At 40.1% G+C, this 57671-nt stretch carries 47 protein-coding genes, 2 tRNA genes, 2 pseudogenes and 1 riboswitch (2 of these 52 cut by a window edge); of the genes and pseudogenes, 27 read left to right on the forward strand and 24 right to left on the reverse strand.

The window, feature by feature from the left end; translation table 11 throughout:
* The 4 genes from QI031_RS11590 to ndhM all read right to left on the reverse strand — a co-directional run.
* On the reverse strand, window positions 1–204 hold the 5' portion of the coding sequence (locus QI031_RS11590; RefSeq protein WP_281485307.1) for a hypothetical protein. The gene continues 447 nt to the left of window position 1, outside the view; only the first 204 of its 651 coding nucleotides appear in the window; its start codon is at window positions 202–204; the stop codon falls past the left edge of the window.
* Window positions 205–381: 177 nt separating this feature from the next.
* Window positions 382–1962 (reverse strand): CHAT domain-containing protein, encoded by a 1581-nt coding sequence (locus QI031_RS11595; protein WP_281485308.1) that lies wholly within the window; start codon window positions 1960–1962, stop codon window positions 382–384.
* Between the two features lie 100 nt (window positions 1963–2062).
* Window positions 2063–4351: a protein phosphatase 2C domain-containing protein gene (locus tag QI031_RS11600; protein WP_281485309.1), complete on the reverse strand. Its 2289-nt coding sequence runs from the start codon at window positions 4349–4351 to the stop codon at window positions 2063–2065.
* A gap of 851 nt (window positions 4352–5202) precedes the next feature.
* Window positions 5203–5562 carry an NAD(P)H-quinone oxidoreductase subunit M gene (gene ndhM, locus QI031_RS11605; protein WP_281485310.1) on the reverse strand — a complete coding sequence of 120 codons (360 nt, stop codon included), beginning with the start codon at window positions 5560–5562 and terminating at the stop codon, window positions 5203–5205.
* Window positions 5563–6384: 822 nt separating this feature from the next.
* Between ndhM and QI031_RS11610 the strand changes: the two genes are divergently transcribed.
* Window positions 6385–6666: an Npun_R1517 family heterocyst differentiation transcriptional regulator gene (locus QI031_RS11610; protein WP_281485311.1), complete on the forward strand. Its 282-nt coding sequence runs from the start codon at window positions 6385–6387 to the stop codon at window positions 6664–6666.
* 953 nt (window positions 6667–7619) lie between these two features.
* Here the strand turns inward: QI031_RS11610 and QI031_RS11615 are convergent.
* The 3 genes from QI031_RS11615 to ctpB form a co-directional block, all read right to left on the reverse strand.
* Window positions 7620–8315 carry a response regulator transcription factor gene (locus QI031_RS11615; RefSeq protein ID WP_281485312.1) on the reverse strand — a complete coding sequence of 232 codons (696 nt, stop codon included), beginning with the start codon at window positions 8313–8315 and terminating at the stop codon, window positions 7620–7622.
* 121 nt (window positions 8316–8436) lie between these two features.
* Window positions 8437–9405, reverse strand: a complete 969-nt coding sequence (locus QI031_RS11620) for a glycosyltransferase family 2 protein (protein WP_281485313.1) — start codon at window positions 9403–9405, stop codon at window positions 8437–8439.
* 128 nt (window positions 9406–9533) lie between these two features.
* Window positions 9534–10871, reverse strand: coding sequence for a carboxyl-terminal processing protease CtpB (ctpB, locus tag QI031_RS11625; RefSeq protein ID WP_281485314.1), 1338 nt, complete (start codon window positions 10869–10871; stop codon window positions 9534–9536).
* Window positions 10872–11205: 334 nt separating this feature from the next.
* On the opposite strand from ctpB, the gene QI031_RS11630 reads away from it, so the two are divergent.
* The 6 genes from QI031_RS11630 (at window position 11206) to QI031_RS11655 (ending at window position 19038) form a co-directional block, all read left to right on the forward strand.
* Entirely contained in the window at window positions 11206–11904 is a 699-nt protein-coding gene (locus tag QI031_RS11630; protein WP_281485315.1) for a YdcF family protein, read from the forward strand.
* 833 nt (window positions 11905–12737) lie between these two features.
* Entirely contained in the window at window positions 12738–13490 is a 753-nt protein-coding gene (locus tag QI031_RS11635; RefSeq protein ID WP_281485998.1) for a response regulator transcription factor, read from the forward strand.
* 59 nt (window positions 13491–13549) lie between these two features.
* Window positions 13550–14878: a sensor histidine kinase gene (locus QI031_RS11640; protein ID WP_281485316.1), complete on the forward strand. Its 1329-nt coding sequence runs from the start codon at window positions 13550–13552 to the stop codon at window positions 14876–14878.
* Between the two features lie 28 nt (window positions 14879–14906).
* Entirely contained in the window at window positions 14907–15575 is a 669-nt protein-coding gene (gene phoU, locus QI031_RS11645) for a phosphate signaling complex protein PhoU (RefSeq protein WP_281485317.1), read from the forward strand.
* A 1093-nt stretch (window positions 15576–16668) separates the two neighbouring features.
* Window positions 16669–17283, forward strand: a complete 615-nt coding sequence (locus QI031_RS11650; protein ID WP_281485318.1) for a Crp/Fnr family transcriptional regulator — start codon at window positions 16669–16671, stop codon at window positions 17281–17283.
* 144 nt (window positions 17284–17427) lie between these two features.
* Entirely contained in the window at window positions 17428–19038 is a 1611-nt protein-coding gene (locus QI031_RS11655; RefSeq protein ID WP_281485319.1) for an iron uptake porin, read from the forward strand.
* Window positions 19039–19102: 64 nt separating this feature from the next.
* Here QI031_RS11655 and QI031_RS11660 read toward each other — a convergent pair whose 3' ends face one another.
* The 3 genes from QI031_RS11660 to QI031_RS11670 all read right to left on the reverse strand — a co-directional run bounded on the left by QI031_RS11660 (window position 19103) and on the right by QI031_RS11670 (window position 21969).
* On the reverse strand, window positions 19103–19363 hold the full coding sequence (locus QI031_RS11660; RefSeq protein WP_281485320.1) for a hypothetical protein: 261 nt from the start codon (window positions 19361–19363) through the stop codon (window positions 19103–19105).
* Between the two features lie 160 nt (window positions 19364–19523).
* Window positions 19524–19973, reverse strand: coding sequence for a hypothetical protein (locus QI031_RS11665; RefSeq protein WP_281485321.1), 450 nt, complete (start codon window positions 19971–19973; stop codon window positions 19524–19526).
* Between the two features lie 331 nt (window positions 19974–20304).
* A complete protein-coding gene (locus QI031_RS11670; RefSeq protein ID WP_281485999.1) occupies window positions 20305–21969 on the reverse strand; it encodes an iron uptake porin in 1665 nt (554 codons plus the stop codon).
* A 225-nt stretch (window positions 21970–22194) separates the two neighbouring features.
* Between QI031_RS11670 and QI031_RS11675 the strand changes: the two genes are divergently transcribed.
* The gene (locus tag QI031_RS11675; RefSeq protein ID WP_281485322.1) at window positions 22195–23622 is read left to right on the forward strand and encodes a hypothetical protein; all 1428 of its coding nucleotides are present in this window, start codon (window positions 22195–22197) and stop codon (window positions 23620–23622) included.
* Window positions 23623–23635: 13 nt separating this feature from the next.
* On the opposite strand, the gene QI031_RS11680 is transcribed toward QI031_RS11675, so the two are convergent.
* On the reverse strand, window positions 23636–24370 hold the full coding sequence (locus QI031_RS11680) for a DUF1995 family protein (protein WP_281485323.1): 735 nt from the start codon (window positions 24368–24370) through the stop codon (window positions 23636–23638).
* 1769 nt (window positions 24371–26139) lie between these two features.
* Window positions 26140–26511, reverse strand: coding sequence for a hypothetical protein (locus QI031_RS11685; RefSeq protein ID WP_281485324.1), 372 nt, complete (start codon window positions 26509–26511; stop codon window positions 26140–26142).
* Between the two features lie 592 nt (window positions 26512–27103).
* Between QI031_RS11685 and QI031_RS11690 the strand changes: the two genes are divergently transcribed.
* The 4 genes from QI031_RS11690 (at window position 27104) to QI031_RS11705 (ending at window position 33194) form a co-directional block, all read left to right on the forward strand.
* Window positions 27104–29023, forward strand: coding sequence for a cation:proton antiporter (locus QI031_RS11690; protein ID WP_281485325.1), 1920 nt, complete (start codon window positions 27104–27106; stop codon window positions 29021–29023).
* Between the two features lie 296 nt (window positions 29024–29319).
* Window positions 29320–29655: a ribbon-helix-helix domain-containing protein gene (locus QI031_RS11695; RefSeq protein WP_281485326.1), complete on the forward strand. Its 336-nt coding sequence runs from the start codon at window positions 29320–29322 to the stop codon at window positions 29653–29655.
* 916 nt (window positions 29656–30571) lie between these two features.
* Window positions 30572–32602: a GAF domain-containing sensor histidine kinase gene (locus QI031_RS11700; RefSeq protein WP_281486000.1), complete on the forward strand. Its 2031-nt coding sequence runs from the start codon at window positions 30572–30574 to the stop codon at window positions 32600–32602.
* Entirely contained in the window at window positions 32595–33194 is a 600-nt protein-coding gene (locus QI031_RS11705; protein WP_281485327.1) for an SRPBCC family protein, read from the forward strand. The genes QI031_RS11700 and QI031_RS11705 overlap by 8 nt, the downstream gene beginning before the upstream one ends.
* Window positions 33195–33266: 72 nt before the next feature.
* Here the strand turns inward: QI031_RS11705 and QI031_RS11710 are convergent.
* From QI031_RS11710 to QI031_RS11720, 3 genes are all read right to left on the reverse strand, one after another.
* Window positions 33267–33339 (reverse strand) — tRNA-Glu (locus QI031_RS11710).
* 376 nt (window positions 33340–33715) lie between these two features.
* On the reverse strand, window positions 33716–35560 hold the full coding sequence (locus tag QI031_RS11715; protein WP_281486001.1) for a peptidoglycan D,D-transpeptidase FtsI family protein: 1845 nt from the start codon (window positions 35558–35560) through the stop codon (window positions 33716–33718).
* 176 nt (window positions 35561–35736) lie between these two features.
* Window positions 35737–36342, reverse strand: coding sequence for a hypothetical protein (locus tag QI031_RS11720; RefSeq protein WP_281485328.1), 606 nt, complete (start codon window positions 36340–36342; stop codon window positions 35737–35739).
* Window positions 36343–36857: 515 nt separating this feature from the next.
* Here QI031_RS11720 and QI031_RS11725 point away from each other — a divergent pair.
* The 5 genes from QI031_RS11725 to QI031_RS11745 all read left to right on the forward strand — a co-directional run bounded on the left by QI031_RS11725 (window position 36858) and on the right by QI031_RS11745 (window position 41559).
* On the forward strand, window positions 36858–37025 hold the full coding sequence (locus QI031_RS11725; RefSeq protein WP_281485329.1) for a hypothetical protein: 168 nt from the start codon (window positions 36858–36860) through the stop codon (window positions 37023–37025).
* 890 nt (window positions 37026–37915) lie between these two features.
* Window positions 37916–38230, forward strand: coding sequence for a hypothetical protein (locus QI031_RS11730; RefSeq protein WP_281485330.1), 315 nt, complete (start codon window positions 37916–37918; stop codon window positions 38228–38230).
* A 197-nt stretch (window positions 38231–38427) separates the two neighbouring features.
* The gene (gene glgB / locus QI031_RS11735; RefSeq protein WP_281485331.1) at window positions 38428–40722 is read left to right on the forward strand and encodes a 1,4-alpha-glucan branching enzyme; all 2295 of its coding nucleotides are present in this window, start codon (window positions 38428–38430) and stop codon (window positions 40720–40722) included.
* An 18-nt stretch (window positions 40723–40740) separates the two neighbouring features.
* A complete protein-coding gene (locus QI031_RS11740) occupies window positions 40741–40872 on the forward strand; it encodes a hypothetical protein (RefSeq protein ID WP_281485332.1) in 132 nt (43 codons plus the stop codon).
* A 27-nt stretch (window positions 40873–40899) separates the two neighbouring features.
* Window positions 40900–41559 (forward strand): DUF2996 domain-containing protein, encoded by a 660-nt coding sequence (locus QI031_RS11745; protein ID WP_281485333.1) that lies wholly within the window; start codon window positions 40900–40902, stop codon window positions 41557–41559.
* A gap of 157 nt (window positions 41560–41716) precedes the next feature.
* Here the strand turns inward: QI031_RS11745 and QI031_RS11750 are convergent, their stop codons facing one another.
* Together QI031_RS11750 and QI031_RS11755 are read right to left on the reverse strand one after the other, a co-directional pair.
* Window positions 41717–43063, reverse strand: a complete 1347-nt coding sequence (locus QI031_RS11750) for a hemolysin family protein (protein WP_281486002.1) — start codon at window positions 43061–43063, stop codon at window positions 41717–41719.
* A 113-nt stretch (window positions 43064–43176) separates the two neighbouring features.
* Entirely contained in the window at window positions 43177–43893 is a 717-nt protein-coding gene (locus tag QI031_RS11755) for a hypothetical protein (protein ID WP_281485334.1), read from the reverse strand.
* Window positions 43894–44075: 182 nt separating this feature from the next.
* Between QI031_RS11755 and QI031_RS11760 the strand changes: the two genes are divergently transcribed.
* Window positions 44076–44148: transfer RNA gene (locus QI031_RS11760), tRNA-Ile, on the forward strand.
* 86 nt (window positions 44149–44234) lie between these two features.
* Here QI031_RS11760 and QI031_RS11765 read toward each other — a convergent pair.
* Window positions 44235–44669 carry a hypothetical protein gene (locus QI031_RS11765; protein ID WP_281485335.1) on the reverse strand — a complete coding sequence of 145 codons (435 nt, stop codon included), beginning with the start codon at window positions 44667–44669 and terminating at the stop codon, window positions 44235–44237.
* Between the two features lie 101 nt (window positions 44670–44770).
* Between QI031_RS11765 and pyrE the strand changes: the two genes are divergently transcribed.
* Window positions 44771–45391 carry an orotate phosphoribosyltransferase gene (gene pyrE / locus QI031_RS11770; protein ID WP_281485336.1) on the forward strand — a complete coding sequence of 207 codons (621 nt, stop codon included), beginning with the start codon at window positions 44771–44773 and terminating at the stop codon, window positions 45389–45391.
* Window positions 45392–45494: 103 nt separating this feature from the next.
* Window positions 45495–45776 (forward strand): annotated as a pseudogene (locus QI031_RS11775) (transposase); the annotation flags it as partial.
* A 222-nt stretch (window positions 45777–45998) separates the two neighbouring features.
* Here QI031_RS11775 and QI031_RS11780 read toward each other — a convergent pair.
* A protein-coding gene (locus QI031_RS11780) for an ISAzo13 family transposase (protein ID WP_425526025.1) occupies window positions 45999–47224 on the reverse strand; the annotation gives its coding sequence in 2 pieces (ribosomal slippage) (window positions 45999–46741 and window positions 46741–47224; 1227 coding nt in all).
* 145 nt (window positions 47225–47369) lie between these two features.
* Here QI031_RS11780 and QI031_RS11785 point away from each other — a divergent pair.
* A pseudogene (locus QI031_RS11785) lies at window positions 47370–47957 on the forward strand (RpnC/YadD family protein); the annotation flags it as partial.
* Window positions 47958–48002: 45 nt separating this feature from the next.
* Here QI031_RS11785 and QI031_RS11790 read toward each other — a convergent pair.
* Window positions 48003–48509: a hypothetical protein gene (locus QI031_RS11790; RefSeq protein ID WP_281485337.1), complete on the reverse strand. Its 507-nt coding sequence runs from the start codon at window positions 48507–48509 to the stop codon at window positions 48003–48005.
* Window positions 48510–48559: 50 nt separating this feature from the next.
* On the opposite strand from QI031_RS11790, the gene QI031_RS11795 reads away from it, so the two are divergent.
* A complete protein-coding gene (locus QI031_RS11795; protein ID WP_281485338.1) occupies window positions 48560–49135 on the forward strand; it encodes a TetR/AcrR family transcriptional regulator in 576 nt (191 codons plus the stop codon).
* A gap of 80 nt (window positions 49136–49215) precedes the next feature.
* On the opposite strand, the gene thiC is transcribed toward QI031_RS11795, so the two are convergent.
* Both thiC and QI031_RS11805 read right to left on the reverse strand, forming a co-directional pair.
* Window positions 49216–50589, reverse strand: a complete 1374-nt coding sequence (gene thiC / locus QI031_RS11800) for a phosphomethylpyrimidine synthase (protein WP_281485339.1) — start codon at window positions 50587–50589, stop codon at window positions 49216–49218.
* A 6-nt stretch (window positions 50590–50595) separates the two neighbouring features.
* Window positions 50596–50692, reverse strand: a riboswitch (TPP riboswitch).
* A 377-nt stretch (window positions 50693–51069) separates the two neighbouring features.
* Window positions 51070–51300 (reverse strand): hypothetical protein, encoded by a 231-nt coding sequence (locus QI031_RS11805; protein ID WP_281485340.1) that lies wholly within the window; start codon window positions 51298–51300, stop codon window positions 51070–51072.
* Window positions 51301–51817: 517 nt separating this feature from the next.
* On the opposite strand from QI031_RS11805, the gene tatC reads away from it, so the two are divergent.
* A complete protein-coding gene (tatC, locus tag QI031_RS11810) occupies window positions 51818–52612 on the forward strand; it encodes a twin-arginine translocase subunit TatC (protein ID WP_281485341.1) in 795 nt (264 codons plus the stop codon).
* Window positions 52613–52773: 161 nt separating this feature from the next.
* On the opposite strand, the gene QI031_RS11815 is transcribed toward tatC, so the two are convergent.
* Entirely contained in the window at window positions 52774–53655 is an 882-nt protein-coding gene (locus QI031_RS11815) for a 4-hydroxybenzoate solanesyltransferase (protein ID WP_281485342.1), read from the reverse strand.
* Between the two features lie 197 nt (window positions 53656–53852).
* On the opposite strand from QI031_RS11815, the gene QI031_RS11820 reads away from it, so the two are divergent.
* The 4 genes from QI031_RS11820 to QI031_RS31715 all read left to right on the forward strand — a co-directional run bounded on the left by QI031_RS11820 (window position 53853) and on the right by QI031_RS31715 (window position 57036).
* Window positions 53853–54473 carry a Uma2 family endonuclease gene (locus QI031_RS11820; protein WP_281485343.1) on the forward strand — a complete coding sequence of 207 codons (621 nt, stop codon included), beginning with the start codon at window positions 53853–53855 and terminating at the stop codon, window positions 54471–54473.
* 225 nt (window positions 54474–54698) lie between these two features.
* Window positions 54699–56354 carry a Ppx/GppA phosphatase family protein gene (locus QI031_RS11825; protein WP_281485344.1) on the forward strand — a complete coding sequence of 552 codons (1656 nt, stop codon included), beginning with the start codon at window positions 54699–54701 and terminating at the stop codon, window positions 56352–56354.
* Window positions 56355–56521: 167 nt separating this feature from the next.
* Complete coding sequence (locus QI031_RS11830) at window positions 56522–56740, forward strand: hypothetical protein (RefSeq protein ID WP_281485345.1); 219 nt, start codon at window positions 56522–56524, stop codon at window positions 56738–56740.
* The gene (locus tag QI031_RS31715; protein WP_281485346.1) at window positions 56737–57036 is read left to right on the forward strand and encodes a ParE family toxin-like protein; all 300 of its coding nucleotides are present in this window, start codon (window positions 56737–56739) and stop codon (window positions 57034–57036) included. The genes QI031_RS11830 and QI031_RS31715 overlap by 4 nt, the downstream gene beginning before the upstream one ends.
* On the opposite strand, the gene QI031_RS11840 is transcribed toward QI031_RS31715, so the two are convergent.
* A protein-coding gene (locus tag QI031_RS11840; RefSeq protein WP_281486003.1) for a phosphoribulokinase crosses the window boundary here: on the reverse strand, window positions 56974–57671 show its 3' portion. 241 nt of this gene lie beyond the right edge of the window; 698 of the gene's 939 nt are visible here — the last part of the coding sequence; its start codon lies beyond the right edge, outside the window; it ends in the stop codon at window positions 56974–56976. The genes QI031_RS31715 and QI031_RS11840 overlap by 63 nt on opposite strands.

The following is a 57671-nucleotide window of genomic DNA, read 5'->3' on the forward strand; positions in this document are numbered from 1 at the left end:
TTGTGTAGTTAGTTCTTCATCAAGTAAGTCTTGCATTCCCAACTGCTGTTCTAGTTCAGCAAAATATTCTTCAGATTCATCATCAGCAGGATTCCAAGGATAAGTAGCATCTTCTGGTTCTAGTAACGCTTCTAACAGTTCTAATTCCACCAAAGATGGGAAAGAATAGAAAGTGTTGTCGGAATTGTTGATTTTATTAATCATTTGTTGTCTCCTAGTAAATTAGTTAACGTTATTGACAGCTACACCTGTCGTAATTAAGTTTCCGTAAAAAAGTCGATTTTTGATAACGAGAAAAATAAGTCTTTTAGGCTCGTGCTGATGTAAGTAATTTAACGGACATAATTTTTCCTTACCTATTTGTTCATTCAATACTTTAGCCTAGGAATCTTCAATAATAAATTCCCAAGTTTCACCTCTAGAACTTCCAAACTTTAATTGCATTCCTGACTCTAAGGGAACTTCCTCACGAAGGATTTGTTGCCAACCATTAAGGCCTAAACACCAAGTTGTGCCGTAAGTAGAAAAATCTTGTAGATAATAAGTTCGCACCGGAGTAGCGCCTGTGAGGGTATTCCGGCATAAAATTTCGGCATGACGCTTAGAAACTGAAGGTTCGGGGATGACAATATCATTATCTTTCGTGCGGCCGATGCGGGTGACACCAGAGCGCAAAAACCAGATTTTGCCTCCCGGTAAAAGCGATCGCAAACAAGCTCTAGTAACCGGAGAATTAAGATTGGGGATAGCAGTATCAGGTAGTTCGGTAATACCTTCATCAAAGCTTTTAATGAGTTCACCATCAAAATCAGGATGCAGGTAAAGAACAGGTAAAGTCCAAGCAGGTTGATTGAACTTATATATTGTTAACAGTTCTTGCCTAGCTTCCGCCACTGCTTCATCAATGGGTTTACGCGATCGCAAAGCTTTGGCAAACACTTGAATAAAACTATGGCTTTCGTGATCGGCAATTTCATCACGCATTCCTAAAACAGCAGGCACACCATGACGGATTAAGACTTCTGCTAAACTACTGGCAAGAATCGCTTGGTGATTAATCGCGGCTGGTTGCGCTCCCCAACAAGCATTGAAAACTGCCAGTTTCAAACCACTGCGAATTAATACTTGTGCTAATTCTATGCCATTCAAGGTCATGCTAGGACGCAAAAATAATAAGCCGCCATCTGGGTTTGGTAAACCGTGACCAGCATAAAAAAAGACGTTGTATGCCTTAGTTTCGAGTTCCTGAATCAATTCTTGTGGGGTTGGTTGCAGCAGCGTTTTCACTGTACAAGGTGCATATACTTGATAATTGTTACCCACAGAATTGTTATTTAAGAGAGTTTGTTCTAAGATGGCTGCTTCTTGTGTTAACTGCAAATTCTCATCATGTCCTAAAACCAGCAAGATGTTTAAAGCCTGATCGGTTCGCAAATACGGCAGGGGTTCAACTTCGCTTGTGGTACGGCTAAATAGCAAATCTTGTGAGAGAGACATGGCCGACTTACCAGGCTCTCTTTGCATAATTTCCCAAGGTAAGGCAATCAGATCTGGGTCACGAATTTCTAGGCGAAAACGCAAACGCGTATGCTGACCCATAGCCATACCACGACTGCGTTCTAAACTACCCAGAATTGGCCCATCAAATACCCAACGCCATAAATTCATTCCCATGTATTGCATGAGACGACTACTGTAACCAGAGCCTTGTCCTAGAGGAAGTGAAACCAAATTGATCGGCAGTGGATTTCCTGGCTGTTGAGTTGAGCTTCTAGAAATATCTAAGCCACTATGACCAGTAAACATCTGTTGCCATTCTTGCCAAACTTGGGTGAGTTCAACAGGCCATACACAGTCATGCAAAACATAACCACTGGGATAGGGAGCTTTAACCACCCAAATAGCGAAGTTATCTGTGCCAGTGTTGATCAGACGGGCGATCGCCAGGTTCAGGGATGGCATGGATTCATGAAACTAAGAGGTAAAAACAAATAATTGACAATAATAATTTTCCCCTAGGAAAACTTATACCTTGTGTGTATTATTTCAGGTTTTTACCAGTTTATCGACTATCTAACTCAGATGGATTAGGATCTTTTTGGGCATTTGGTACAGGAGATTGGCTATTTAGAGGTTGGGGAACAGTATTACAACTATCATCTGATTGCAATACAGAGATATTTAAGCGTTTGAGTAAAGATAATTCGACCTGCACTGTTGGCTCTACTTTGCGTGGAGATACGGCAGCTACTAGCTTGTTAACTGTTACTGGTTGATTTGGCGTACCTGGAGCAAAGCAAAGCTGTAACTGCACCAATGAATTACCAGCAGCATTTGGAAGATTAGGTTTTGTCTCAATCACTTTCAAAACACTGCCTGAGAGGAAACTTTGTTGATCTAAAGTAATTTGTTGATTAGTTCTAATCAACCATCCGGGAGCAAGGTTATCAAATGATCGCCCTTGAGGTGAATCGGAGATAGTTGGTTGCAAGGTTGCCACTGGATTAGAAAAAACTTGACCCCTTCCTGATGGCGATCGCAATCGCATTACCAAGTATCCTAGTGAACCTGCCACTACAACTAATATTAACAACACGATCAAAGTTAACGGCAATTTAGGACTTGCAGCTGTGTTACTTTCGGGAACTACTTTGGCTTTCTGGTTGGGGTTGCTTGGTAATTTTGTTGCTGCTGTGTCTTGTGATGCAGCATTGGCAGCTGTGATAGCAGAAATATCTGGAATGACTGCTTTTAAGTTTAAATCTGGTTCAAAGTAGCGCAGTTGATAATTAACTAAGGCAATGGTGACATTATCATGTCCGTTTTTAGTGTTAGCAATTTCTATTAACTTATCAGCAACATTGACTACATCATTTTCCCCAAGCAAAATTGGTAAAATTTCTGTTTCCCAGTAATCCTCTACCCGATCAAAATCACTCAGTCCATCGGATGTAAGCAAGAAAATAGCATCTTCATCGAGAATAAATCTCTGGGAAGTGGGATGTAGTGAATTACTGGGACTCATTCCTAAAGCTTGGACGAGAGAGCCTGACCCACTTTGTTCTACAGCCTCCCGATAAATAGCATAGCCCAGCCGGACTTCACGAGAGGCAACATCATCATCAAGAGTAACTTGATAACAACCGTGGCGTGTAATCCAGTAGGCACGACTATCGCCAACATGGGTAATATACATTTCGCTGCCTATAGGCAAAGCCATCACCAAGGTTGTACCCATGCGTTGACGACCTTGGCGATTTTCGCTGTCGTTACGTTGGCTAATTTTATCGTTAGCGACTGCTACAGCTTGATCTAAGTCAGCTAACAGCAAGGAGGGTTCTATATGATCATAAGGAACCTTTGTTAGTTGCTGTACTTGTTGCTGGATTGTCTCAATCGCTAAATTAGAGGCGACATTACCTCCTTCATGTCCGCCAATACCATCGCAGACAATGGCTAAACCTGTGGCCTGTGGGGGTTTGCTTACAAGTGTGCCACTAGGTGGGTAACAAGCGTCTTCGTTACGTTGGCGACTGGGACCAGTATCAGTTTTGGTGATAATTTTCAGCTTGGGTGTTTGCGATCGCCCTAATTCTGCTAATCCCTGATCTAAAACCGCAATCAGGACTTCAGGCGAACTAATTTCTCCGTCAATTAGAAAACTGCTAACTTGGTTGACAAATCCAGCTATAGCTGGTTTAGCCTCAGGCAGTAATTGTTGCCAAAAGTTACCTAAAAAAGTTAAATCTGGTTCTGTTGAAGAATCAAAACACAAATGTAGTAAGCGAACCAAAGACCCTTCTACTCGCAACACATGGGGTTCTATTAAGCTAGATGCGACACCTTCACTCACGAAAGGTTGCCAAAGATGAGCTATCTGCCATAGCCAATTGAGTTGACGCATTGATGAAGCTTCGCGCCAAGCAGTAGTTAACTGACTACATAGGTTTACTTTTGGAACTGCATGATCTGCTAACAATGGCGGTTTTTCTAGCAGCAAGATTTCTCTTTGAGAACTACCATCAGTTAGAGGAATTACTCCATATACCTGCGGTACATTTAAGCGATAAGGAATTAACCTTAAATAAGCTTTGATCTCAGGCAAATTTTCTAGCTCAGGCGCTTGAGGAACTAACCCAGGTTTAGTATCTAAAACAACAGATTTATTGATGACTAAATAGCGATCGGCTAATATTTCGCCAGGGCTACCCAGACTCAGACCATCTCCAACAGCCCAGAGGTAACGTTTAGGCAGGGGTGTGGAGCATCGCTGACAAAACTTATGAGTCAGGGGGTTGGTAGCCTGACAAAGTTCATTGGGGCAGTAGAGCGTTGCCGCATCATTTTCCATAGTGTTCGCAGTGATCAGCGATTGGCAATTTCTTCAACAGTGGTGACAGCGGCAATCTAGACCGCTGATGTTTTTGGAACTCGACGCATCTGGTTTGTTTGGGAGCGTGATTTTAGCTGGTAGACACCAGCAGATGCTAATACTTGACTTATTTACTTATGCAAATAACATACTCCTTAGTCAACCCTACAGCCTCATGATAGCTTCTCTAGCTCTGTGACTCTCCATCATCAACCACTAACTCTAACCCTGTCACCAAAGCATAACCCAGGTGCTTCTATAACTGTTTGTTTTTAATAAATTAGCTCACCACCAAGAGCCAGATTATGCCAATATTTCTTTAGTTTATTATTTATCCAGCATTAATTAAATTTGATTAAGAATTAAGAACGCTGAGGGGTCAGTCAATCTAGATTTTACATTATGTTAAATCCGGGGCATCAATTGCTGATTTGATTCAGTATTTGCTATGTTGACAAATGGAAAATTTTTTCACTTCATGATGCTGTCCTTAAAATAAACAAAAGCCACATAATTTGTCTCTAAGATTATAAGTATACTCACTGTTTAAATCATAAAAATACGTATCATTTTTTCTAATTGCAGTAAGTATTTATTTAAAATAATTGAAGTTTTTCAAGCCAAAAAAGTATTTATTAGGCGAATACATATCCCATATTCTATTCTGGCTAACTTTGTAATGAAAGCTTGATAGTGAGAGACTATAGCCATATTGAAGAACTACTTTAAGGGTTAAAACTGCTTACTAGGAAATCAACAAAATTCTTGTGGTAAACCATTAAAAAGTTAGGAGTGATAAAACTATCACCCCTAACTTGTCAGTTTTAAATCTACTTATTCTCGTCAACTGCAACTTGGGGAAGTCCCATGCTGTAGTTGGTGACACGAGCAGATAGATTGTAGCTGATTTCGCCTTTTTGTAGGAGCGATCGCAAATAATGCTCCAAGTCTGACCCAACGCGGCGTAAGTTATAGTCTGTTAGGTCTTCGCCACTAGATGCTTCTACCAATTCATCAAACTTGTGATAAATCTTTTGTAGGGCATCTTCATTCCAGTTGAATTCGTTGTCTGGGTCAACATCCAACGTTAAGACCTGATTACTAGGAATCAATTCGCCATCCCGGTCAATTTCTGCCGCAAAAATGCGAATGTGCCGGGTTGTGGACTTGAGCAGCATTGGGTTGTCCATAGAAAGGTGTAAGGTTCGAGTTGATTACACTGAAATCATTGTAAACGCTATGCCTGGGCTTAAATGCTCTCTATATCTTATGGTTTGATTACAACTTAATTATGTAAAGAGTTACAGCCGTAGCTTTTTGGCATAACAATGATGGGGTAAATTATTACCATTTTTGGAATAATCACAAATTTCCGATAATGGTCAAATTATTTTGCTCTAGCAGAACTTATCCAGTTTTTTATAGTCCTCAAGCCTAAAAGGCGCTAGAGTAAGATATTCTGCCGGAAGATGTTGACTTCAGGTGGATATTGTCCTGAAAAAGCAAAATTTTACTTTTGATAATTTTGTTTATCAAAATATCCTGAATTTTATGATGAAAAAAACGTACATCCAGTAATTTTACGTAATTATGTTACAGCTACCTCTGGCTTTAATAAAATCGAAAAACAACAGAGTTTTTACTTACGTGTAAACACCAAAATTTCAGTAAAATCTCAAACTATTCTTGACTTGAAGATAAAGTTGATGTAAAAAGCTTTAAAAAGCAGCAACAAGTTCTTACAGAAACTTTATTGTATGGAATCTTAAAAACTGAATAATAGTTATGGCTTGCCTAAACCATATCGGGTAGTGGAAGATTGCGATTTAGATGGTGTAGAGTCTAGCTAGAAAAAGTCACAGGAGAATGAAATGCAATACCAACTCTATGGATTGAAGAAAGATTCTTAACTTCAAGACGTGGATTCAAAAAAAATATAAATAATTTTGAATTTTGTTGAGGATATAATTTCCTCACTCCATGACCACTAAACCACAGGAATCCTCAAGACTATGAACTCGAAAGCATTACCACGCCAAATAAATAATATCGAAGTAGGTGTTTATGAGTGCGAAATACATCTCAAATTTCGGTTGATTGAAGAAAAAAGCTTATTGGGCGATCGCGAGCAACTCTTGCAAGTGCTATTAGACGCTTTAACTGAAGGGTCTGATGACTTTTTAGAGACGCTGCAAGCCTCTGTCAAAGCTCAAGAAGTCTCTGAGTTTAAAGCTTCACCCCAAATGCGTCGCCAAATGATGCGTTTACGCAATGCTATTGATAACAGCCAATAGTTGCTGACAATTTAATTTGAACTGTGAGTTTTTTCATTTATGGCGTTCCTTGGTTGTATACAATACACTCCAGTAAGGAAAAGGGGTTAGGAACTAGGGGCTAGGGGCTAGAGTGGTGTATTTTATCCATAAGAAAACCGCTATAGCTCATTTGTTCTAACCGTAGGTTTGGCTGGATATCTAACTTTGAGGCTACAAGCTGTTCGGTTACACTGTTCTTTTAGAAGCCGCAGAAAGCATCTACAAGGGATATTAGCCCTTAAATACAAAGGGCATCCTTGGGTGCGTATTAATTTAAGTATGACCTTGCTTTCAGAGTAGGTTATGGTCTTTAAAGATTAATCTTTAAGTGCAATTGTCTAACCAGGGTTTTACTTCGATTGGGATAATTATTAGCTGCGAGTGTAGCAAAAAAATAACTTTACTAGGTATAAGAAAATTTAGGAAAACTAAAAGCTTTTTTCCACTTCCTACTCCTATAGGACTTACGCAATCATTCTCTGAAACCTTTTTAACTACCCTTCTCCTTACGGAGACGCTAGGCGTAGCTTGCTTCACCGTAGGGGTACGGGAAGCCACTTCGTGTCTATGTGTCCTTATGTCTTGAAAAGTTTGTTACAAAGGGAAATCAACGCCACTTGCTACCCTTCGGGTTCCGCTTTAGCGTTACAAGTCGGTGGCACTTCCTACAAGTCGGGAAACCGCAAGGACGGAGTGCCTTGGGAACCCGTCCAACGCAGTAGCTCCTCCTGACAACTTTTCGCTATGTCTTTGTAGTTAGTTTTTAGATAATTTTGCGTAAGTCCTGCCTGTGTATGAGTGAGTATTTATAGTGATTTTGTAAGTATGGAATATATAGCAGGAGGCAGAAGGTAAAACTACTGCCATCAAGAGCATTCATACTTTTAAAATGTCCTAACCTATGTGGCTACGGCTATACTACTTTAGTCCCACTATTTAGCAAGACCGTGTTCTAAAGCAAAACGAACTAACTCGGTACGGCTATTTGTGCCGGTTTTACTAAATAAACGACTAACGTATTTTTCTACATTACGAACGCTGGTTTCCAAACGACGAGCAATTTCTTTATTCATCAACCCTTCAGCAACTAAGTTTAAAACGCTTTGTTCTCTAGGAGTCAAGTCAATTTTGAAAGGAGTTGGAGATTGAGCGATCGCACTTCTTTGGGTTAATAAAGTTTTAATTTGGGCAATTTGATTAGCTAGTTCCGCAATATCAAGAGTTTCGCCTTCTTCACCCGTAGCTTGAGGCTTGGCTGTGCGGCGAGTTAGTAAATTTTCTACTATTGCTACTAACTCATCTGGATCGAAGGGTTTGGGTAGATAAGCATCAACACCAGCCTGATAACCTTGGATGCGATCGCCTGTCATGCCTTTAGCTGTTAAAAACACTACTGGAAGTGATTGGAAACGAGGATCTTCTCGTAGTTGCTTCAGGAACTGATAGCCATCTACCTGAGGCATCATAATATCAGAAATCACTAAGTCGGGTGTATTTTGCTGCATCAAATCCCAACCTTCACGGGCGTTACTGGCAACTTGAACGCTGAAACCGCTTTCTTGTAAATAATCTTTCACGGCTTCCCGCAATCCTGGTTCATCATCTACCAGTAACAATTGTGCTGACATTGAAAGTTTCCTTGAGTTTACCTTTTTCCAATTTAGCGAAAGTTGACCAAATAATTACGAATTACGAATTACGAATTAGTAATTATTTCGTGTTATGGCTTCCACTAAATTTTTAATATTGTTATAGCCACTCAATCATCTTGGCATTTTCTGGTAGTTTAGCCTCTTGTTGCCCAGAATAACGCGCTCTGGCAGTAAACAGCCCAATAGGAGTATTTAAGATGTCTACAAGGGTGGCTTTACCTGCGATCGCCTTCACGCTATCTTTAGGTACTTCCTTCAATAACCAACGTCCCAAGCGATAGCCGCATTCCTTTAGGGTAATTTCTCGCATCAATTTTACGCCGTGCAACTCGTGTAAATAGCGATTTGAGCGTCCATAACGCTGCCATTGACTTTTTAGCTCTTTGAATGTGGTACGGTGACGGTGCTGTACGATCGCTTCTGGAGAAAATTCCCAACGCCCAACATTTTCTTGTAAAATCCGCCAACAGATATCTGCATCGCCGCCAGTGGTGAGATAGGGACGAAATAAACCCACTTTTTCTAAAGCAATGCGTCGAATGGCTAAATTAGCAGTTTGGCCATAGGGACAAAAGGAATGGCCAAGAGTGTGCTTTTGTGATAAAGTTTCTTGGCTATTGGCGTGTTGTTCTAAAAGAGTGTTACCCGGTAAGGCGACAATTTCACCTACAACAATAACCACATCTGGCTTGACAAAAGGCTGAATTAATGATTTCAACCATTGTGATTGCGGACGGCAATCGGCATCGGTAAAAGCAATAATTTCGCCAATAGCAGCGCGAATACCAGTATTACGAGCAGCATAAGAGCTTTGAATTTGGTTTTCGCTGAAAGAGCGAATTGTAATTGAGCTATTTTCGGCAGATATTTTCAGGTAGTTAAGAGTGCGATCGCTACTATTATTGTCTACAAGTAAGTACTCTACCCGGTCTTTGGGGTAAGTTTGAGACAAAAAACAATTAATTAACTCTGGTAAATCTGTTTCACCATTATAAATAGGAACAACCACCGAAACCATTGGCAAGAAGCTGTTGGCGGTGGTTGTATCGACTAGCTGATGACTCATAGAAGTATGCAGGATGAAGTGTGCAGGATGAAGGATAAAATTTTATCCTTACCCTACGGAAAGCTACATTTTGCAGCATCTACATCTTTTATACTTGTTTAAATCTAGATTTGGGAATGCTGATATAGTTAAAATTTCAAGTCGTTGGCGCGAGCGCTCATGGGTTGAGTGGGTAGTATGATTGGAGACTGGGCAAAGTTATTACCAGATAAAACTGCGATCGCGCGGGCATATTGCGGATCATTTTTAGTACCAAGTAAACTTGGGTTGGTCGCCAATTGACGCTCTTGGGCTTCTGTCAAATCTAGTTTGATATCTGGGGTAATTCCTTTATGGTTAATATCTGTTCCCTTGGGAGTATAGTAATGGGCAATGGTGACAGCCAAACCAGAACCATCTGACAGTTCGTGAACTGACTGTACTAATGCTTTGCCAAAGGTTTGACCACCAATGACTACAGCCCGCTTATTATCCTTGAGAGCCCCTGTCAAAATCTCACTAGCACTTGCTGAATTACCATCAACCAATACCGCTAAGGGAAGTTTTGTCAAGGCAGTGCGATTGGCTTTACTATCCTCAGTGCCTCCTCGACGGTCAACTGTGCGGACAATTCCGCCATCGTCGATCCACATCCGGGCAATTTCAATGCTGGACTGCAATAAACCGCCAGGATTACCGCGTAAATCTAACACAAAAGCATCGACTCTTCTGCCGTTTAAATCGCGGATGGCTCGGCGCATTTGATCGGAAGCATGGGCACTAAACTCGCGCAAACGAATATAACCAACCCGTCGATTTCCTTCTTGCTTAAGGTTATAACTGACTGTTGGTATTTCAATTGTTGCCCGTGTCAGCTTCACATTAAAAGCATTCTGTCCCATGCGTCCTAGACGTAATGTAATGGGAGTACCTGCTTTACCACGAATTAGCTTGGAGGCATCATCCACTTTCATATTAAGAGTGGATTTACCATCAATTGCTAAAATTTCATCACCTGCTTTGACTCCACCTTTGAGCGCTGGGGAGTTTTCTATAGGTTCTACGACAGTCAGCCGCTTGGTTTTTTCGTTTACTTCCATGCGGATGCCAATCCCAGAGACTTCCCCAGATGTTTGGTTGGTTAAGGCTTCATACTGTTTGGGATCCATAAACCGTGTGTAAGGATCACCCAATTTTTGTAAAGCTTCGCGAATGGCTACATAAGCTTCTTCATTAGAAGAATAGTTCTTGCTTAATAAGCTTTGCCTAGTTGCTTGCCAATCTTGTTGATTAAAACTGCCATCAACATATTCACGATTTACCACTTGCCATACTTGGTCAACTAGGGTTTTGGGGCTATCTTGTAGGGCAGCCCGGACGCTGCGAGTCCAAGCAGAGCCAAATACAGACATGGTGGCGGTCGTGGCGATCGCTCCACCAATCAAGGCTACTTGGAGAGGCGAGTAACGTTTCGCAGATTGGTTCATGTATATCAGTTGGATTAAATTGTATTGTTGACAGTCTAGCAATCAGGCTTTTGAGAAATTTTTAAGTTTTTATACTCAAATTTCAACTATGCTATATTCATCACTTTCCCCTTAGAATTATCCTTAAAATTTTGCAGGATTTTATGAGAAATAATTACCACACTTGCCGGATTTTTGGCAGTCTAATACGACACTATTAACTTACTGTGACGATAATATGACACTTTTGCCAGTGTCATCTTTACACCCTATATTATTTTTATAAGATAGCATTTTGCCGACTTAATAGCAGGTCTTTTTGTCATGATTTAACCAAGCTTTGATTACCAATGTCATGAGACATAAATTTACTAAAACTTCATCGATTTTTGGGTATAGGAAATTCCGTAAAACGTGGCAATTGTTACAAAAATTAGCTTTTGGTTTATGTCTAATCTTTGTCATTTGGATGATTTGCATCACTATAACCCTAGTTTTCGCTTCTTCCAAGCCAGTAGATGGATTTTTTGTATTAGGTGGTAGTATTCGCCGAGAGATCTACGTTGCTCACAAACTAACACAATATCCGCAGACCCCAACTTTAATTTCTCATGGCTCCCCAGACCCTTGTATATGGATGATTTTTCAGCGAGAAGCGGCAAAGTTACAAAATGTTTGGTTAGAAAATTGTGCAAGTTCTACTTTTGAAAATTTTTATTATGGTATTCCAATTCTGCGACGTTGGGGAGTGCATAAAGTCACGTTGATTACTTCACCAAGTCATTTACCCAGAGCTAAATGGATGGCACAAATTCTATTGGGCGCTCATGGCATTTGGGTGGAGACAGACATTGTTGAGGAGTTTGGTATTCCTGGAAATCGTGAGTCTCGGCTGAAAACTGGACTCGATTTAACGCGCAGTTTTTTTTGGGCAATTTTGAGTCAAATAATTCAACCGCAATGCTCACAGGTGACTAAATTGGCTGATGTAGATATACAAGCTTGGCAAAGTCGAGGTTTTAAATGTGAACACCAAGGGAACGTGGAAAGATAAGTCTGGAAATACTTACAGGTAAACCATCGCAGCAATAGAGGCGCTTAGCGCGTAGCGTCTCCCTTCTATTTTTTTACGTAATTTTTGTAACTTCTTCAGGAAAACCCAATATCCTTGTTGTATACAAAGTTATACCTAAATTCACAGATTAGCTGAAATCTTATGTCTAGCCAACAACCAAATTCTAACCAACCATCTAAAAAACAAATAAATCAAACAAACAAAAGCAGAAAAAAACCTCTAAATAACGGCAAACCAAGCAGAACAGACCAATAACTAGAATGGGTATCTTAAATAACTAATAAATAACTAATGTAGTGCTTGCTGTCGTTTTTTAAGCTGATTTGTTTGCCCAATCAATGGCGCAGATATATTCGCCCATGTGACTAAAATCTAATGCCAGAGCTAGGATTAGAGAACGTGCTAACTTCAATAAATATAGTATCTTCTTACGTAATATTACTTGGAAAAATTGCTACTATATTAATTCTCTGGTCAGAGAAATGAAAGAGCATGAATCTTACCTGTCTTGATAAGAAAGTTTCTGTTTTATGTTATACAATACTTACGTACCAAAATATTCCCAATTTTATCTGATTCAATCAAGAATCTAAGCTATTTAGCAATAGAAGCGGCAAAATAACTAAAAATCTTCTTTACATATTGCAACTAAAGTGTTTTCTAAATTAGAAATGCTATGTGTTATGTATGCTACTCTTTATAAAGAAAATCTAAAAGAATTCATTACAGTGATCGCGTAGATGCACTGAAGTTAGATAATTGATTCAATCATGATATTGATACAAACACAGGGTTAGACTTTTGTGATATCAATTTATACCAGTGAATCGACCAAATACTCTGCCGGGTCTGACATCGGGCAAATGAGCCGCATTTTAGTAGTAGAAGATGAAGAATTAATTCAAGAAATGCTAGTTGTAGCATTAGAAGAAGAAGGATATGGGGTAATTACTGCCCCTGACGGGCGTTCTGCTGTCGAGTATCTGAAAAGTTTTGAACCCACCTCAGGAGAATTTCCCTTTGATTTGATTATTCTTGATTTGATGCTGCCGCAAATCAATGGGTTGGATATTTGTCGTTTACTACGTCATCAAGGAAACCCCGTACCAATTTTAATGCTCAGTGCCAAGGGTAGTGAGACTGATCGGGTTTTAGGGCTAGAAGTAGGAGCAGATGACTATCTGACCAAACCCTTTAGTATGCGGGAATTAGTGGCTCGTTGTCGGGCGTTACTGCGTCGTCAACGCTTAAGCACCATGCCACAACTACCAGTCTTAAAATATAAAGAAGTAACTTTGAATCCTCAAGAGTGCCGTGTGTCGGTTCGTGGGCAAGAGGTGAATCTTTCTCCTAAAGAATTTCGTCTGCTAGAACTATTTATGAGTTATGCTCGCCGCGTATGGTCACGGGAGCAATTGCTCGATCAAGTTTGGGGGCCGGATTTCGTTGGGGATAGTAAAACTGTAGATGTACACATTCGATGGTTGCGTGAAAAATTAGAGGAAGATCCTAGCCATCCAGAATACATTGTGACTGTAAGAGGATTTGGCTATCGGTTTGGGTAATTTGTGGAGATAGTTGTTAGTTTTTATAAAACATAACGTAACTAACAACTCAAACTTAAATGCTCTTATTGGGATTTTTTCTAGGTTTGGCGGTAGGCGTTGGGTTGTGCATTTGGCAACAAATTCAGCTGAAACGTTACTTGGCGCGGGAAATCCAACCATTAACCTCCCGTTCTCAAGTGCTGTTGCCATTGCTCCCTAATTTGCAAAAGGCAATAGCAAGATTGAAGCAACAGCGCCAAGAGTTGCAGCAATCACTGCAAACTTACCAAGACCTTCTAGATTTTGCACCATTGGCATATTTGCTGGTAGATGAAGAAAACCAACTGCTGTGGTGCAATCGGCAAGCGCGGGAAATTTTGTATTTGCAAAGATGGCAACTAGGACAGGTACGCTTATTACTAGAGTTGGTGCGATCGTATGAACTTGACCATTTAATTGAACAAACTCGCGATCGCCAAAAACCACAGACAACAGAGTGGGTATTCCACCCTCCTTGTGATAATGCGGTAGAAATGCCAAAAATCAAATCTTTAACTTTGCGGGCTTCCAGTTTACCATTGCCAGATGGTCAAGTAGGAGTTTTTCTAGAAAATCGCCAACCTCTAGTGGATATGAATCAGGCGCGAGATCGGTCTTTTTCTGATCTGGCTCACGAACTAAGAACGCCACTGACTTCGATTAGTCTGGTTGTAGAAACTTTACAAAACCGTTTGGAACCTCCTTTAAATCGCTGGATTGATCGATTAACGCAAGAAGTTGATCGGCTGATTAATTTGGTGCAAAACTGGTTAGAACTTACCCAAATGGAAGCAACCCCAGACATTCAGTTACGAACCAAACCAGTAGAAATGCGATCGCTGATTATGTCTGTGTGGGAAACTTTAGAACCATTAGCACAGCGTCAGAAGCTATCTTTTAGCTATTTTGGGCCAGAAAATATTTGGATTAAGGCAGATCAAGCTCGCATTTATCAGGTTTTTTTGAACTTGCTAGATAACAGTATCAAATACAGTCATCCTTCTAGTAATATTTTTGTCCAAGCGGAAATTTTATCAGAAAAGGATAATTATACAGATGATTCTGTTTCCTCAATCTTGGAAATAAATCTTATTGATTCAGGAGTCGGCTTTTCTGAGGCAGATTTGCCCCACATTTTTGAGCGATTTTACCGGGGAGATAAAGCACGCACTCATTCCCCGTTAACAGAAGGTAATTCAGTAAAATCGATTGTTGGTAATGGTTTGGGTTTAGCGATCGTCCGGCAAATTCTGCTTGCACATGGTGGTTCTATCAAAGCGATGAATCATCCAGAAACTGGTGGCGCATGGATACAACTTCAATTTCCTGAAGTTGTGGCAAACTCACAACGCCAAGACTATAGTTAAAAATATCTTCACGTTTGAGATTACAAGTGTGAAAGCTGCTCTTTATAGTCCCAGTCCTAAAAATCCCCAGTTGGCACGCGCTCTAAGACGCTTAGAACGTGACGTGTTACGTATGGGAGCCTTGGTAGAACAATCATTTCGCCTCAGTCACCAAGCGTTATTTACTCGTGACTTAGCAGCAGCTGAGGAACTTCCCAGATTAGATAAAAAAATTGATCGCTTTTATAGACAAATAGAATCAGACTGTACGGCAATCATGACGCTACAAGCACCAACAGCGAGAGATTTACGCTGCTTGAGTGCTTTTATGCAACTAGTGCGAGACTTAGAACGCATTGGTGATTATGCAAAAGATTTAGCTGAAATTGCCATTAAAATTTTTCCTTATCCGCCTCATACTTCTTTACCAGATATTGCAGTCATGTCTCACCATGCACAAGCAATGCTAGCAACTAGCTTAGTAGCTTTGGCTGATTTGGATGAAGTCGGTGGACGAGGTTTAAAACACCTTGATGACACTGTAGACAATGCTTATAAAAATGTTTATCAGACTTTAGCCCAGCAACGGGATGTCCCAGGTGTAGTCGAGCCAATTTTGTTGTTAGCTCTGGCGATTCGTTGTTTAGAACGTATGGCAGATCACGCTACCAATATTGGCCAAAGAGTAGCATACATCGTTACAGGTCAACGTTCGTGAAGTACACATTGAATAACAAGATCCCCGACTTTTTTTTGAAGTTGGGGATCTGAGTGATTACTGACAATACTATAGCCATCCGATTTGATTAATGAACATATTTGCGTAGGGGGGAACAGGAAAAAACGGATTTAGGAGTGTACTGAGTTTTTTCACCAAATCAAATATGAGTCCTATAACTAGGTCGGCGTAAATAATTATTGTTGGAATCAGGCAGGGGGCAGCACTTCGGCTTCGCGGTAGTTGAGTTTCGGCTACGCTCAACTGCCGCGCAGCGCCGCACTGAGCCTGTCGAAGTGTCGAAACTCAGTGACCAAGGGCAGGGGGAGAAAGAGTTTGAGCCTTATTTACTTTTTGTCACATAGTTTGGTTTTATTGCACCGATTTACTTAGTTAAATAAAAATTAGTTAACTAACATACATTTCACTAAAAGCTTACCTTTTCTTAAACTTGCAGGATTAAATTAACCCAAGATCAACTAAAAATTACTTTTTGACTAGCTGATGTATCACACTTTTTTGGCTGCGATCGCATCGACAAGTTCGAGTGTCCAGTTAAGGGGAGCAACATCTAAAAAATCTTAAAAGTGAATCAACTTGAGAGATCATAAAAGGTAGTCTCAGGCAAAGTTCAAAAATGTTGTAGAAATTAGCATCTACTAAAAGTGGTAAGTTAATTAAGATTGTGAAGTTTTTGGAAAAACTAGTATCAGTATTTTTGCTAAATAAATTAAAAATGAAAGTATTAAATATGACTTAATAAAACAATGAGGTAGACATAAAATGAATCTAAAAAATAGATAAATTTGTCGTAAGAATTACTTATGTATTTGTCTAAACAAAATATGAGATTTTTCTAATATCAATTGTTTGTTAATCATCCCAATAAATATCAAAAAAGCTGAATTACTCAATTGAGTAATCATCAAATCAGACAAAACCATTTTTTAGTATAGTTGTGAATAAATTATTTATTATTTATAGTCTTAGTCTAAATTTAATTATCTTATCATAGATCATAATTTGTTCTATTGAAACTATCACAATACCTTTAATTAATCCCATAAATAAAACTCTATCAAACCTTTCCATAATGTCTTTTACAAGCCTTAATCCCAACTCTTCTAGTGCATCAAATAACCCTCCACTAAATGGACAGTTACCACAACAGTTATTTAGTCGCAGGGAAGTAATTCCACCACGCAACGATATACTCTGGCGCATCGAACGGGGAGCAGTTCGTACTGTAACTTGGAGTGAAGATGGAGCATTTATTACTCTGGGATATTGGGGTCCAGGAGATCTGATTGGCTATGCCCTGTCCAACGTCCAACCCTACCACATTGAATGTTTAACGAGTGTAGAAACGAGCATTCTGCCACCTCGTATCTGGCATTTGGATATTAATGCTTTATTGTCCCATATTCAACACTCCGAAGAACTGTTAAGCATAGTGCATCGTAAACCAATTTCGCTACGCTTATGGCAGTTTTTAGTATGGTTAAGTGAAAAATTTGGGCGTAATGTAGAACAAGGCAAGCTTATTGATCTAAATGTTACTCATCAGGAAATATCAGAAGTATTAAACACAACTAGAGTCACAGTAACGCGGCTTTTACAACAATTTGAAGAACAAGGAATGCTATTACGCTACAAGCGTCGGATTATTCTACCTTTAGCAAATAAATTAACCAAAAATATAGTTTAAAAAATTTGTAATTGACTTGTGTTAATTAACAAGGATTCTGTATACTCATTCATGAGGTTCATGTGTAAATTCCCTTAATACTTAAATGGTTAGGTATTTTACCATGACTGGAATTAGTTGGTGTGAGTAAAAATTTTTAAGATTATGACAAAATCATTCTGGAATGTTCTAAAGGTCAGTCCAGTTGTTGTCGCCGCTACACTTATTGCTGCTAACAGCGCTTTGGCAGCAGAAGTAAATGAACAGGTAACAACTGTTGCCCAATTATCCCAAGAGTCTAACGATATTGGTCAAGTAACATCCGTGTCTCAATTTTCGGATGTACAGCCTACAGATTGGGCATTTCAAGCTTTACAATCACTGGTTGAACGTTATGGCTGTATCGCTGGTTATCCCAACGGTACTTACCGTGGTAATCGGGCTATGACACGTTATGAATTTGCTGCTGGTTTGAATGCTTGTTTAGACCGGGTGAATGAACTGATTGCTACAGCTACAACCGACTTAGTAACTAAGCAAGACCTAGCAACTTTACAGCGCTTGCAAGAAGAATTTTCTGCTGAATTAGCGACCTTGCGTGGTCGTGTTGATGCCCTAGAAGCCCGTACCTCTGAACTAGAAGCTAATCAGTTCTCTACTACCACCAAGTTAAAGGGCGAAGCTATTTTTGCTGTAGCTGGTGCTTTTGGGGATGAAAGAGTAGGTGGTGGCGATTTACAAGATAATATCATTTTCGCTGATCGGGTTCGTCTGAGCTTGGAAAGCAGCTTTACAGGTCAAGACAACTTGCAAGTACGTTTAAATGCTGGTAACATCACTCAATTTGATGGTGGAAGTAGTTCAAGACCCAACGTCACAGGAACTAGCATGACTCGGTTGGGTTTTGATGGCGATACTGGTAACAGTGTTGGAATCGATAAAGTTAATTATGCTTTCAACCTCGGCCCAGCACGCGTTAAAGTTGATGCTACTGGTGCTGAACTTTACGAAAACATCAACGTCTTTAACCCCGACTTTAAAAGTAGTGGTTCAGGTGCGCTCTCCCGTTACGGACGTTTCAGTCCCATTTATCGCACCAATTCCGGTGGTGCTGGTGTAACAGTAGAATTAAATCCCACAGGTGCTATTACTTTAAGTGGGGCTTATCTAGCCAGCAATCCTAATAATCCTGTTGATGGTAGCGGTATTTCCGATGGTAGTAGTACTGCATTGGGTCAAATAGCTTTTAAACCCAGTAAAGCTTTGAACGTGGGTCTGACTTATGCCTACAATTATCAAAACAGTGGCACTGGTGTAAACCTTTTTGGTAGCACAGGCAGTGCTTTGGCAAACAGACCATTTGGTAATTTCGCCTCCACATCCAACAACTATGGTGTACAGGCCACCTTTCAACCAAGTTCAAAACTGACCGTTGGTGGTTGGGCTGGTTATAGTGTCGCTACTGCTGAATCTGGCCCTAACAAAGGAAAAAATGCAGATGCTTTCTACTGGGCTACTACACTCGGATTGAAAGACTTTGGTAGAGAAGGGAACTTACTTGGTTTTATTTTTGGTCAGTCGCCAAGAATTACCGAAAGCGAGGTCGCAGGTGGAGAAGATCCTGATACCTCTTATCATTTAGAAGCTCTTTACAAAATGCGCTTTAGCGACAACATTGCTATCACTCCTGGTGTATTGGTAATCTTCAACCCTGAACACAACGACGCTAACGATACGATCTACGTAGGTACAATTCGTACTACCTTCAGTTTCTAAAATTGAGTTAATAGTTTTTAAAAGCCCGCCGTCGTAAAGCGGGCTTTTGCTTTGGGAGAATATCTTAGAGGGGATTATAATCTTGTTGATTAGAGATATCTATTGGAGGTCGATCGCTACTCCATGCCCACCAAACAAAACCACAGTTACACTTGTAAAACTCTTGCCATTTACGACGATGGTCTTCTGTCATTACAGGCGATCGCCGGTTGATCCAAACTTTGAGAGCTGCTAGGCTACTTGAGTGGCATTTAGGACAGTAAAATCCATCAGCATGAATTGCCTCGTCTGTCCATTTAGGTGGGATGGGAGCAAAAGCGTCCATGTAGTTAAAAATATAGTCTTAATGGTTATTCAAAGCTTTGAGACTTTGAACTTGGGGTAAACGGATACCACAGAATCCCGTTACACAATCAAACTCATCAAAGATTAGCACGAAAAGGGGAATGGATGAGAGAAGGCGATCGCTGTTTAAAAGTGATAAATCAATTATTTAATCTTTGTTGCTGTCGTATGAGTCTATCTTGTTGTTGCCTAAATTGTTCCTGCTGCTGTTGTTGTCTTAGTCTCAGTTGATCTTGCTGGTATCGAAGCCTGAATTGTTCTTGTTGTCTAAATTGTTCCTGCTGCTGTTGTTGTTGTAGTCTTAGTTGATCTTGTTGGTATCTAAATTGTTGCCACAATTGTTGAGGCTGTTGTTTCAATTCATTCTGGCGTTGACTCCATCGCTGCTGTTGCCTTCTCAATTCTTCTCGCCTTTGTGCTTGTTGCTGTTGTCTTCTCAATTCTTCTCGTTGCTGTTGTAATCTCAGTTGATCTTGGTTTTGAGAAAGTGTCTTAACGATTTCTGCCGATGCAGAAGAATTAATTAGCGATACTATTGCCAGCATCAAAACTGATAGCCCTGATTTAACTATCAATGAGTAATTCAACATATATTTTTCTCTTGGATTACTACTTAAACATTTTTAATTAGGACTTACGCAACGCCTATATTGTCATTGCGACCGGAACGGAGTGTAGAAAAGCAATCCCAGCGTTAGGGTAGATTACTTCGCTATCGCTCGTAATGACGGAGTTACGTTATTTTTGCGTAAGTCCTGTTAATGTAATATAACGTTAAAATTACTTAAGTGACATCACCTAACAGAGTAATCCAGCCTAGCCGTGCGTTAGGCTAAAGTCGTAACACACGCTACTAAAGATTTACTCTAAGAAAAAATAAAACTATTAAAAATTAACGTGAGTCTCCAACGGAGGCGCACGTTAAAAACTAAAGCTACTTCTTAAAATACCAATAGTCACAGGGTCATTATCTGGTGTATGTCCTGGTTCTAAAATATGAATTATCCCTGGTGTAATACTGATATTATCTGTTAATTGAAAACGATAAAATGCTTCGATTTGTGTAGTTGTACCCGGTTGTCCTCCTGCGCGTCCTAAACCGGTATTGATAAAGTCCGGGACATTACTACCCACAGGTAAATTACTACTTGTGATTTTGGGTGGTTGTCCGATATAAATTCCCCCCAGATTGCCCTTAGCAAACAAGTCGGGAAAATTCAGAAACACCATATAATTTGTCGTTTCTACATTGCCCGATCGCCCAGGAATATATGATTTAGTATAACCACCCCATGCACCTAAAGTAATATGGGGTGAAACTTGCCAATTGACAGTAGCACCAACAGCATTAGTTTGTAGAGGTTGTGATTTACCAGTACTACTATCAACCACAGTTAAACATTCGTCGCCGACAAAGTTAAGTAAACAACTGTCAGAAGAATAATTATTGACATAATACAAACTCAAATCAACAGCATCACTGGGCGTTAACAGCAATTGCACACCCGTCGTAGTATTGCCATCAAACAAACCACTGCGCTGACCAGGATTACCAGGATTATAACTAGTATAAATTGCCTGTAAACTAGCACGCTTGGCAAATTGCCAATCTACAGCAATCCCACCGTGTCCGTAACCTATATTTAAAATCGGGTTTCTTTGAGCAAAATAAGATAACGGCCCTGTAGCAGCGCTTTCGACTCGGTTTGGCCCCCGGAAAGCATACGGCATACTCACACCATCTGTTCCTACCATTACTGCTAAGTTATCAGTGACTAGCCAATGAAAATTCAGGTCACTGATAATCCAGTTATCGGTAGGAAATTCGTAGCCAAGTAAAACGTCATTTCGAGAAACGCGATCGCGTGTAACATTGTTATTGTCAAATCTAGGGCTAGTGCTACCTTTACCAACTAGCAAACCTGTAAACAAATAACTACGGGGACTAAATTGACTGGTTAAATACAGTTGGGTTAAGGATATGACATTAGCATTTGTACCCCCATCGTCTGTATCTTTAATGCCATCTCTAGGATTGACATCGCCACGATTGCCAGTTCGTTCTTGCACACCAACTATCACTAGTCCGTTAAGTTTAGTTGTGGCTGAGAATTGATTGGCTGCAATTTCGGCAGTACGGGTTTCTAAACTATCGACTCGACCCCGCAAAGTCTTTAATTCAGCAGCAAACTCTGTTTGTAATCTTTGTAAAGTTGCTAAATCTGCACGGGTAACTAAATCACTTGTACCTGTAGCGATTAATTCATTGACTCGATCTAAACAAGCATTGACACCTGCGGCAAATTCGTACCTAGTTAAAGAACGATTACCACGATATTTCTCGTCTGGATAACCTGCAATGCAGCCGTAGCGTTCTACCAAAGACTGGATTGCTTGAAATGCCCAGTCGGTGGGTTGTACATCTTTCAATTGTGAAACCGATGTGACTTGTGCCATCGGTTCAGTATTTTCTAATGAAAACTGATCTGCATTAGCACTCTGATTAGCTTCAGTTTCTCTGTAATCCTGCGCTATCGCTTTTTGTGCTACTCCGTTGAATCCTGCAACTAGTAGCCATGCAAACATCCAGATTTTGCCACTATTACGCCTAGTCAGTTTAGTTTTCAACTTTTTACACTCTACTCCCACACTTCAGCAAGAGTGTATTCAGAATTATTGAGTGATGACATGGGGAAATTTACCGAGTTTATACCAAACTAAACTGAAAAACTTCTAGGCAACATTTCAAAGCGCGAGTATAAAAGAAAAGCAATAAGCACAAATCTAGCTACTTAATTTACTGAGAATAATATGGCACATCGATCGCGCAAGCTGAAGGCAAAATCTTCTAAACCAAATCAGCCTCATGCAGATGCAACTCCAGACATTCCCCCAAAACCTCTAGAAAAGAAACAGCAAGGCAGTTGGTTGTCATCAACTTTAGCGATCGCAATTTTATCTAGTAGTGTTGGGTTAGTTATAGCTTTTACCTGGATTAGTATTGTTCTCATCTGGAATCCCGAACAAGCAAGCTGGGTGAATAAATTTTTACCCGCTTGGGCAAAACTTCCTTTGAGTAGTAACGAACCTCCCCAAACTCTCCCTCAAATTCAAAGCCAGTTGAGTCAACAAAAACGCGTTGCTGGGGAAACCATACCTTTAAACGAGGGAGACAATTCGTTTTTATTGCCAGTTTTTCAGCAGATTCCTTATTGTCAGTCTGATTGTCAAGAAGTTGTGGAACTAAGGGTTTATCAGCTTTCACAAGATTTAGAGTTCCAATCACAGCCAGAAAAATATTATCGTCTAGCGACTCAATTCCCGATAACTGGGTTAGAAGAATCTTTGGAGGATAGTACAGCAGAACGCCAAGATACCAATACTGTCCTACCTTTAAGTGAAGTGAAACGCTTTGAAAAGGATGCGCCATCACCAGGAGTTTGGTTTTATGTACGCGGTCAGCGTCAAGAAAAAACGAATGCCATCGCCTACGGTTACATTGTGTACTACAATCCAGCCCGCACTAACTTACAACAAATGTTGACTTGGAAAAGTCCCGGCGGACAATTACCCAAATGGCAAGAAGTAACTGGTGGTGGTGCAAAAGAATTAGTCATCGATCAAACCGTAGGTTTAGAACCACAGTTAAGCGTCTACCAAGTCAAATCTGTGAAGTTATATCTCAACCCCATTCAATTAGAAGCAATTGACCTCAATCCCCCAGCATTGAAAGATTCTGCATTCCAAAATGCTTTATTAATTGCCCGTAGTGGATTGTGGACACCAGCTTTTGAGTGGTTAAAATTTATTCAAAAACAACACAAAAAAACTTTACCAGCAACAGCAAAAGCCCAAATTGATTTGATTCGCTTACATTCTCAACTGACTAAAACCCAAGCAGCAAAAATTTGGGCAAGTCCTAGTCAACAGGTACTAGCAGAGTTAATTGATGGTCGCTGGGGAAAAGCTTTAAAAGTATTTGAAGCATCACCGCAGAATGTACAGGAAGTTGCCATTTTACTCAAAGCAGATCAAGGTCGGTTATGGAATCGCACGGTTGCAGCCTTGCAGGTTAACCCAGATAGACCAGAAGTAATTGCTTGGGGGGCATTAATTTTAGCAGTTCAGCAAGGGGAAGAACGTGCTAACTCCTGGTTAAAAACACAACCAAAAATTAGCACAGCTACCCTTACTTATATTCAAGGTTTGTTAAAACGACTGAATGCAGATGCTGTATAAACTTGACTTTCTCCTAACTACTTAATGCTTTGAAAAACCGTTGCAAACTTTTAAATATGTTGGGCTTTTTGGCAGGTGTAGCATCTGTTGTTGTTTGGGCTTGTCCCTTAGAGAGAATCAAATCCAACTCATCGCCGGATGGTTTTTGAGGTAATTCGGCAATTTTTTGATAGTTACCGTTAGTTTCTGTCCATATTTCCCACTGTCTGGGGTAGCAGCGTAGTATGGCTGTTTGATCATCTACAGGACGCAGATAATAGCAGGATTCAATCGTACTAATGAAACGCTGGCGGGTTTGCCTAGCTGTATAACCAATACCGACAATTCCAGCATCTTCAAGACGGGGATTTAACATTACCAAAGGGCGATCGCCTATGGCTTCACATAGCTTTTCAATCTGAGGAACTTCTACGGAAGTGGGGTTAATGAATAAAAAAATTTCGTCTTCTGGCTGAATTTTAGACTGTAAAGAAGCAGCTCTACTTGTACCAATATCCAAAATTTTAAATGGCGCATCTGCCCAATCGCGCCGGGCTAAGGCAGCACTACCAGCATCAGCAAAGAAAACTTTCAGGCGAGACTCGTATTCTGCGAACAGTGGTAGAAAATCTTCTGCTACTACCAAGGGTTTAAGTTCAGGGAATACGTACTCAACTTGTAAGCGAGTATAGCCATCTGCAAGGGCAGCTTGGGTGGCTAACCGTGACTGGGCGATCGCATCTTCAAGACTGTTGGGAAGTTCACTCATAGTCTGTATGTAGCTTTAGCATCTATAATCCTATTGTTTCAGCAATGAGTATTCCAAATTCATAGAGTGCGATCGCGAATTTACGCTAAAACAAAAGTTACTTGCAAAACACATAGTTTCATTGATTCTCACCTACTTACTTAACCAAACCCATTATTTATTACCTTTGTGATCTGCAAATGACCGTATTTATTGCATCCAATTGTTAGTTTATTCTTTTTTATAGGTAGAGTAATACCTATAAGAAAAAGGTTTGGTTAACGACCAAACCTAGATAATTGCTGTGCTTAACAACGTACTACATTAATGTAGACTTACTTTTTTCATAGTTCATCTTCCTTTGGTATATATATAAATATTTTGAATAATTATAAAATTTACTTAATTGAAAAATTGGTTCTCTACTAAAAATACTTATAAGACTCCTATTTGATTTTTGAACACGATTCAGTACATATCTATCCCTTCTTAACTGTTCCCTACCTACACAAATAAATTTGGGAATCAAACCGGACTACTATAGTATTTACCATATATTTTTTGATCTAAAAAACTATTATCTGTTTGTCTCTCTATTCGGCATATACAAATATATTCAATTTTGCTATTAGGTGTTCTCGTAAGAGTAGCTGCTAATACGTCTATGCAATCTTTGCAGTAGCTTACGGCAAAGCGCTTTGCGTCTAGCTTCATCACTCGTCTAATCTAATTTAGTGCATTTTCATACAAAATTGGCATCAGACTTCACTATAGTCTATGTTTCATCAATACTAGTGCTTTTAAAAAAGAAGACCCTGGCTTTTTACCAGGGTACATACACGTTTTTCAGGCATTAACAAATTGAATTATAATTACACCTAAGATATATCTCCCCTACCTACCGAAGGATAAAATACAAAATAATTCATAGTGTGTGTAGCAATTTTCACATATGGGAATAAATATATTTTTAAGGCTCTAAATCACGCTGTTGTTAATATCATTAAATTATTTTTTTAATGAAAGAGGCTTGGATTTTCACCAAGCCTATATATACCAAGAGTTTACCATTTATAAAAAATTTAATCCCAACTATTTCTTTCATTCATCTATCGGGAGTATTATTCACACATTTTTAAAACCTGATACAGAGCTACTTAGATTATTTCATAAATAATATTTAGCTATTATAAAATATTCAATATTCAATACTTCTCAGATTAAATTATATTAACTTTAATGATGAACTATATAATAGCATTTTGTTATTTTTTATTTTGATACTTATGAAAAGAATTTTCCATAAAATATTACAGTCTAAAAAAGACTTGGTTTGCCACCAAGTCTTAAGTAGAAGTAGAATCTATCAAAACAATTTAGCGATTTTAAGTTAAGTTTTTCATCCTCCTATTGGAGGATACAAAAGATATGTAATGGAATACTACTTAGTTAGACATGAAAAAGGTTTAGCGGAATGCTAAACCTCCATAGAAAGCAGTTATTCGACACACCAGAATTAATTTAGTTCTACTTTTAACTTAAGTCATCTTCCTAGAGAACGTGTCCAACTAGTCTGTAATATGATAAGGCATAAATTTAATAAATTATATAGATATTTCAAATTCAATTATAATAAAATTTTCAATATATTATACTCAAAAATTCTGTTTTGGTAGGCAAATTGGCTATTTTTTTTGCTAACTGCAACTATCTCTAGGATTCCTATTTTACTTTTGAGTAAGATTGTAGAAAAACATTGATGTTACTAAAGTAACAGTCTAATTAAAAATTTAAAATTCCTCCAAACCCAGTCTGACAAAGCGTTCAATGATCAGATCGGTTTCTATAATCAACTTCTCCTGAGAATGAGGTTCAAGTGGCTGAATTGGCTGTTGGACTTTAGTAACAGGAATTGAAGAAAAAGAAGGTGAGTGCGATGCCTTATCTTTCAAAGATGCTACTGCGAACGACGAACGCGCTAATGATGAGGATTGAAATTTGGGCTTTAGTTGTGTAACTTGTGCAAATGCATCAAGTCCGAACACCGTCCCAGCAACTGCATACATAGTGGGTTTAGCAAAGTATTGAGCGCCTAAATATCCCAGCGCTATTGCTGATGTTACTGCGGTGATGCTTGCAAGAATAATTTGCTGTTGTTTCAATTGCTTATCCTTAATTCTGATAATTATTGGCAACTAAGTGTATATTTATTTACGGATAAACTTTTTGGATTACTGTCTTGGTTGTAAATAATATTCCTAATCGAGTAGTCCAAGCTTATAAGATAGCAACTTGCTACTGTTAAATATACCGCGCATCATAACCTACAAAAATTGTACTGGTTATATTAAGTCAGGACTTACGCAAGCCCAAGTTGTCATTGCGACCGAAACGAAGTATAGGGAAGCAATCGCAGGATTTTTGCGATTACGTCGCTATCGCTCGTAATGACGAAATTGCGTTAGTTTTGCGTAAGTCCTATAAGTAAGTAAATTAGGACTGACGCAAAATTAAGGAAAAACGTAGACCGAAGGGCTGGCCGCAGGCAACCACAAAGAACACATAGACGCTTTTATGAAAAAAAGTTTGAATTTAGCAAAGAAAGCCGCAGGCAACCACAAAGAACACATAGACGCTTTTATGAAAAAAAGTTTGAATTTAGCAAAGAAAAAGGATGTGATACTGTACCCTTTAGAGGTAATATTTACTATTCTTTACAAAAGATTTTGAAATATATCGCTCAAAATCTACAACATGGAAGCATCTTTTGAAATCACCCTACAGATGGTGATCGCTGTTTTTGCAGGTATTAGCGCCCAAGTACTAGCGGCGTATTTTCGTGTACCTAGCATTGTCTTGTTATTGTTAGTCGGCATTTTGCTTGGTTCTGATGGTATTGGGTTGCTGCACCCCAATTTGCTAGGTATGGGACTGGAAGTGATTGTTGCTTTAGCGACGGCAATCATTTTATTTGAGGGCGGACTTAATTTAGATCTGCGAGAGTTGGGTAGAGTTTCAGTTAGTCTGCAATTGCTTGTAACTCTAGGAACGCTAATTACACTGCTTGGCGGTAGTATGGCTGCTCACTGGCTAGGAGAATTTCCGTGGAACATAGCTTTCCTTTACGCTTCTATAGTTGTGGTGACAGGGCCAACTGTTGTTAGTCCTTTACTCAAACAAATCAATGTAGATCGACAAGTAGCAACTCTTTTGGAAGGCGAAGGAGTTTTAATCGACCCTGTAGGAGCTATTCTGGCATTTGTTGTGCTTGACACGATCGTAAATGGTGATGCTGACCCCATCAATGCCATCATTGGTCTAATTATGCGTTTGGGTATTGGCTCGGCTATTGGCGGTGTCGGCGGCTACTTGATGAGCTTGATTTTTAAACGAGCTAATTTTTTGTCATTCGAGCTAAAAAACTTGGTGGTTTTAGCGATACTTTGGGGTCTGTTTTCTTTGGCGCAGACTATCCGCAGTGAATCGGGTGTCATGACAACAGTAGTTGCAGGAGCAGTGTTTGCCAATTCTTCGGTTCCAGAAGAACGCCTATTGCGTAGTTTTAAAGGTCAGCTGACAATTCTCAGCGTTTCTGTTCTATTTATTCTGCTAGCAGCTGATTTATCGATCGCTAGTGTGTTTGCTTTGGGTTGGGGTAGTTTATTTACTGTTTTGGCATTGATGTTTGTCGTTCGCCCGATCAACATCCTTTTGTGTACTTGGAATAGTGACCTGAACTGGCGACAAAAATTGTTTTTGAGCTGGATTGCCCCTAGGGGAATTGTTTCGGCTTCTGTTGCTTCTTTGTTCGCAATTTTGCTGACTCAGCGTGGTATTAATGGTGGTGATGCCATTAAAGCTTTAGTTTTTCTCACAATTATTCTGACAGTTGTCTGTCAAGGGCTAACCGCTGGCTGGGTTGCTAACTGGCTGCGAATCACTTCTAAGGAAGCAACTGGAGCAGTAATTGTGGGTTGTAATCCCTTAAGTCTTTTGATTGCCCGCTTTTTTCAAGAACGAGAAGAAACAATAGTGATAATTGATACTGACCCGGAACGGTGTGAACAAGCAGAAGCTCAAAATCTCCGGGTCATTGCCAGCAGTGCGCTAGATGTTACGGTTTTGGAAGAAGCGGGATTAGATTCTATTGGCACTTTTTTAGCTATGACCAATAATGGCGAGGTGAATTTTGTCTTGGCTCAACGAGCTGCTGAGGAGTTCAGTCCACCGCGCGTTTTGGCAGTTTTCCCGCGTGATCCACAAGCGAATCCGAACTCAAACAATAAGGTTCACCAAGCTTTTGCAACAGATGTAACAATTAAGACTTGGAATGAATATCTGAATGATGGGCGAGTGAAGTTAGGAACAACGACGTTGAGTGAACCAGAACTTTCTCAACAACAGGGTCGGATTCAAGAAAAAATTCAGGCTGGAGAGTTGATACCTTTGCTGGTAGAACGAAAAGAACGCCTCCAGGTAATACCAGTCAACCAAAAGTGGGAAGCAGGCGATCGCATTATCTACTTATTGCATGATCCCAGGCCTAATCTATTAAAACGTCTATCTGGTGGCAACCAATCTACTCGTTTAGCTCTAGAAAAGTTACCAGAGGTTGAAGAAGTACCGCTAGATAAATTATCTGAACTTTTTACCAGCGATACTCCTGGTAGTTGAACTAGTACAGCACAGCGCAAATAAACAGACCATTAAAAATCGATATAAGCCTATAAAATAACGTGAGTTCGACGGTTGAAAAAACCCCGCTTTCATTTCTCTTTCCCCGCCTTGTACCAAGTGGCGTGATTTTTCTCCCCTGCTCCCTGCTCCTTGCTCTCCTGCTTTTTCACGGATTCTAAATTCGTGAACAAAAGTGCTTGTTACCACAATTGCCTAATTTGGCTGAATCAACATTTCTGTAAACATACTACACTTGTATTACCATCCTGTCTATAAATTTAAGGAGAAAAATCATGCATACTATCGCTCGTACCCCAACCACCGAAATGGAAGTTACCAGTATTCGCTTAGAGCGAGAACTTAAAGATAAACTCAAAGAGATAGCTGGCAATCAAGGGTATCAAGCCTTGATCAGAGATATCCTTTGGAATTATGTCCAGCAAAAGTCAGGTGAGTGGAAACCCAGATTTTCACAAGCAGATATTCGAGCTAGTATAGCGGCCACAGCTCAGCAAGAAGAACGTTGTGTACTTACAGGTCAACTAATTCCACCTCAACAACCTATGTTGTTAGGATTAACGAAGAATGGCGATATGGTTCCTCTCAGCGTCGAGAGTTTGCGTGCATAGCCCTTAATTACAGTGAATGCAGCTCAGTTGCCTTCATAAGTAACAGGCTGCATTCATCATATTGAGCTTTATCAATGCTCTAATTTTGAATACCACTTATAAAACTTATATAGGACTCCTATTTGATTAAGGAACACGATTCAGTACATATCTATCCCTTCTTAACTGTTCCCTACCTACACAAATAAATTCACCGAATCAAACCGGATTGCTATAGCTTAACCCCATGTGCGACTTTTTCAAAACTCTTATTTCGTAAGCATTCCAGAAATGAGCGATTTAGATAAAGACTAAACATTAATCCCCAAAATAGTTAATATGACTAGGTTTTAGTCTTTTACGAAATATTAAGTCACACATCGCGTTAGGTTATATAGAGAATAGGAACTCAACAAAAATATCAAGCACTTATGGGTACTAAGCCCTAATGGATAAATCGTCTAAATTTTATGTATTTCTACTGGTACGATATTTAACCATTAATTCAAATGAATAAAAAAATGGCTGACATCCGGAGAGCAAATGCTAAAATTAATACTTGTGCCAGGATCAACTACAGTATTAATACGGTATTTGTTTTCATCTTGTCGCCTCAATTCTAGAAGATTTACGGTTTATGTATACTTACAGACAGGATATCCTAGGTCAAAGTTAATCAACCAAGTCTATAGAAATTGTCTGCATTTAAGCCTGATCAAGCATTTTGATGTATTTAAAGCATTTTAATACGTATGCAAAAAACTATTTAATATACCAGTATATTGGTGATTTTTAGAGAAAAAGGCTACAACAGCTAAAAGAAAGTTTTAATAAAAAATTTTTAATTTATCAAGTGGGGCAACACCACTAAAACAGAAGAATATGTCAAGAAATTGGGTGCAAAAAAATGGGGTCATTATCTAAGAGTGTGCCAGCAATGAAAAAGCGTTTATCACTGCCGTCACCGTGTCCAAATGACCTAGAGCAACTACAATCACACTCGGTCAAGCTGATGCAGCATCAGGAAGAACTAGCCCACCAGTTGACACAAAGAATTAATCACATTATTGCCAGTAGTCCAGCCACGGCGATAATGCTGCAAGAGATTGCTCAATTGTTAGGAATTGCTTTCAAAGTGGATTGCTGCTGCTTAATTACGGTGACAAATGAAACGTCAAGCGAAGTTGCTAATGCGAATTGGTGTTCTGATGAATACTTAGAGATGCCGCACTCCAGCGAAATGTTCTCTATGGAACGGTTGCTGATGGACTTACCAGTAGTCCAATGTGCCGCTGAAACGTTGACCATAGAAGACATCTCGACAATTCAAAATAGTTTGGTAGTTGGATGTCAATACTTACCACTACCAATCAAAGCAGTTTTGGCAATTCCGGCTCGATTTGGAAACAAAAACAATGGTGTAATTAGTCTGATCAAATTCCAACCCTATGATTGGAGTGAGTCAGAAAAACAATTATTAAAATCGGTAGAGTCTTCTTGTGCGATCGCTTTTTCTCAGGTAGCACAAGCACAGTTAATTGCCAGTCAACAGCAGTATCTGCAAAAGACTAACCAACACCAAAACTTGATCAAGCAATTAACCATACTAAGTCGTACTAACTTGGAGTTAAATCAGATGCTCCAGTTAGCAATCGCTTCTACTGCCGAATCTCTCCAGGCAGATCGAGGCTTGCTCATCCTGCTTAAATATACAGATCCATTATTTAGATTTCAACAAAAAAAACAAATTCCTAATGCCAAAGCTACCGTTGTTGGTGAATGGAAGCGGGAATCGCCAACTCTTTACCTTGATAAAATAAACACATTAGAGCAGTCATTTTCTGTTTTAAGTTGTGATTTATGCCAACGTGCCTTTACAGAAGCGGGTAAGCCAGTCATCATCGACTATACAGATTTTCAGGATACATCAACAGTTGCCCGGTTGTTTGCAGTTGAGGTGTTACCTGCGGTGCTGTTAGTGCCACTAGAAAACCAAGGCAAGATTTTAGGATTTTTGGTGTTACAGCAAGCAACAGCTCGCAGTTGGCAACTAGCAGAATTAAATCTTGTGGAAATGGTCTGCGCTCAAGTCAGTAATGCCATAATTCAGTCACAGACATTGCGACAAGTACAGACTCTAGTAGATGATCGTACCGCGAAGCTCAAAAGTAGTCTGGAACTCCAGGGAAAATTACACGAAAGAACACGGCAATATGTTGAGCAGCTGCGAGAACTCAACGAACTCAAAGATGAATTTCTCAGCAACATGAGCGATCGCTTGCGCTATCCTCTAACAAATATGCTGATGTCAATCAAAAATCTACGTCTGCCGGGAATAGCTCCAGAGCGTCAGGTAAGATACTTGGATATTTTAGAGCAAGAATGTACTAAAGAAATTAACTTAATTAATGATTTGTTGACACTCCAAAAATTAGAGTCTCACCAAGAACCGCCACAATTTGAAACTATTAATTTAAATTCTAAAATTCAGGGATTGGGAATATCTTTTGAGAAAAAGCTGGTAGATAAAGGATTAAGTATAACCGTAGATTTACCAGAGGAACCGTTAAATTTACAAACCGAACTAGATAGTTTTGACCGCATCCTCCAAGAACTGTTAACTAATGCTTGTAAATACTCAGAGCGTGAGACTACTGTCCACTTGCAAGCTTTTCACCGAGTTGAGCAACAAATCGATCAAGTTATTATTAAGGTAACTAACATAGGGCGTGGCATATCTGAAGAAGAAGCGACCTATATTTTTGATCGGTTCCGTCGCGGTAAAGGTCGCTGGACACCGGGTACTGGCTTAGGACTGGCTTTAGTTAAGTCTTTGGTACAGCATCTAAATGGGGAAATCACAGTAGAGAGTGTGGCAATCTTAGATTCTCAACTCAGCGAAATTTGTTTTACCCTAACCCTGCCGCAATTTTCTGACGAAAGCAAACCATATTCTGAAAGTGACTGAACAACACAACACCATAGATGATTTTGAACTCATCGCCCCTGGTGAGGATACAAGCTTAGAAGATTCTTTGACTGCTAACGTGGGTGATTTGCCAGTTGTAGGAGTCCAAATTGAGAAAATAGCAGAACGACAGCGGCAAATCACTGCTAATGTGCAAATTCCCCACTCTATTGAGCAAACCTGGAAGGTGCTGACAGATTACGAAGCCTTAGTTGATTTCATACCTAGCCTTGCTAAAAGTCGCTTGCTTGAACATCCTAATGGTGGCATTCGACTTGAACAAATAGGCTCTCAGCGCCTACTGAATTTCAACTTTCATGCCCGTGTAGTTTTAGATTTAGAAGAATGTTTCCCCAAAGCAATTAATTTCCAGATGGTAGAGGGAGATTTTAAAGGTTTTTCTGGTAGCTGGTGTCTAGAGCCTTATTCTTTTAGTGAATATGTAGGAACAAATCTTTATTATACCATCCAAGTTTGGCCCAAACGGACTATGCCAGTGGGTATTATTGAACGTCGCCTCAGTAATGATTTGCGGTTAAACCTTTTAGCTGTTTACCAACGTGTGCAACAGTTAGCTAATCAAAATTTCTAGAAAAGCAAGTGTTTAATCAAAATCTAAGTCTCGTTGTTGAAATACCAGAGTTAGATTTTTCTTTACTTAAAATACCCCCAGGGGAATTCGAATCCCCGTTACCTCCGTGAAAGGGAGGTGTCCTAGGCCTCTAGACGATGGGGGCATAAGACTCAGACCTTTTATAAATTAACGAATTTTCTGCTTGATGTCAACAAATTCTGTGAAGAAAGTTTAGGAAGCAGCTAAACTGATGGTATTAACAGGCGATCGCCGATCAATACTTAAATAATTTCAATGCTAGAAATGAGCAGATAGTAGGTCGATGTCAATAATTATCGTTGGGATAAAGCAGGGGGAAGCACTTCGGCTACGCGGTATTTGAGCCTTATTTACTTTTATTCACATAGTTTGATTTTATTTCACCGACTTACTTATTAGAAACTTTCAGCAAAGAAATTATCCAAATTTCTCAGATAATACATTTCTCTTTCTCCCTGCTTTGACAACGATGGTATATCTTTTTAGTTGGAAATCTTTGATTATGGAGTAGGAGCAGTCGGCTGTGGGTTTATTGTTTGGCTTGGTGGAATCTGTTCGATTGGAATCAATGCTTCCATCACCGACTTAACAATTGGTGCAGCGACAGTAGAACCATAAGCATTTTCTCCTTTTGGTTCATCTGCCAATGCCAACACTACATAACGAGGGGATTCCACTGGTAAAATTGCCACAAAACTAGTAATTCTAGCACCCTTAATATAACCACCAGAAGGACTAGCTTTTTGGGCTGTGCCAGTTTTACCTCCAATGCGATATCCCGAAATTTGCGCTGATTTGCCACTACCTTCAGAAACAACAGTTTCCATCATTTCTACTACTTTTTGAGTGATCGCACGAGAAAAAATTTGACGTGGTGCGGGGCGAGAAGGTGAGTAATGCATCTGCCCTTTACTATCGATTAATCCTTGAACTACATGGGGTGTGACTAGTTTGCCACCATTAGCTAAGGCTCCGTGCAGTTGCACCAACTGTAGTGGTGTTAAAGAAAAGCCTTGCCCAAAGGAGCTAGTTGCTGGTTCAATTGGTGAGGCAATAAATTCTTCTTGAGTTTTGAGACGACCGCTAACTTCAAAAGGTAAATCTGTATCGACTTTTTGTCCTAATCCCAGGCGTTCTAGCCAGTTATAGTAGACCGAAGGACGCAATCGCTGGATAATTTGTACCATGCCAATATTGCTAGAAGTTTGCAAAATTTGAGCAATGTTAATTCGTCGATAACCGTTGACTACAGCATTTTTGATGACTCGGTCAGCGACTTTGATAGTACCGCGATCATCAAATACATCATCTGCTTTAATGACACCATTTTCGAGAGCGATCGCCACATTTAAAGGCTTGAAAGTTGATCCCGGTTCATAAAGATCCGCTACCGTCCAATTTTTAAACAATGATATATCCGCTTTTGAGTACTCATTGGGGTCATAGGTAGGCTGACACACTAAAGCCAGTAGGGAACCATCTAAGGCATCCATTACGATGACTGCGCCGCGTTTCGCGCCAAACTTCTCTAATTGTTCTTTGAGAGCAATGCGAGCAGCTCTTTGTAAACGACTATCAATAGTCAGTTGCAATTGTAAGTCATCAAAATGTAGAAATCCTTCTGGTGCATGATCCGGCATTAAAGCTCCGTTACCCGCCCGACTCAAACGCACCGTCTGCATAGAACGTTCTAATAACTTCTCTTGACTATATTCCACCCCTGCTTGACCACGACGGTCAGTGTTTACATAACCCACCACAGCAGCAGTTAAATCTTCTGTCGGATAAAATCGTGAGTATTTTTGAATTAACTCCAAGCCATTTAAACGCAATGTACTGATGCGATCGGCAGTTGCTTCTGGTAAGGCAGAAGCAAGTGTAATTCCACTTTTTTGACTTTGAAAAGTTTTTCTTAATTCAGCAGGGCTTTTGTCTAGTATTGGGGCTAGTTGCTCTGCCATTATTTCATTAGACTTCTCAAACAATTTGGGATGAGCGAACACTGTATATACAGGACGGTCAATTGCCAATACATTTTTATTCCGATCCACCATCAGGCGACGAGGCGTGAAAGGTCGCAAATTTACCATTTGTTGGTTTCGTGCTTTCTGCGTTAGCTTGAAACCTTGAACAATTTGTATTCTGTATAAATTAATGCCTAATCCCAAACCTGCGGCAATTAATATACCCCATACTATTAACACTCTGGATTTGGTATTCGGAATCTGGTCTTGGATTTTAGAGGTAGGTGTCTCTATCCCCTCTCGCCTGAAAGACTTTGGTCGCCTCGTAAATACTGACCGCCAAAAATTTCTCAATTTTGATTTGTTTGGTGACTTCTGTATTGGTTTCATCCGTTGTCTTTCATTATGACTAGTTCACCACATCTACTTTTACAAATTTGTAATCAGGACTTAAGTCCTGACTACAAACACTGCGAAATTGTTCTACTAGAGTACTAATCATTTGTCACAAATTGGAGTCATAATGATAAAAACTAAACGATCTTTGACTTTTGAATTTAGTATCCTAATGGCGAGGGAATATACTGTTGCGTTTGCGACTTTGCTGTTTTGCTAGAGGGTGTTAGATGAGAACCATCAGATGCTGGGGGCAGAAAAATTGTTCTTGCTGGAGTTGGAGACACCAATCCTGTTGTTGGTCGTTCTGCTTCCTCAGCCATTTTGTTGGTCAAAGTTGCATTGGTTGTTGTTAGTTGTCGCTCATTACGTTGTAAGTTTTGGAGTCTACGATAGTCTTGGCTCCAAAGTTCTTGCGAATACACTGTCCAACCATAAACCACTAGGGTTGCTCCTACCAAAAAAAACGCCACAACTGAGGAATAATGATGTAAGTTGTACAGTCGCAATAACCACAAAGGTACTGCTTTAGAAGTAGATACTACAGGTAGACGGTGGGAGCCAGTCTCTAGACTTTTCTGTTCTGGACTTGAATGCTCTTTGGTTGTAGAAAACGATAATTTTTTTGAAGAACGCTGTTGTTTTAAAGAGGATACTGATGAAGGTTCAGCAGCAAGTGTAGATACACTCTGTACGGCTGGACTAAGACGTGCGGAGCGTTGCTTCCCTGTAAATGCGGTGTAATCTCGTTTACGAGCAGCTGCCATAAGTTTTTTAGGATTAGAAATAACGTATTGTAGACCAATTGTCTGTTTTTTATCAGGTTAAAATTGCTTTTTGGGTGATCATGACTTAACACACCTTGAATACTTCTGATAGTTAGCTGTACCCATATTTGCACAACTTGGTGATTGCAAGGCTTGCAGTGAGTAAGCAGTCATTGGAAAAACCGAATCATTAAAGGTATTGCATCTAAGTATGGCAACCTCATACAGAAATGGCCAAGATTTGGTAAAAACTAAAATAAAAGAATTTTTGGTATGATAGCCTGATTGACCACCGACCTTGATCATCTGCATTCGGTAATTAAGTTACTTGGCTGTGGGCTTGGACATCAAAGAAAGTAAATAGTCTACTGCATAATAACTAAACTAAAAAAAATCAACCTAAAGTATTGTTTTTAAATATGTAATTGCAAGGCCTTTAAAAAAAAAGCAACAAATAGGTTATCTTATTCAACAGGCGAAATATTTTTAATGCCGCATTTGGTGAAAGAGGAGTTATGAAAACAAAAATCCTTGGTTTGGCTCTAATGTTAAGTCTGGCAGCATTTGTCGGAGCTTGCGAAAATACTAATGAACCAGCTGGAACTACTACTCCAGCACCTGGTGAACCAGCTGACACGGGGGCTACTCCTACTGTTACTGCTACACCTACTACAACACCATAGTCGTAGTATAATCACGCCCAAAATTATGTTAGTGATGGAGTCCATCACAGCATAGCTTAGGGTAAGTAATTTTGGGTGTGTCTATCGTCTACTGACTGTAATGTTGTCATTGGATAAAAGCCTTAAGTTTGCCAAAGTATCCGCCAACTTTGGGTAGCAGGTATTAGGACACTTGTGAAAATGGTGATTACCGCAACTAAGTGTCCGCCTGTAATTATTTATTTGGAGTAACTCTTAGCTAGAACGTAGCAAGTTTAGTCAGAATTTACTGACATAAGTATTTTGATATAGCTAAGACTATGTGGATATCGAAAGCTAAGAAAAATTCTCAATACTCATTTAAAATTGCTATTGACTATTTCCTGATAGTCTGTTCTTCGCTGGAAACTGGTTTATCCAGATTTTATTTATTTAAAATTTAAACATATATCTATCTTTTGCAGATTAGCCTGTGATGACCAAAATAATTACTAGTTCGTAATTACTTGGTGTCATAGCTCCCACCAAATTCAAAATTGGTGGTGTTCTAGGTGGGGGCTTGAACCCACCACTTAGAAGCACTACGAATTACGTAAAGCCTGCGGCATAGCTGCGCTGAGAGCGTAGCGGGGCGTAGTCCATTAAATACTCATGCAAAATTAAATTCATTTATGGACAGAGGGAACTCTTCACACAGAAACAATCTGTGTAATTAATTCTGCTTAGGTACTTATCAATTACGAATTATGTTGACACCTAATAGTAAATGTTTTTAATATGGTTTTATACCAATTTTAAACGCTCTGAAAAATCAAAAAATAAGCTAATGAGCATTTAAATCGCATAGAAGTAAGGCTGTTCGTGCAACGCTTCTGTAGAGTAGCCTTTATATAAAGGGTAGTCGCATAGTCATGAAACAGATAAAATTTTCTGTTTTGAGTGTCAGCGCTAGTATTCTAGTGTGGTTAAGTAGCCATTGGTTGACGGTAGTTATAGCGTTACCGCCACCAGAAGATACACCAGAAGAAATATTACGGACAGAGATTATTATAGATGCGCGATCGCCTATTGATGGTAAACCTCTAAATGCTGCCGAATATGCACAATTACAAGAGCAGTTGCAAGTCAGTCCTCCACCTAAACTGAGTACTAATTTACGCCAGACTATTTACTTAATACGGATACGTAACGCTTTACGCCAGTTTTTTCCCTTTCTGGATTTTTGATGAATTTTTCAACTACTGATAGATAGACATTTGCCTTATATTCTCTATCTTTTGACTCCTCACCTTTCTCAGAAGGACTGATGACTCATTCTGATGTACGATAACGGTGGCGACAAAATGCAAATAAATGTAAAGAATATATATAGATATTACACAGCAAATTTAGTCAATTACATTATTTAGACGTAGGTAGCCTCATGTCCATGACCACGATTGCCCCTGAACAGGTTAACCGTATAGTTTGGAATCAACATCACGATCCCTTTGAAATATTAGGTTCCCATCCCATAGAACAAAACGGCAAAAATGTCTGGGTTGTGCGAGCCTACCAACCAAATGCTAGCGCTGTATGGGTAGTCCTTCCTGAACAACGACAGGAATATCCAATGCAAACTGTGCATCATCCTCATTTTTTTGAATGCACCATTGAAATAGCAGAACTAGCAAACTACCAGTTAAAGATTAAAGAAGGAGAACATGAGCGTGTCACTTATGACCCTTACGCCTTCCGTTCTCCTCGTTTAACAGACTTTGATTTACACTTATTTTCCGAAGGCAATCATCATCGCATCTACGAAAAACTGGGAGCGCATCCTACAGAAATAGGTGGTGTTAAGGGTGTTTATTTTGCCGTATGGGCACCTAATGCTCGTAATGTTTCGTTGCTGGGAGATTTCAACCTTTGGGATGGGCGCAAACACCAAATGCGTAAAGGCGCTACTGGTGTTTGGGAATTATTTATTCCCGAAATTGGTGTCGGAGAGCATTACAAATACGAAATTAAAAATTTTGCAGGACACATTTACGAAAAATCTGATCCCTACGGTTTCCAGCAAGAACCTCGCCCAAAAACAGCATCTATTGTCACCGATTTAGATGCTTACAACTGGGGCGACGAAAACTGGATGGAAAAACGCCGTCATACTGACCCCCTCACCCAACCAGTCTCAGTTTATGAAGTACATTTAGGTTCTTGGTTACACGCTTCTAGTGCAGAACCACCTAAACTGCCCAATGGTGAAAATCAACCTGTAGTTCCTGTTTCTGAACTAAATCTTGGCGCACGTTTCCTTACTTACAGGGAATTGGCTGATAGACTTATTCCCTACGTCAAAGAGTTAGGATACACGCATCTGGAAATGCTGCCCATTGCAGAGCATCCTTTTGATGGTTCTTGGGGTTATCAAGTAACTGGGTACTATGCCCCCACCTCCCGTTTTGGCACTGCCGAAGATTTCATGTATTTTATTGACAAATGTCACCAAAATGATATAGGGATAATTGTGGATTGGGTTCCTGGTCACTTTCCCAAAGATGGACATGGTTTAGCTTTCTTTGATGGTAGCCACTTATACGAACATGCTGACCCTCGTAAGGGCGAACACAAAGAATGGGGTACTTTGGTGTTCAACTACAGTCGCCACGAAGTCAGTAATTTCCTCGCAGCAAATGCTCTCTTCTGGTTTGATAAGTACCACATTGACGGGATTCGGGTTGATGCTGTTGCTTCCATGCTTTACAACGATTATTGTCGTGAACCAGGAGAATGGCTGCCTAACCAGTACGGAGGTAGAGAAAACCTAGAAGCAGCAGAGTTCCTCCGTCAGGTAAATCACATCATTTTCAGTTATTTCCCTGGCATTCTCTCAATTGCGGAAGAATCTACCTCCTGGCCGATGGTATCTTGGCCAACCTACACAGGGGGACTGGGATTTAACTTGAAATGGAATATGGGTTGGATGCACGATATGCTGGACTACTTCAGTATGGACCCGTGGTTCCGCCAGTTCCATCAAAATAACATCACCTTTAGTATGTGGTATAACCATAGCGAAAACTTCATGCTGGCACTGTCCCACGATGAAGTAGTGCATGGTAAGAGTAACATCATCGGCAAAATGCCGGGAGATACATGGCAGAAGTTAGCTAACGTGCGTTGTTTGTTTGCTTATATGTTTGCTCACCCAGGCAAGAAAACTATGTTTATGAGCATGGAGTTTGGACAATGGAGTGAGTGGAATGTTTGGGCTGATTTAGAGTGGCGTTTATTACAGTACGAACCACATCAACAATTAAAAACATTTTTCCAGGATTTGAATAATCTCTACCGTTCTGAGCCAGCCTTGTATACTCAAGATTTTGCGGAGCCTGGGTTTGAATGGATTGACTGTAGCGACAACCGCCATAGTGTAGTTTCTTTCATCCGCCGAGATAAAGATTCTGATGATTTTGTTGTTGTAGTTTGCAACTTCACACCTCAACCTCATTCTCACTATCGTATAGGTGTTCCAGAGCAAGGATTTTATACTGAGTTGTTTAATAGTGATGCTCGTCCTTATGGGGGTAGCAATATGGGCAACTTAGGTGGTAAGTGGACAGATCAATGGTCACTGCACAATCATCCTTATTCGCTGGATTTGTGTCTACCGCCCTTGGGTGTGTTGATTCTCAAGTTGGATCAGAAGAAGACTGCCGAAGCCTTAGGATCTTAAAGGTGAGGGGTAGGTATAATGCTCATCAAAAGGCGATCGCCTTTTGATGAATCACAAACTCTTCCTCTAAAGTTTTTGACTAGCTATAGCTTGGCTCTCCTATGTCAAAATGAAGATAACTTACTACCTCAAGGTGAGCGATCGCTCTGAAAGCTAGATAAAGGATTGACCTGAGAAATGGTAGACCCAACCAATCATAATCAAGCGGGAGAGGTGGCTCCCAGCACTGTTGACAAGCAAGCCCCCACTGTCGCTGAAGAAAACGCTCCTACTACTAAAGAACCAGTAGCAACAGATATCCCTACTGCCAACACGCCAGATCCCAAAGCAGCAAACCCGAAAGTTAATCCTGATGCTGCTAAAGAAACTACTGCACCTCCCAAGCAAGAAAAACCAGCTGCCGCTAAAGCTGCACCAGCAGGAGACAAACCAGCCGCCAAAGCCGCAAAAAAAGAGAAACCCCCCGCTGTTGAAGATAAACCGTTTGTAGAATTTATGCAGCAAGATTATTTGCCAGCATTGCAAACAGCAATCAAAGAGCAAGGAATACAAGATTTGCAGCTGTCTTTTGCCAAGCAAAAACTTCCTGTTGCTGGCTTAGGATCAGCTGAGGAATGTTGGCAAGTTATAGGTAGTTGGCAAAATGGTCTGCGCCAGTTTAATGTATATTTCCCTGATGAAGATATTACTGGCAAAAAAGGTTTTTCTTGTAATGAAGGTAAAAGACCTAGCACTTTAGAGTCATTTCTCATTGATGAGCGCAAAATTACCCTTGACTTACTGGTATTTGGCTTAGTCCAGCGTTTGAACGGTCAAAAGTGGCTAGGTAGAAATTAGTTAAGTTCATAGTCAAAAAAAGGGATTAGGGACTAGGAACTAGGGGTGTACTTGTAAAGGTGTAATGTATTTTTCTTGCTGCTTTAGTGGTTAAAAAGCCAATTTTTTAACCACTGAGGCTCTAAGACACCAAGATGAACACTATGTATTAGCTTTTCTACTCTTGTAATCGTCGTACTTGGATTTGGTGTACGCGTGGTCCTACAACTGACATCACAGTAAATTCAAGATTTTCATAGAAGAAGGTTTCACCTTTGATAGGCATTTTCTGTAATTGATACAGCAAAAAGCCTCCTAGTGTCTGATATTCCTTTATTAAAGGTAAATTAAGATGCAAGACCTCGTTGAGATCTTCTAAGTTGACCTGGGCTTGCACCAAAAATGTCTGGGGGTCTAACATCTGAATCAGCAAGTCGTCGCTAGTTTCATGTGCGCCTGCATCACCAATAATTTCAGCAATGACATCTTGAATTGTCACCAATCCCACAGTGCCGCCAAATTCATTTACTACTATGACCATAGCTGGTTTTTCTTGCTGCATCATTGGCAATAATTCACTCAAGGGCGTATTTTCCGGTACGAACCTCGCCGGACGCATCCAAGGTTGAATATGTGCTTGTGAAGTGAGTTTTCCTACAGCTAAGGGTTGTGCTAAATCTCGGAAGTAAACTATGCCACGAATGTCGTCTAAAGATTCTCCAATCATGGGATAGCGAGAATGACCAGTAGATGCCATTTCTTGGAGTAAGCTTTGGAAAGAAGCATCTTTTGGTAATGCTACAATGTTGGTACGAGGGATCATTACATCTTGTGCTGTTACGTCCCCAAACTCAAAGACATTATTTAACAGTTCTCGCTCCGAAAGCTGTAAACCAATAGATTCTCGTTCTGTAGAAATAATCAATTGTAATTCTTCTGAAGTTACAGGTTGTCTCCAACTTTGGCCAGTGTATTCGATGCCAAAAAGTCTTAACAAACAACGGGTTGATTGGTTAAGAATCCAAATAAAGGGGCTGAAAAAGCGCATGATTGCTTTTACCGATGGCCCCAAAAATCGTGCTAATTGTTCTGAATAAAGTATGGCGACCGATTTGGGACACAGTTCCCCTAAAACAATTTGCAGATAGGCAATCAAGAAAAAGGCGATGGGAATTGATAGAGAATGAGCCATAAAGTTGCTTGCTCTTTCTGGTAGAGGCCAAGATTTTAGCCATGCATTTATTAGCACGGCAATTGAACTTTCTCCAATCCATCCCAGTGCCAAACTAGAGAGGGTAATGCCTAATTGGGTCGTAGATAGCAGTCTTTCAATACTACGTTGCAGACCCTCAACAGCGATCGCAGGAATATCGCCAGCTTTGACAAGTTGATGAATACGCGATCGCCTTACTGTCACCATTGAAAATTCCGCCGTCACAAAAAAAGCATTGATGGCAATCAGCAACAGCACTGATAACAATCGCAGCCCCACATCCGTCCAAATTAAGTCAGGAAAACCACTCACCGCTAAAGCTCGTGTAAAACTCACGCCCGATATCAATCAGGACTGGGATACTGGGTATTATGGAAAAATTTTCCTAATCCCCAGTTCCTAGTCCCCAGTCCCTATTCCTAAATCTAAAGCAGCCCCGCCACCCTTGCTACAGGAATATTTGATACATCTAGCTTCAGTTTTTGAGCAGGATAATCTGTCAGAGAAAGGGATATTTTATTCACATCATCCAGTAAAGCGGTAGGGATACTCACTGTACCTGAAAATGCTGGGCCATTTGTAGGTAACTCTGCTGGTAAACCTTCTGTGCTAGCGCTCAATGTTCGTCCTTTATCATCGGTAACATCCAAAAAACTGTATAAAAAGCGCACGGAATCAGCACCTTTATTCTGCATTTTTACTTTCAAAAGTAAATCGCCGCCAGAATAGCGAACCGATTGTACAGAAAGGGTAACGCCCTGATTTTCAGCGGTAACTGGAAATCCTGGCTGGAGTTTTTCTTCAACTACTTCCTGGGGTTTCTCTTCTGGCTTTTGTTTGCTGCTTTTGGTTTCTTCATCATCTTCATCTAGTTTTTCTGATTTAGCAGCCTTGGTCTTACCCTCTATTCGTGCCTTGACAATTTTCAGGATTTCTTCTTCTTTTAATAATGTTAAGCCTGCCTGTTGCGCGTTAGTTGCCTTATTGCTAGCGAATTTAGTTGTAGGACGGCCATCTGGCGTTGATACACCCTTAAGTGCTGAACTTCCCAGAGTAAACCCCAAAAACGCACTCAAAGAACCTGCTCCCAACATGAGAATTAACAAAATTAACGTAAGAAGTACAGTGGAATTTATTTTCATCGCTGACAAGCTATTACAAAAAAATACTGTTTCATACTGTCAAAGTTTTGAAGTTATGTACCTCAATCCTTCAAAGAACTGAATCAATACTAGTTCATGCTTAAATTATGTAGTATATAAAGTCTAGTAAATTATTTTCGAGGTTCCACTAGCGATCAACTTACGCTACAATTTAAATTCGACCAGGGTTGGCCGAGCGGTTGAGGCAGCGAACTCATAATTCGCCCAAGGCAGGTTCAACTCCTGCACCCTGGATTTAGTCTATAGTCAATTGTCAGCAAAATACAGCTTATGGACTCTTGACTATAAACTGCAAGAAGACAGCTAACAAGCTCTAAAATTTACCGGGGTGGTGCATTTTCAAAGCTGAACTCAGTACCGACTTTCAGTTGGTTGGCATTCAAGCGGGGAGACATCAGCAAGGATGTATCGTAAGGATTTGGTAAGTCTGGAGTCCGAAGATACGGATCATTGCCAACTTGCTGGGTCAAAACATCTTGATAGAGAGTATTAATTAATTCAGCATCGCGGGCAATTTCATTTTCTGGAAACGAATTACGGAAACCCGAACCCGATCCTAAAAAGGAGTCTATTTGGCGTTTAATTGTGCCATTTTCGTAGAAATTGCGATCGTGTCGAAAAAAAGCTCTCTCAAATACATCATTTGTTGTTTCATAATTGGGTGCTTTGGTTTCAGCAGATGCAATTTCAGAAACACCAAAACCAGTAGCTAACAGCACTAATAAACCACCAAGGGTTTTAACTTTTATACCCATATTTTTTACTCCTCATTTTTTGGGTAAATCTTAACTTATGCTTAATTTCAGAACTCCAAAGAGTTCAACCTTTGGTGTAGCACAACTTTTAATGTTTTGTAATGACGTATCCTACTGAAACCCTTACCCAATCAGATATTTGTGCAGCTACTACAGATTTGACTACTCTGCACCACAAACTACTAGATTTATTTTGTCAACTTGCTTATCAAGAAGGAGACTTTGTCCTATCTTCAGGACAAAGTAGCTCTTACTACATTAATGGGAAACAGGTTACACTCCACCCCCAAGGTGCTTTGGCAATTGGTCGCATTCTTTTATCCCTATTACCAGCAGATACCCAAGCTGTAGCTGGTTTGACATTGGGGGCTGATCCAATTGTTACAGCAGTGAGCGTAGTTTCTGCGTATGAAAATCGACCGATACCAGCGTTGATTATTCGTAAAGAAGCCAAAGGTCACGGCACAAAAGCTTATATTGAAGGCCTTAATTTGCCGGAAGGTACAAAAGTCGTTGTTTTGGAAGATGTCGTTACTACTGGGAAATCTGCAATGAAGGCTGTTGAGCGTCTTCAAAAAGCTGGTTATACAGTCGATACAGTAATTTCACTGATAGACCGACTACAAGGGGGAGCAGAATTTTATCAGTCAGTAGGGTTGAAATTTCAGGCTGTGTTTACGATTGAGGATATTCAGCAAAGATATCGTCAGCTAAAAAATTAGTGGTGCGATCGCAGTTATCAAATTAAATCAACTCAGTAGGGTTGTTGTACTGCGATCGTAATTTTCTTATTGGTGAAGTACGCCGCTTTAGTCTTTTTTTTTAATGACAAAATCCGCAGACGTTGGCACAAAACGCTTGATTAGCCTCGCACCTGATAATTGGGTAAAATGGGTAACACAAATTCCTGATCTAACAGCTAGTGAAATACTAAATTCTGAATTTCATTGGATAAGTAGACAAAGTGATGTTTTAATCCGCGTCGAAAGTTCTCAGCATGGAGAGTTTCTTGTTCTTAACGAATTACAACTGCGCTATCAAAAAGAAATGCCGCGAAGAATGCGCGCTTACGCCGCGCTCGCAGAAGAGAAGTATAATTTACCCACTTAGGGACTTCCAAGAAATAAATTAATCAGCAAAAATCATAAGTTAATCTTTAAGAGATAATGATAATCATTCTGAAAGGGTAAGAGGTGGTTGCCGTCGGCAACCACCTCTTACCCCCTCAAACACAGAAGGAAAAGTCTGCATCTGCACTCTGTAAATAATTTCAGTGCAATATCATAATTAATATTCATGTTTTTAGATTTAAAAACTGAAGAGTGAAAATTAAGTGCTGCCACAACAAATATCAACAAACCATTTGCCTAAATCGGGAAATTTTTCATGTTCCGAGTTAGTGAGTCTTTCTATTTGTTTTTCAACAGCAGACATAGCCTCCTTAGTAAGAGTAACCCCAGTTTCATAAGTTTGAGTCACTAACTTAACCACAGGATTCTTACCTTTCCACGTCATGTTTTGAGCAAATTTTAAAGCGGTTGCAACTTCATCTAAAATACTGCCATTCCAAGAATTTTCTAATATCCCCCATACTCGCTCGATGGGATTATATTTGCTGTGATAGGGTGGATAGTAGGCTAAACGTATATTCAGTTGATATTCATGAACAAACTCAACGATACGTTTCATAAACTGGGTACGTCTAGAATTATTATCTGTCCCATTATCCTGGTTAATAATCAGGGTTTTTATTGAGGAAAATCGCCAACTCTCACTCTTCCAAAAATCTTCTAGAACGTCTACAATAAAATCACTCGTTACATTAGACTCTGTAAAGTATAAAAATAGTTCGTCTAATTCTGGAAGGAAGATGCCGTAAGGAGTTACGGTAGTTTTTGGATGAAAATTATGGTCTTCTGTTTCTGTGACAACTCGGTTTTTACCTCCTCTGTCAAAGTAGCCAATATCTACACGGGCTTTGGCATCCAGACTGAGACGTAAGATACTTGGATCATCCAGGGCGGATTGATTAACTATTGCTAATTGTTCAAAGATTGCGTCTGTTTCTGGAATTTTTTTTGAGGTAAAACTTTTGCTACTCGCTTGAGTCTATAACCTAAATCATTCAATTTAACTCTCATTGTTTCTTCAGTAGGTAACTGTTCATCCGTATAACCAAATTTATCAATTAATAGCTTTCTGACCTGACTAGCAGTTAGGCGTGTATACAGCCTTTGGCTTTTAAAACTTGGATCTGTTTGGCTTTGGAAATCAACTAATTTTTTGATATCTTCTAACAGGTTTGGTAAATGCTCTTCTACTTTCCATCTACCCCTAGCTGAATAATTATCTATACAACTAATCCCACTGGTTAGTTCTTTAATTCCTTTACGAATAGTATTTCTATCCCAGCCCAATTCTTTTTGAGCCAGTAATTGTCCTCCGTAACCTAATTCCATGACAATTTGTGCTTGAAAACGCCGCCTTGCTGCACCTTTGAGTTGGTTTGCTGTTTCCTTGAATACTTTTTTGACTGAATCAGTTAATTCGAGCAACACTCCTGTCCACCCACAAAATTCCCTCCAAATTGAATTTACTACGAATAGGGGGGAAGGAGAAGCAGCCTGCGGCTGCTTCTCCTTCCCCCCTTAGAATGATTATCATTATTATAATTGGTCATTTTATTCCTTGGAAGTCCCTTACCCTGTATTAATCAACATTCTCAAACTCACCAATTTAAAAATACCTACAAGTTTTGTATCAAATATTGCGGGTTTACGAGCTATTCAAGATTATCGCGTGATTAACTTGTGGGAAGTTGATGTGAACATTGTCTTTGAGCAGTCGTTACCCTCATTACTTCCTTTTGTGCCAATTCTTAAAGGTGGTGAAAACGAGACTACAATTAGAGAAGCGCTACAAATGCTTCGTGCTGACGAACAATTAAACCAACTAGAAACCGTCCTAGCTTTTTTTGCTACTTTTGTATTAGATAGCGCCTTAGTTCAAGAAATTATGAGGTGGGATATGGCTGTATTACGCGAATCACCTTGGTACCAAGAAATTGAGCAGCGTGGAGTAGAAAAAGGACGGCATATAGGCGAAGCACTAGGAAGACAAGAACAAATGTTGTCAAATATCGAAATGAGTTTAGAGGTAAAGTTTGGCAGTGAAGGATTAGATTTGATGCCACAAATCAGCCAAATTTCTGATTTAGAGCGCTTAAAGGCTATTTTACGGAGTATTGTTACAGCAAATACGCTTGAAGAATTGCAACAGATTTTGTAATGCGATCGCTTTTAAGCAGCAACCTGATAGATAAGCAAAAATTTCTTATTTCATCAAAGGGAGAAGGTCAAAGTCTTGGCGAATTTCTAAAAGCGATCGCTCTAATAATGATTCAAAATTTAGGAATGGAAAATAGCATTGACGCTGGCGATTTCTCCACAAAATTACTATTAATTCTGGTAATAATCTTGGCAAAACTAAAAAAATGGAACCATATAACCAAAAAACTCCATGCTGTTTAATCAAGTCGTCATACATGACGCGAATTGCTGGACTAATGGTTGAGTCTTGAAGTGTACTCAAGTGATCACGAAATTTGTAGTCGCTTGTCCACCAAATTAAGGGCAATAATTTAAGTTCATCATACATCCCTGTATCACAACCATAGATAATATGACTGACATCGTGTGCAAGCAGAATTTTTGCAAATTCTGGAGGTAATTTTTGAGGATTAGTAAGATTTGGATTCACAGCATAGTATTCATCTAGTCCTTGCTGTAGTGTCTGGGTGCTGTGTTTATTTGTATAAAAAGGACGAGGACATTTACTCATCTAGCACTCTCTTTTCTTTACGACACGGTTTCGTAAATATAATAACACTTATGAGTGATGCCGCTAAAAAGCCGCTAGGAAGACCCCGGAGTACTGAAGCCCATCAAGCTATGCTGCAAGCAACCTTAGAACTTTTAGCAGAAGTTGGTTTTGATGCTATGAGTATTGATGCGATCGCGACTCGTGCTGGAGTGGGAAAACCCACCATTTACCGCCGCTACTCTGGCAAAGAAGAATTAGTTGCTGATGCAATTGAGAGTGTGCGACAGGATGTTGTCATTCCTGATACTGGTAATCTCTGGAGCGATATTGATGAATTAATCAAGAATGCAGCGCAAATTTCTTTGAGTCCTTTGGGGCGGAAGACTGTGGCTATGATTATTAGCAGCGCATCAAGCAATTCTCAGTTTGCGGAAATTTACTGGACAAAATATTTACAGCCACGACGACAAGCCTTTGCTGTGGTACTTGAACGAGCAAAAGCCAGAAATGAAGTTCAAGCAAATTTAGATCCTGGTTTAGTCTTTGACAGCATGAGTGGCATTATGCTTTATGCACTCATATTTCAACCCACACCTGAATCATGGGAAGAATACGTTCGTCGTGCTTTACGTCTTTTTCTGTAATGTATTGCCAATACTAAGAATAATCGTAGACTTTGTTTATATAGCCCCAGATTTCAAGTCTAAGGGCTATTAATTTTTAATTAACTTTGTGCCACAGGTTCTTTTGCCAAGAACTTCTCAAGTTCTGTCAACGCATCAGCATCAACCTTGGTTTGCATAGGACAGAACTTAGGCCCACACATCGAACAAAACTCAGCCGTTTTATATATATCTGCGGGCAAAGTTTCATCGTGATATTCCTTAGCTCTCTCTGGGTCAAGCGATAATTCAAACTGACGGTTCCAGTCAAAGTTATAACGGGCTTGGGAGAGTTCATCATCTCTATCTCTTGCACCGGGGCGATGTCTGGCAATATCTGCCGCATGAGCCGCTATTTTATAGGCAATCAGCCCATTCCTGACATCTTCGGCATCGGGCAATCCTAAATGTTCTTTTGGTGTAACATAGCACAGCATCGCTGTACCGTACCATCCTGCCATTGCTGCCCCGATCGCAGAAGTGATATGGTCATAGCCAGGAGCAATATCTGTGACTAAAGGTCCCAACACATAGAAGGGTGCTTCAGAACACTCTTCCATTTGCTTACGGACGTTGAACTCAATTTGATCCATTGGCACGTGTCCAGGCCCTTCTACCATCACCTGCACGTCATCTTCCCAAGCTTTGCGGGTTAGTTGTCCGAGGGTTTTTAATTCGGCTAATTGTGCGGCATCTGAAGCATCATGAGTGCAGCCAGGGCGTAGGGAATCACCTAAACTAAAAGAGACATCGTATTTTTTGAAAATCTCGATAATGTCTTTAAAGTGAGTATAAAGTGGGTTTTGTTTGTGATGATGTAGCATCCACCGTGCCAAAATCCCGCCACCACGAGAGACAATACCAGTGATGCGATCTCTAACCAAAGGTAGATGTTCAATTAAAATCCCGGCGTGAATAGTTTGATAATCTACACCTTGTTGAGCATGTTTTTCGATGATATGCAGAAAGTCATCGGCGGTCAGGTTTTCAATTGTACCGTGGACACTTTCTAAAGCTTGATAAACTGGCACTGTACCAATCGGAACAGGCGAAGCATTGATGATGGCGGTACGAATTTCATCTAAGTTACCGCCGCCTGTGGACAAGTCCATTACGGTATCAGCACCGTATTTCACTGCTAAATTCAGCTTATCCACTTCTTCTTGAAGATTAGAAGAGTTAGGAGAAGCGCCGATGTTAGCATTTACTTTACATTTAGAGGCGATGCCGATCGCCATCGGCTCTAGATTTGTGTGATTAATATTCGCCGGGATGATCATTCGTCCCCGCGCCACTTCTTCACGAATAAGATCAGCAGGGAGATTTTCCCGCTGGGCTACATAGTGCATTTCTTCGGTGATTACACCTTGACGCGCATAGTGCATTTGAGAAACATTGCTCTGCCCACGCCGTTTAGCAACCCATTCTGTCCGCATATTAAAATCCTCAATAAACAGCTTCCCTCCGCTGGTATTACCCAGACTCAGGTGTTAAGGGTGTGATCTCAGCCTGTAATCTCAGGCACCCCTAGCATGGATGTAGTGTATCACTTTGTTTATGATTGCGGTTATGGGTGTTTACAATTTATGAATATGTCAAAAAACGCAAAGTTTTCAGCGGTTTATTTACGCTGTACGGGTCAGTTGTCATACCATTTCACGAAATTTTTGATACAAATTACTTTTCTTACTCCCTCTGCCTTTAGTCACTGAGTTTCGACACTTCGACAGGCTCAGTGCGGCGCTGCGCGGCAGTTGAGCGTAGCCGAAACTCAACTACCGCGTAGCCGAAGTGCTGCTTCCCCTGCTTCCCCAAATTTATCGACTTCCAAGTAAAACGGTATGAGGCACTGCTAGGCGATGGGGTTTTTTCTATGCGTTTTCATGAAGAATTAATATAAGTAAAATTAATTACTATTAATCCTTACAATCACCAGAGCGTAGGCACTCTCCTGTTTGTTCATCTCTGGCAAATATCTGCCACGGCGCTAAGTGTAACTGAGTATTTTTGCTGTGAACAGTTAAAACATTGATTATAGAGATCTGGTCTTTTAAAATTGGTATGCTACCACTACTAGCAAAGCTGGCCTCGGCTGCATACAAGTAAACAGGTAATACCATCAATCCGATGCAAATTGTTCGATTCATACAAGCCTCAGCAAAAAATTTCCGATCGCGTTATGTGTAGACACCATCTTGAAAAACCGGAGTTTAAAAACTGAGTATTGTATATTGATGTTGGGTCAATTAATTTAATGTTAGAGATTTCCAGAAAATAAATTATCCAATTTATTCAGATTATATTTTTCTTACTTTCCCTGCTCTTGGTCACTGAGTTTCGACACTTCGACAGGCTCAGTGCGGCGCTGCGCGGTAGTTGAGCGTAGCCGAAACTCAACTACCGCGTAGTCGAAGTACTGCCCCTTGCTTGCCCAAACGTATCAACTTTAAAGTAAAACGGTATTACTAGCCGCAGAGACGTGATTTATAAATTATAGTTTCCACCGTTGTTGAGGGTAGAGTATGTCTACAAGATGGCTTCCCAATTAACTTATGCAGAGTCCAACTTGCAAATCAGGACAAAAACCTCCAGCAGTCAAAAATATATTTTGGTAGCTGCTTCCCCAGATAAAATAGTTAACAAATGTTGCCTACTAGCTAACTCATGACACCTTCACAAGATGTAGACACTATACCTACTCCGGATATTGATCCAGAAGAATATGACAACTCGGAAATCGATCCTTTTGATGAGTTGCCAGGAGAGGTCGAAATGTCTTTGTTCGACCATCTAGAGGAGTTACGACAGCGGATTTTCTACTCGTTGATTGCTGTAATAATTGGTGTTGTCGGCTGTTTTGTTGCCGTGAAGCCGATTGTGCAGTTATTGGAAGTCCCAGCGCAAGGAGTAAAATTTCTCCAGCTAGCTCCGGGAGAATATTTCTTTGTTTCGATTAAAGTTGCTGGCTATAGCGGTTTAGTACTTTCTAGTCCTTTTATTCTTTACCAAGTTATTCAGTTCGTTCTGCCTGGACTGACTCGCCGTGAACGTCGTTTGCTGGGACCTGTAGTTTTGGGGTCAAGCGTACTGTTTGGTGCAGGGTTAGTATTTGCCTACTTGCTTCTCATCCCCGCAGCTTTGAGATTTTTTATTAGCTATGGAGCAGATGTAGTAGAGCAACTGTGGTCAATTGACAAATATTTTGAGTTTGTTTTGCTGTTGTTATTTAGCACTGGTTTATCATTTCAAATTCCTATTATCCAACTTCTGTTAGGTAATTTAGGTATTGTTTCTTCTGAAAGAATGATCGCCGGTTGGCGTTTTGTGATTATGGGAGCAGTGGTTTTAGGAGCCATTCTCACACCTTCAACTGACCCCCTCACCCAAAGTTTGTTAGCAGGGGCAGTTCTGGGGCTATATTTTGGTGGTGTTGGTTTAGTTAAGCTGACAGGTAAATAATGAGGTGAAATCAGGGGCTAGGAGCTAGGGACTAGGGGCTAGGGATTATGTACCTCATGTCATTGGAAACTGCTATAACTATAAATTGCTTTGCTGAGATGCAAAATTCAAAGCAATAATTTTAACTTTTAAATAAATGTCAAAAATGCGATCGCTCTGGTTTAAAAAGAACCAATGATCATCCCAGCCAACAATATAAAACCAATCCAGACGTTTTGCCGAAACATTCTCCCATAAACAGAATTAGGCAAGTCTAATTTCCGTAATTGCAGAAATTGCCAAAACCAGCCAATAGTGCCAATTACTAAACTTATCCAAAAAGCCAGCTTTAGGTGAATAGAAATACCTAACCAAGCCAGAAAAATAGTTGTGCCAGCAAAGAAAATGCCAATAGCTACAGATGCATAATCCCCAAAAAATAAAGCACTAGAGTTAACACCTATGCGTCGATCATCTTCGCGATCGCTCATGGCGTAAACAGTATCAAATCCCAATGTCCATAATATAGTCGCCCCCCATAATAACCAAGTTGCAGGTGAGAGGTTTTGCGTAACTGCACTCCAGCTAATTAATACGCCAAAACCCCAGGCTATTGAAAGCACTAGCTGTGGAACTGGAAACACCCGTTTTGCCCCTGGATAAAGCAAAATTACAGGCACTGCTGCCACACACAACCAGAAACTCAAAGGGTTAAGATAAAATGCTAGCCCTGCGGCACATGCCATTGCCACGATCGCAACCACAATCCCAACTTTGATCGAAAGGGTACGAGAAGCAAGGGGGCGATCGCGGGTTCTTTCTACTTGTGGATCAATATCTCGATCCCACAAATCATTGACTACACAACCAGCCGCACTTGTGGCCAAAGTGCCTAAGATAATAACGCCAACCAGAGGTAAAGGCGGTTTGCCAGAGGCTGCCAAAAATACAGCCCACAAGGCAGGAATCATTAAAATTAAACGTCCTTCTGGTTTATGCCATCGCAAAAGCCGGACAATGACCAACCATAAAGGTTCTGAGTTGCGTTCTTGCGTACTTAACATAAAAATAAAAAACTAAGCTTTAGCATTTTATCAGCAGTGAGGAGAGCAACTAACTCAATATATAGCAATATTTATCTTTAAAGGGAGAATCAAAGATATGCAAGTATGGTAAATATATCGTGACTGAAGAAATGTTTTTGCCTAAATTTTTGATGGTATGACAGATGTGAGAAAGCGGCATTATCGAAACAACTATTATGATTCAAGCCTTACGTGAACTAGTAACCTTTGAAGATTTTGCAGCGTGGCGACCCGCAGGAGGAAGGTACGAATTACATGATGGTGTGATTGTGGAAATGGCACAACCAGCAGGAAACCACGAAGACGTTGTTGGTTTTATAGCCAGAAAATTAACGGTAGAATTTGACCGATTGAATTTACCTTATACAATCCCTAAAACTGCACTGGTAAAACCTTTTAACTTGGAATCTGGCTACTCCCCAGATGTACTATTACTCAATCGCCCTAATTTAGTGAATGAACCGCTATGGAAAAAAGAATCAACTGTAAGCCTTGCAGCATCAATTCCCTTAGTCGTTGAAGTAGTTAGTAGCAATTGGGATGATGACTACTACACAAAACAGGGTAAGTATGAGGTTATTGGCATTCCTGAATACTGGGTTGTAGATTACCTCGGTCTGGGCGCTAAAAAGTTCACTGGCAACCCCAAACAACCTACTATATCTATTTATCAATTAATTGATGATGAATATCAAGTTACTTGCTTTAGAGGCAATGACCGCATAGTATCACCTACTTTCCCCCAACTAAATCTGACTGCTCAACAGATTTTTCAAGCTGGTAATTCCCAGGTTTAGCCACGATTTTACAGGAAAGTTGCGAGTTAGTAGCTCTCAAAACACATACTCTACTTACACATAACTGATTATTAAGCAACTTGTTTGTGAGTTTTTCTTTACAGGCAATTGCACTTGTTTACAACTTCTTTTTTTTTACCGAAAACGAAACAGGTTAGATTAGTTATTAAATACTAAAGACAGTTTCAGAAAAATAATAAGCTAGAACTATTAATAATACATGATATGGGACTGAATTTAGTTTCAGCTAATTGGGAGAGTGCTAGTACTCAATTAGTTAAGCAACAACGGATTATTGCTGCCATTGATTTGGGAACCAATTCTCTACACATGGTAGTAGTAAAAATTGACCCAACCTTACCAGCTTTTAGCATCATCGCCAGAGAAAAAGAAACCGTGAGGTTAGGCGATCGCAATACTACCACGGGGGAACTGAAACCAGAAATCATTGAAAAAGCGATCGCGGCTTTAGGGCGCTTCCAAGAAGTTGCCAAAACCTTCAATGCTGAAACAACTATAGCTGTGGCGACTAGCGCTGTGCGCGAATCTCCTAATGGTCGAGATTTTCTGCACAGAATAGAGAAGGAACTGGATTTAAGCGTTGATTTAATTTCTGGACAAGAAGAGGCGCGACGCATCTATTTAGGTGTGTTATCGGGGATGGAATTTCACAACCAACCCCAGATGATTATTGATATAGGTGGCGGTTCCACAGAATTGATTTTGGGAGACTGTCATGAACCGCGGACTCTTACCAGTACAAAAGTTGGTGCAGTGCGACTCACTAGCGAGTTAATCACCACCGACCCCATTAGCAATGTAGAATTTCAGTACCTACAAGCTTATGCACGGGGTATGTTAGAACGTGCTGTAGACGAAGTACTGGCAAATATCCAGTTTGGTGAATCTCCCCGGTTAATTGGTACTTCTGGCACGATTGAAACCCTCGCCGTGATTCATGCGCGAGAAAATTTGGGTTCGGTTCCTTCTACTTTTAATGGCTATCAATTTAGTCTTGAAGACTTGCGAAAGTGGGTCAATCGCTTACGCAAACTCACCCATTCCGAAAGGACTGCCATTTCAGGTATGCCAGATAAGCGGGCTGAAGTGATATTAGCTGGTGCAGTCATTTTACAAGAAGCTATGACTTTGTTAGGTGCTGAATCCATTACAACCTGTGAGCGTTCCCTCAGAGAAGGCGTGATTGTAGATTGGATGCTAGCCCACGGTTTGATTGAAGATAGACTGCGTTACCAAGGTTCAGTACGCCAACGGAGTATCTTAAAACACGCCAACAAGTATCACATTACATTAGAGCATAGCGATCGCGTAGCTTCATTTGCCCTCAGTTTATTTGACCAAACTCAAGGTACACTCCACAACTGGGGTATTAACGAGCGACAATTACTCTGGGCTGCTGCGATATTACATAATTGTGGTCATTATATTAGCCATTCGGCTCATCACAAGCACTCTTACTATCTCATTCGCAATGGTGAACTACTCGGCTACACCGAAACCGAGATCGAAATTGTTGCCAATTTAGCGCGTTATCATCGTAAATCTGCACCTAAGAAAAAGCACGAAAATTATCGTAACTTACTGAGTAAACAGCACCGACAAATAGTTAATCAATTGAGCAGTATCTTGAGATTAGCAGTCGCCTTAGATAGACGGCAAATTGGAGCGATCGCCGGAGTAAAATGTGAGTATTATCCAGAATTTAAACAAGTTAATTTGCAAGTTTTCCCAACTCAACTTGACGATGATTGCGCCTTAGAACTGTGGAGCTTAAATTTTAAAAAAGGAGTATTTGAAGAAGAATTTGGTGTGAAGTTAGTAGCAAATTTAGAAAATTCTACGATTCCTGACTTTTCTTAAAAAACAAGCATGGTGCGTTACCCTAAAACGCACCTTTATATAAAAGGGAAAGGGTGAAAGACCAACAAATAGGCACAAAAGACTTTGACGATTGACTGAAATTTCTTCATCTAAGCTGTGATTGGTGCTAGCGTTAAAAATAGAATTTCACATAAAAGCATTACACTATGTCCTCAGCAGCAATTACTACTGTAGTGAAAATGATGGAATCTTTACCAATTGAAGTACAGAATCAGGTTGTAGATCATCTTCGAGACTACATTAATGATATGCAAGATGAAATTCAATGGAGTGAATCCTTCCAGAGAACCCAACAAAAACTGATAGCGGCTGCACAACGTGCTAAACAAGAAATTGCTGAGGCATTGGATTACGACAAACTATGAAGTCGGCAGTGCTGCCCTCATTTTGGTCTGAATATTGGCATTTGAGCGACAATATCAGACAAAGCGCTAGGAAAGCTTATCGATTGTGGGCAAAAAATCCGTTTCATCCGTCTTTGCATTTCAAGTGCATCAATAGCCAAGAGAGTCTTTGGTCTGTAAGAGTGACTAGAGGTTATCGAGCGCTTGGGGTGCTAGAAGGTGATGATGAAACTCTACTATTCCCTGTCTTAGAATTACTGATACATTTGCGTCGCTTTCAGCATGTGATAAGTAATAATCAACTGCGTCAAAGCTAGAGGATAACTTTGCAACGTCTCTCCTGTTGTGCCAGCGACTTTACCAAGTTCTGGGTTACTCTCGCGATCGCATACACTGTGTAAATAAGGCATATCAGAACACATCACATGTTCTAATTTATTCACCTGCTCCAAAGTAGCATGACCATCAACTTCCAAGACATCTACGGGTTTACTCATGTCTCGGTCTAATCCCAGGCGGATCGCTGAATCAGAATCACCAGTACTAGATTTGATAATCGGCGTAAAATCTGGGTGGGGAATTGTCGGACGAAGTACTAAACGCACATTCAAATGTCCATTAGTTTCATCATCTTCGCCATTGGGCGGATAAAAACTAACTACAATATCTGACCATTGTCTCTGTGGACGGATATACTGTTCTGAATCTGGTTCGCGCTTTTCTAGTTCTGCTAATACCTGTTCAGCACTGTAGCCACGCTTTTGGGTATCCCGTTTAACTTTCCACTTGGCGCGCAATTGTTCAGGCGGTGCTAGGTAAACTTTAACGTCATAAGCGTCACGGGCAGCACGGGTAGAATAACCGAGTAATCCTTCAATAATTACAAATTTATTTGGCTTGATATAGTGTGGTGCTTCAAAAGTACCAGTTTTATGGCTGTAAACTGGTTTGA

This window comes from Halotia branconii CENA392, from assembly GCF_029953635.1.
In the GTDB taxonomy this organism is placed as follows: domain Bacteria; phylum Cyanobacteriota; class Cyanobacteriia; order Cyanobacteriales; family Nostocaceae; genus Halotia; species Halotia branconii.

Bases quoted from the DNA above. Each gene is read 5' to 3' on its own strand.
- QI031_RS11595 (WP_281485308.1), bottom strand. From the start codon at position 1,962: ATGCCATCCCTGAACCTGGCGATCGCCCGTCTGATCAACACTGGCACA.
- QI031_RS11600 (WP_281485309.1), bottom strand. From the start codon at position 4,351: ATGGAAAATGATGCGGCAACGCTCTACTGCCCCAATGAACTTTGTCAG.
- ndhM (WP_281485310.1), bottom strand. From the start codon at position 5,562: ATGGACAACCCAATGCTGCTCAAGTCCACAACCCGGCACATTCGCATT.
- QI031_RS11610 (WP_281485311.1), top strand. From the start codon at position 6,385: ATGAACTCGAAAGCATTACCACGCCAAATAAATAATATCGAAGTAGGT.
- QI031_RS11615 (WP_281485312.1), bottom strand. From the start codon at position 8,315: ATGTCAGCACAATTGTTACTGGTAGATGATGAACCAGGATTGCGGGAA.
- QI031_RS11620 (WP_281485313.1), bottom strand. From the start codon at position 9,405: ATGAGTCATCAGCTAGTCGATACAACCACCGCCAACAGCTTCTTGCCA.
- ctpB (WP_281485314.1), bottom strand. From the start codon at position 10,871: ATGAACCAATCTGCGAAACGTTACTCGCCTCTCCAAGTAGCCTTGATT.
- QI031_RS11630 (WP_281485315.1), top strand. From the start codon at position 11,206: ATGAGACATAAATTTACTAAAACTTCATCGATTTTTGGGTATAGGAAA.
- QI031_RS11640 (WP_281485316.1), top strand. From the start codon at position 13,550: ATGCTCTTATTGGGATTTTTTCTAGGTTTGGCGGTAGGCGTTGGGTTG.
- QI031_RS11650 (WP_281485318.1), top strand. From the start codon at position 16,669: ATGTCTTTTACAAGCCTTAATCCCAACTCTTCTAGTGCATCAAATAAC.
- QI031_RS11655 (WP_281485319.1), top strand. From the start codon at position 17,428: ATGACAAAATCATTCTGGAATGTTCTAAAGGTCAGTCCAGTTGTTGTC.
- QI031_RS11660 (WP_281485320.1), bottom strand. From the start codon at position 19,363: ATGGACGCTTTTGCTCCCATCCCACCTAAATGGACAGACGAGGCAATT.
- QI031_RS11665 (WP_281485321.1), bottom strand. From the start codon at position 19,973: ATGTTGAATTACTCATTGATAGTTAAATCAGGGCTATCAGTTTTGATG.
- QI031_RS11670 (WP_281485999.1), bottom strand. From the start codon at position 21,969: ATGTTTGCATGGCTACTAGTTGCAGGATTCAACGGAGTAGCACAAAAA.
- QI031_RS11675 (WP_281485322.1), top strand. From the start codon at position 22,195: ATGGCACATCGATCGCGCAAGCTGAAGGCAAAATCTTCTAAACCAAAT.
- QI031_RS11680 (WP_281485323.1), bottom strand. From the start codon at position 24,370: ATGAGTGAACTTCCCAACAGTCTTGAAGATGCGATCGCCCAGTCACGG.
- QI031_RS11690 (WP_281485325.1), top strand. From the start codon at position 27,104: ATGGAAGCATCTTTTGAAATCACCCTACAGATGGTGATCGCTGTTTTT.
- QI031_RS11695 (WP_281485326.1), top strand. From the start codon at position 29,320: ATGCATACTATCGCTCGTACCCCAACCACCGAAATGGAAGTTACCAGT.
- QI031_RS11700 (WP_281486000.1), top strand. From the start codon at position 30,572: ATGAAAAAGCGTTTATCACTGCCGTCACCGTGTCCAAATGACCTAGAG.
- QI031_RS11720 (WP_281485328.1), bottom strand. From the start codon at position 36,342: ATGGCAGCTGCTCGTAAACGAGATTACACCGCATTTACAGGGAAGCAA.
- QI031_RS11725 (WP_281485329.1), top strand. From the start codon at position 36,858: ATGAAAACAAAAATCCTTGGTTTGGCTCTAATGTTAAGTCTGGCAGCA.
- QI031_RS11730 (WP_281485330.1), top strand. From the start codon at position 37,916: ATGAAACAGATAAAATTTTCTGTTTTGAGTGTCAGCGCTAGTATTCTA.
- glgB (WP_281485331.1), top strand. From the start codon at position 38,428: ATGTCCATGACCACGATTGCCCCTGAACAGGTTAACCGTATAGTTTGG.
- QI031_RS11740 (WP_281485332.1), top strand. From the start codon at position 40,741: ATGCTCATCAAAAGGCGATCGCCTTTTGATGAATCACAAACTCTTCCT.
- QI031_RS11745 (WP_281485333.1), top strand. From the start codon at position 40,900: ATGGTAGACCCAACCAATCATAATCAAGCGGGAGAGGTGGCTCCCAGC.
- QI031_RS11755 (WP_281485334.1), bottom strand. From the start codon at position 43,893: ATGAAAATAAATTCCACTGTACTTCTTACGTTAATTTTGTTAATTCTC.
- QI031_RS11765 (WP_281485335.1), bottom strand. From the start codon at position 44,669: ATGGGTATAAAAGTTAAAACCCTTGGTGGTTTATTAGTGCTGTTAGCT.
- pyrE (WP_281485336.1), top strand. From the start codon at position 44,771: ATGACGTATCCTACTGAAACCCTTACCCAATCAGATATTTGTGCAGCT.
- QI031_RS11790 (WP_281485337.1), bottom strand. From the start codon at position 48,509: ATGAGTAAATGTCCTCGTCCTTTTTATACAAATAAACACAGCACCCAG.
- QI031_RS11795 (WP_281485338.1), top strand. From the start codon at position 48,560: ATGAGTGATGCCGCTAAAAAGCCGCTAGGAAGACCCCGGAGTACTGAA.
- thiC (WP_281485339.1), bottom strand. From the start codon at position 50,589: ATGCGGACAGAATGGGTTGCTAAACGGCGTGGGCAGAGCAATGTTTCT.
- QI031_RS11805 (WP_281485340.1), bottom strand. From the start codon at position 51,300: ATGAATCGAACAATTTGCATCGGATTGATGGTATTACCTGTTTACTTG.
- tatC (WP_281485341.1), top strand. From the start codon at position 51,818: ATGACACCTTCACAAGATGTAGACACTATACCTACTCCGGATATTGAT.
- QI031_RS11815 (WP_281485342.1), bottom strand. From the start codon at position 53,655: ATGTTAAGTACGCAAGAACGCAACTCAGAACCTTTATGGTTGGTCATT.
- QI031_RS11820 (WP_281485343.1), top strand. From the start codon at position 53,853: ATGATTCAAGCCTTACGTGAACTAGTAACCTTTGAAGATTTTGCAGCG.
- QI031_RS11825 (WP_281485344.1), top strand. From the start codon at position 54,699: ATGGGACTGAATTTAGTTTCAGCTAATTGGGAGAGTGCTAGTACTCAA.
- QI031_RS11830 (WP_281485345.1), top strand. From the start codon at position 56,522: ATGTCCTCAGCAGCAATTACTACTGTAGTGAAAATGATGGAATCTTTA.
- QI031_RS31715 (WP_281485346.1), top strand. From the start codon at position 56,737: ATGAAGTCGGCAGTGCTGCCCTCATTTTGGTCTGAATATTGGCATTTG.